Annotated in this window: 44 protein-coding genes (1 of these 44 running past the window's edge); 39 read left to right on the top strand and 5 right to left on the bottom strand. The window is 32.5% G+C overall.

From position 1 onward, the window contains the following. Both BMZ74_RS06055 and BMZ74_RS06050 read left to right on the top strand, forming a co-directional pair. Nucleotides 1-733: the 3' end of a methyl-accepting chemotaxis protein gene (locus tag BMZ74_RS06055; protein ID WP_089861060.1), read on the top strand. Its footprint begins 1286 nt before the window's first position; 733 of the gene's 2019 nt are visible here — the last part of the coding sequence; its start codon lies beyond the left edge, outside the window; the stop codon is at nucleotides 731-733. A gap of 188 nt (nucleotides 734-921) precedes the next feature. Next, entirely contained in the window at nucleotides 922-1470 is a 549-nt protein-coding gene (locus BMZ74_RS06050; RefSeq protein ID WP_089861058.1) for a hypothetical protein, read from the top strand. A 69-nt stretch (nucleotides 1471-1539) separates the two neighbouring features. Here BMZ74_RS06050 and BMZ74_RS06045 read toward each other — a convergent pair whose 3' ends face one another. Further along, nucleotides 1540-1695: a XapX domain-containing protein gene (locus tag BMZ74_RS06045; RefSeq protein WP_089861056.1), complete on the bottom strand. Its 156-nt coding sequence runs from the start codon at nucleotides 1693-1695 to the stop codon at nucleotides 1540-1542. A 221-nt stretch (nucleotides 1696-1916) separates the two neighbouring features. Here BMZ74_RS06045 and BMZ74_RS06040 point away from each other — a divergent pair, with 221 nt between their 5' ends. The 30 genes from BMZ74_RS06040 (at nucleotide 1917) to BMZ74_RS05895 (ending at nucleotide 44891) form a co-directional block, all read left to right on the top strand. Further along, nucleotides 1917-2948 (top strand): LacI family DNA-binding transcriptional regulator, encoded by a 1032-nt coding sequence (locus BMZ74_RS06040; protein ID WP_089861055.1) that lies wholly within the window; start codon nucleotides 1917-1919, stop codon nucleotides 2946-2948. A 457-nt stretch (nucleotides 2949-3405) separates the two neighbouring features. Further along, a complete protein-coding gene (locus tag BMZ74_RS06035) occupies nucleotides 3406-4698 on the top strand; it encodes an ABC transporter substrate-binding protein (protein WP_089861053.1) in 1293 nt (430 codons plus the stop codon). A 149-nt stretch (nucleotides 4699-4847) separates the two neighbouring features. Further along, nucleotides 4848-5798 carry a carbohydrate ABC transporter permease gene (locus BMZ74_RS06030; RefSeq protein ID WP_218142051.1) on the top strand — a complete coding sequence of 317 codons (951 nt, stop codon included), beginning with the start codon at nucleotides 4848-4850 and terminating at the stop codon, nucleotides 5796-5798. 3 nt (nucleotides 5799-5801) lie between these two features. Then, nucleotides 5802-6650 carry a carbohydrate ABC transporter permease gene (locus BMZ74_RS06025; protein WP_089861050.1) on the top strand — a complete coding sequence of 283 codons (849 nt, stop codon included), beginning with the start codon at nucleotides 5802-5804 and terminating at the stop codon, nucleotides 6648-6650. Between the two features lie 47 nt (nucleotides 6651-6697). Continuing rightward, nucleotides 6698-7921, top strand: coding sequence for a Gfo/Idh/MocA family protein (locus BMZ74_RS06020; protein WP_089861048.1), 1224 nt, complete (start codon nucleotides 6698-6700; stop codon nucleotides 7919-7921). Nucleotides 7922-7937: 16 nt separating this feature from the next. Beyond that, nucleotides 7938-9245, top strand: a complete 1308-nt coding sequence (locus BMZ74_RS06015; protein WP_089861047.1) for an oxidoreductase — start codon at nucleotides 7938-7940, stop codon at nucleotides 9243-9245. Between the two features lie 174 nt (nucleotides 9246-9419). Then, nucleotides 9420-10958 carry a tagaturonate reductase gene (locus BMZ74_RS06010; protein WP_089861044.1) on the top strand — a complete coding sequence of 513 codons (1539 nt, stop codon included), beginning with the start codon at nucleotides 9420-9422 and terminating at the stop codon, nucleotides 10956-10958. Nucleotides 10959-11055: 97 nt separating this feature from the next. Then, a complete protein-coding gene (locus BMZ74_RS06005) occupies nucleotides 11056-12579 on the top strand; it encodes a tagaturonate epimerase family protein (RefSeq protein ID WP_089861042.1) in 1524 nt (507 codons plus the stop codon). 44 nt (nucleotides 12580-12623) lie between these two features. Continuing rightward, nucleotides 12624-13994: a glucuronate isomerase gene (gene uxaC / locus BMZ74_RS06000; protein WP_089861040.1), complete on the top strand. Its 1371-nt coding sequence runs from the start codon at nucleotides 12624-12626 to the stop codon at nucleotides 13992-13994. A gap of 101 nt (nucleotides 13995-14095) precedes the next feature. Next, on the top strand, nucleotides 14096-15601 hold the full coding sequence (locus BMZ74_RS05995; RefSeq protein ID WP_089861038.1) for a UxaA family hydrolase: 1506 nt from the start codon (nucleotides 14096-14098) through the stop codon (nucleotides 15599-15601). Nucleotides 15602-15738: 137 nt separating this feature from the next. Then, nucleotides 15739-16725 carry a Gfo/Idh/MocA family protein gene (locus tag BMZ74_RS05990; RefSeq protein WP_089861036.1) on the top strand — a complete coding sequence of 329 codons (987 nt, stop codon included), beginning with the start codon at nucleotides 15739-15741 and terminating at the stop codon, nucleotides 16723-16725. A 35-nt stretch (nucleotides 16726-16760) separates the two neighbouring features. Beyond that, nucleotides 16761-18083: a glycoside hydrolase family 28 protein gene (locus BMZ74_RS05985; RefSeq protein ID WP_089861034.1), complete on the top strand. Its 1323-nt coding sequence runs from the start codon at nucleotides 16761-16763 to the stop codon at nucleotides 18081-18083. 24 nt (nucleotides 18084-18107) lie between these two features. Continuing rightward, nucleotides 18108-19160, top strand: coding sequence for a dienelactone hydrolase family protein (locus BMZ74_RS05980; protein WP_089861032.1), 1053 nt, complete (start codon nucleotides 18108-18110; stop codon nucleotides 19158-19160). Nucleotides 19161-19172: 12 nt separating this feature from the next. Beyond that, on the top strand, nucleotides 19173-20555 hold the full coding sequence (locus BMZ74_RS05975; protein WP_089861030.1) for a hypothetical protein: 1383 nt from the start codon (nucleotides 19173-19175) through the stop codon (nucleotides 20553-20555). Beyond that, nucleotides 20542-22536: an FAD-binding protein gene (locus BMZ74_RS05970; protein WP_089861028.1), complete on the top strand. Its 1995-nt coding sequence runs from the start codon at nucleotides 20542-20544 to the stop codon at nucleotides 22534-22536. The genes BMZ74_RS05975 and BMZ74_RS05970 overlap by 14 nt, the downstream gene beginning before the upstream one ends. 34 nt (nucleotides 22537-22570) lie before the next feature. Then, complete coding sequence (locus tag BMZ74_RS05965) at nucleotides 22571-23407, top strand: AraC family transcriptional regulator (RefSeq protein WP_089861026.1); 837 nt, start codon at nucleotides 22571-22573, stop codon at nucleotides 23405-23407. Between the two features lie 28 nt (nucleotides 23408-23435). Beyond that, entirely contained in the window at nucleotides 23436-24362 is a 927-nt protein-coding gene (locus BMZ74_RS05960; RefSeq protein ID WP_089861024.1) for a pectinesterase family protein, read from the top strand. A 235-nt stretch (nucleotides 24363-24597) separates the two neighbouring features. Then, nucleotides 24598-25884, top strand: coding sequence for a glycoside hydrolase family 28 protein (locus BMZ74_RS05955; RefSeq protein ID WP_089861022.1), 1287 nt, complete (start codon nucleotides 24598-24600; stop codon nucleotides 25882-25884). 278 nt (nucleotides 25885-26162) lie between these two features. Then, the gene (locus tag BMZ74_RS05950) at nucleotides 26163-28073 is read left to right on the top strand and encodes an ABC transporter substrate-binding protein (RefSeq protein WP_089861020.1); all 1911 of its coding nucleotides are present in this window, start codon (nucleotides 26163-26165) and stop codon (nucleotides 28071-28073) included. A gap of 119 nt (nucleotides 28074-28192) precedes the next feature. Further along, nucleotides 28193-29197 (top strand): ABC transporter ATP-binding protein, encoded by a 1005-nt coding sequence (locus tag BMZ74_RS05945; RefSeq protein WP_089861018.1) that lies wholly within the window; start codon nucleotides 28193-28195, stop codon nucleotides 29195-29197. A 2-nt stretch (nucleotides 29198-29199) separates the two neighbouring features. Next, nucleotides 29200-30225 (top strand): ABC transporter ATP-binding protein, encoded by a 1026-nt coding sequence (locus BMZ74_RS05940; protein WP_089861016.1) that lies wholly within the window; start codon nucleotides 29200-29202, stop codon nucleotides 30223-30225. Nucleotides 30226-30249: 24 nt separating this feature from the next. Beyond that, entirely contained in the window at nucleotides 30250-31239 is a 990-nt protein-coding gene (locus BMZ74_RS05935; RefSeq protein WP_089861014.1) for an ABC transporter permease, read from the top strand. A gap of 30 nt (nucleotides 31240-31269) precedes the next feature. Continuing rightward, nucleotides 31270-32391 carry an ABC transporter permease gene (locus tag BMZ74_RS05930; RefSeq protein WP_089861012.1) on the top strand — a complete coding sequence of 374 codons (1122 nt, stop codon included), beginning with the start codon at nucleotides 31270-31272 and terminating at the stop codon, nucleotides 32389-32391. Between the two features lie 123 nt (nucleotides 32392-32514). Beyond that, nucleotides 32515-34089, top strand: a complete 1575-nt coding sequence (locus BMZ74_RS05925; protein ID WP_218142050.1) for a glycoside hydrolase family 43 protein — start codon at nucleotides 32515-32517, stop codon at nucleotides 34087-34089. A 36-nt stretch (nucleotides 34090-34125) separates the two neighbouring features. Continuing rightward, complete coding sequence (locus BMZ74_RS05920; protein WP_089861009.1) at nucleotides 34126-34845, top strand: rhamnogalacturonan acetylesterase; 720 nt, start codon at nucleotides 34126-34128, stop codon at nucleotides 34843-34845. Beyond that, complete coding sequence (locus BMZ74_RS05915; RefSeq protein ID WP_089861007.1) at nucleotides 34835-37171, top strand: pectinesterase family protein; 2337 nt, start codon at nucleotides 34835-34837, stop codon at nucleotides 37169-37171. The genes BMZ74_RS05920 and BMZ74_RS05915 overlap by 11 nt, the downstream gene beginning before the upstream one ends. Nucleotides 37172-37190: 19 nt before the next feature. After that, nucleotides 37191-38000 (top strand): alpha/beta hydrolase, encoded by an 810-nt coding sequence (locus tag BMZ74_RS05910; RefSeq protein WP_089861005.1) that lies wholly within the window; start codon nucleotides 37191-37193, stop codon nucleotides 37998-38000. Nucleotides 38001-38305: 305 nt separating this feature from the next. Then, nucleotides 38306-42103 carry a bacterial Ig-like domain-containing protein gene (locus tag BMZ74_RS05905; RefSeq protein ID WP_089861003.1) on the top strand — a complete coding sequence of 1266 codons (3798 nt, stop codon included), beginning with the start codon at nucleotides 38306-38308 and terminating at the stop codon, nucleotides 42101-42103. A gap of 256 nt (nucleotides 42104-42359) precedes the next feature. Beyond that, nucleotides 42360-43310, top strand: a complete 951-nt coding sequence (locus BMZ74_RS05900) for an AEC family transporter (protein ID WP_089861001.1) — start codon at nucleotides 42360-42362, stop codon at nucleotides 43308-43310. A gap of 315 nt (nucleotides 43311-43625) precedes the next feature. Next, nucleotides 43626-44891, top strand: coding sequence for an ABC transporter substrate-binding protein (locus tag BMZ74_RS05895; protein ID WP_089860999.1), 1266 nt, complete (start codon nucleotides 43626-43628; stop codon nucleotides 44889-44891). Nucleotides 44892-45056: 165 nt separating this feature from the next. Here the strand turns inward: BMZ74_RS05895 and BMZ74_RS05890 are convergent, their stop codons facing one another. Continuing rightward, complete coding sequence (locus tag BMZ74_RS05890) at nucleotides 45057-47486, bottom strand: glycoside hydrolase family 94 protein (RefSeq protein WP_089860997.1); 2430 nt, start codon at nucleotides 47484-47486, stop codon at nucleotides 45057-45059. Between the two features lie 353 nt (nucleotides 47487-47839). Between BMZ74_RS05890 and BMZ74_RS05885 the strand changes: the two genes are divergently transcribed. Next, nucleotides 47840-48712, top strand: a complete 873-nt coding sequence (locus tag BMZ74_RS05885; RefSeq protein ID WP_089860995.1) for an aldose 1-epimerase family protein — start codon at nucleotides 47840-47842, stop codon at nucleotides 48710-48712. A gap of 77 nt (nucleotides 48713-48789) precedes the next feature. Here the strand turns inward: BMZ74_RS05885 and BMZ74_RS05880 are convergent, their stop codons facing one another. From BMZ74_RS05880 to BMZ74_RS05870, 3 genes are read right to left on the bottom strand one after another with little or no spacing between them, the layout of a single operon-like run. Continuing rightward, entirely contained in the window at nucleotides 48790-49869 is a 1080-nt protein-coding gene (locus BMZ74_RS05880; RefSeq protein WP_089860993.1) for an ABC transporter permease, read from the bottom strand. Nucleotides 49870-49878: 9 nt separating this feature from the next. Further along, complete coding sequence (locus BMZ74_RS05875) at nucleotides 49879-50847, bottom strand: ABC transporter permease (protein WP_089860991.1); 969 nt, start codon at nucleotides 50845-50847, stop codon at nucleotides 49879-49881. Between the two features lie 2 nt (nucleotides 50848-50849). After that, nucleotides 50850-52574: an ABC transporter substrate-binding protein gene (locus tag BMZ74_RS05870; RefSeq protein ID WP_089860990.1), complete on the bottom strand. Its 1725-nt coding sequence runs from the start codon at nucleotides 52572-52574 to the stop codon at nucleotides 50850-50852. Between the two features lie 349 nt (nucleotides 52575-52923). Here BMZ74_RS05870 and BMZ74_RS05865 point away from each other — a divergent pair, with 349 nt between their 5' ends. The 6 genes from BMZ74_RS05865 to BMZ74_RS05840 all read left to right on the top strand — a co-directional run bounded on the left by BMZ74_RS05865 (nucleotide 52924) and on the right by BMZ74_RS05840 (nucleotide 57533). Further along, nucleotides 52924-54087 carry a radical SAM/SPASM domain-containing protein gene (locus BMZ74_RS05865; protein WP_245750835.1) on the top strand — a complete coding sequence of 388 codons (1164 nt, stop codon included), beginning with the start codon at nucleotides 52924-52926 and terminating at the stop codon, nucleotides 54085-54087. A 77-nt stretch (nucleotides 54088-54164) separates the two neighbouring features. Then, nucleotides 54165-55142: a radical SAM/SPASM domain-containing protein gene (locus BMZ74_RS05860; RefSeq protein WP_089860985.1), complete on the top strand. Its 978-nt coding sequence runs from the start codon at nucleotides 54165-54167 to the stop codon at nucleotides 55140-55142. An 85-nt stretch (nucleotides 55143-55227) separates the two neighbouring features. Next, nucleotides 55228-55716: a siroheme decarboxylase subunit alpha gene (ahbA, locus tag BMZ74_RS05855; RefSeq protein ID WP_089860983.1), complete on the top strand. Its 489-nt coding sequence runs from the start codon at nucleotides 55228-55230 to the stop codon at nucleotides 55714-55716. A gap of 1 nt (nucleotide 55717) precedes the next feature. Beyond that, nucleotides 55718-56251: a siroheme decarboxylase subunit beta gene (ahbB, locus tag BMZ74_RS05850; RefSeq protein ID WP_245750834.1), complete on the top strand. Its 534-nt coding sequence runs from the start codon at nucleotides 55718-55720 to the stop codon at nucleotides 56249-56251. Nucleotides 56252-56466: 215 nt separating this feature from the next. Then, entirely contained in the window at nucleotides 56467-56634 is a 168-nt protein-coding gene (locus BMZ74_RS14685) for a hypothetical protein (protein WP_245750833.1), read from the top strand. A 215-nt stretch (nucleotides 56635-56849) separates the two neighbouring features. Then, on the top strand, nucleotides 56850-57533 hold the full coding sequence (locus BMZ74_RS05840; protein WP_089860979.1) for a cache domain-containing protein: 684 nt from the start codon (nucleotides 56850-56852) through the stop codon (nucleotides 57531-57533). Nucleotides 57534-57671: the final 138 nt, after the last annotated feature.

The raw sequence follows: 57671 nt of genomic DNA, 5'->3' as shown, positions 1-57671 counted from the left end.
TAATGATTTAGCTCAAACTAATGAAGAAGTTGAAGCAATGAGTCATGATATGAATTTAGTTACAGGAGAAGGTGCAGAAAAATTAGCCCACTTAAGTTCTCAAATGGAGCAAATTGTTGCTGCTGTACGTAAAGTTGCAGCAGATATCAACAAGCTTGATTCTATTTCACAGGAAATTGGCAGTATTATTGATATCATTGATAATATAGCTGATCAAACAAACTTGCTAGCTTTGAATGCAGCTATTGAGGCTGCTAGAGCAGGAGAGGCTGGCAGAGGATTTAGTGTAGTTGCTGATGAAATTAGGGATTTAGCTGAAGAATCATCAACCTCTGCTGAGAAGATTAAAAAATTAATTGATGAAGTTATTAATACTACCAATTCTGTCGGTCAAGAAATGAAAACAAGTGAAAAGGAAATAATTAGTGGAGAAGAACTTTTAGATTCTGCTAATAAAACATTTATTAAGATTGAAAATACTTTAAAAGAAATTAATCAAGGAATTGATAAATCAACTGATATAGTAAATAATGCGAATAAATTCAGTAGAGATATCTCAGCTAAAGCGCAAAATATTGCTGGTATTTCTGAAGAGACTTCTGCTTCTGCTGAAGAAGTAGCAGCTGCCAGTCAGGAACAAACAGCTTCAGTAGAAGAAATTTCTTCTATTGCCGATGAATTAGCTGATAGAGCTGCTCATTTAGAAGATTTAATTGAAAAATTTGATGTATAAACAGATAGTATTTTATGCTTAAGATAGTAGAATTATTATAAAAATAGTCCTGCCTGGATTTAATTACCTGGTAAGGACTATTTTTTATTATTTAATCTTAAAATCTGACTTGACAAAAACACTCTGAATTAGTATAATGTATTTGATATGTGATATTTATAACAAATATTAAAAGGAGGAAGATTTCTGTGAAAAAGATTTTAGTTTTAACTCTTGTTTCATTTTTAATTATGGGTTTTGCCAGCTCTGTTATGGCAGAAAACTCAAGCTTAGAAATTATCGGGGATGGACAGAATGCAACAACTTTTAGTACTGAAAGAAATGCGGGTGACTATGTAGAAGCATTAATGGCTTTAACTGAAGCAGATTCCGCTGGAGATATTATCTATCCTGATGACAACGAATTTCGCTATTTATTTGTTCCATTGAAAAAAGATGGCGACATTATTGCTTATGGTACCTGGGTGAATACTGTTGTTTATCAACATCCTGAAGATATCATTGTAGCTGTTAAACCAGATGGTAGTATTCTAAAATGGCAGCCACTTGACTCTAATGATCATCATCCAGAAATGAAAGACGAAGAGTACTTAAGTAGATTTTATGGTATGACACTTGATACTCCTTTTAATCCAGAAACAGATGTTATTTCTGGTTCTACCATTTCTACTAACAACTTTTTCTTTGAAATGAGAAATGTTTTATTAGTTTATAATAAGTATATTGCTGCTGAATAACAATTGAATTATATTAGTTATTGAGTAGTTAGTTAAGCCCCTCATTTTAGAGGGGCTTTTATTTTTGGTTTAGAGAAATGTTTTAGTTAAAATAAAGCCTAAATAAATACCTACAATTCCCATTACCCCAGGTAAGGTGGGGGGAGCAGGTATAGGAAGTTTCAGCCAGGAAAAAATTCCACCTACAATTAAACCGGTTAATGCAGCAAGAAATGCTTGATTCATTTTTTACTCTCCTTTTAAAATATTCTTTTTATAGTTAGACGTCAGACATATGACTACGATCTAATTTTATTATAAATAATTATTTTTGTCAAAATAATTATTTAATTAATTTCAATGTTTTAGTTAGAGCTTTTCTAAGCTATTTTTAATATTCATTGAAAATTTCAAAAAATTATGTTAAAATATTTCTGAATCTATTGTAAACCTGGAAGGAGTTATTTATGGTCAGAAAAGAAATTACTATCAAAGATGTAGCAAGACTGGCAGAATGTTCACCAACTACTGTTTCTAGAGTAATTAATAATAGTGAACATCCTGTGAGTAAAGATACTGCCGAAAAGGTTGAAGCTGCAATTAAAAGGCTGAATTTTTCCCCAAATAGAATTGCTCAGGGATTAAAAAATGATAAATCAAATATTATTGGTGTTATTGTACATGATATTTGTGACTCCTACTTTGCCCAGATGATTAAAGGAATGGAAGAGTTTATCTCTGAACATGAATATATAGTTAATATTTATAATACTAGCCGTGATGTTGATAAAGAATTACATGCTGTTAATATGTTGAAGGCTAATCGGGCTGACGCAGTTGTTTTTGCAGCTGGAGCTTTAATGGACAAAAGATATGAAAGAGAAATGTATAATGTAGTTGAACAGCTGAAAAGCCAGGGAACTATTTTACTTGGCGTAACTCCTCATCCATTTGCTATTAAAAATATTAGTCTTGCTAATCAGAAGGCAGCTGAAATGATAACAGATTATGCAATTGAAAATGGACATCAAAAAATTGCTTTTATTAGTGGTCCACAAAATCTCTATACAAGTTACTTAAGAAAGCAGGGAGTAATTAAGTCTTTGGAGAATCATTCACTTCAGTTTAAACAGGAACTTTTATTTGAAGGAGATTTCACTTTTGAAGGAGGCAGAAAAGCTGCTTTAAGCCTGCTAAATAAAATTGATCAGATAACAGCGGTTGTTGCTGCAAATGATGCTACTGCTCTGGGGCTGATCTGGGAACTAAATAATCAGGGAGTTAAAGTCCCGGCAGAAATTTCTGTACTTGGAATTGATGATTTGCCAGAAGCAAAATACTCTTACCCGCCATTGACAACAATTTCTTTACCTATTTATAATTTGGGAACTAATATAGGAGAATATTTATTAGCTCAATTAAATGAAGAGTATGATATTAATATTAAGCCAGTTGAACCAAAATTATTAACAAGAGATTCTCTAAAAAATATAGAATAATTTTTTATTTAAATTGGGTTTATAATTTTGGCTAGGCTTATTATTTTTTAACTAAAATATTCTAAAAATTGTTTGACAATTAACAGACAATTGCTTATAATAATAGTAGTGATAAAAATTTCACTAATTATATTGTTTTTATGGAAATTGTTTTCCCAAAAATAAGAGAGCAATTTTTTTATTGGTTTTTAACTTTATTGTTAGGAAAACATTTTCCTGGTATTTATTGCTTTTTATTAATGTATTTAAATTACAGCTAAAATGAAAAAATTTGCAGAATAAGTTCAGATTAAATATAAGCATATAAGTCTGTAGTTATTTTAATATACTATAATATAAAAGGGGGACAGTTATTTTCTCTAGTTCTTTTTTAAGAAAATTAATAAGTTTATAAGAATTCATAATTTTATTATTGAACAGCTTAATAAAAACTTACTTAATCCAAGGAGGAAATTAAATGTTTAGCAAAAGAAATTTTTCTTTAGTCTTAATTTTGACCCTTGTTTTATCATTATCATTAAGTGTTGCTGCTTTGGCTCAGGATGATCAGGTAACTCTACGCTTTTCCTGGTGGGGATCTCAAAGTAGACACGAAAAAACTCTGCGTGTTATAGAAATGTTTGAAGAGAAATATCCTAATATTAAGATTCAACCTGAATATACTGGTTGGAGTGGATACTGGGATAAAATGAATGCTCAAGCTGCTGGAGATAATTTACCTGATATTATTCAACATGTTCGTAAATTTATGAGTGGTTATGTACAAAATGAGCAATTATTAGATTTAAGTCCATATATTGAAGATGGTAGTATTGATACTACTAATATTGATAGTTCCTACTTAGAAATGGGTAAAATTTATGGAAAACAAATGGGATTAGCAACTGGTGTAAATGCTCCTGCTGGTTACTATGACAAAGAATTATTTGATGCTGCTGGAATAGATTATCCAAGTGCTGATGATACCTGGCAGGATAGAGCAGAAATGTTTAAAAAAATTCATGAAGAATTAGGTATTCTTGGTGCTTCGTCTCCAACTGCTCAACAGGATGGAACAGGATTTTTTGTCTGGTTAAGGCAGCATGGAGCAAGCTTCTATAACGAAGATGGTACAGCTTTAGGTTATGATGATGATCAATTATTTGTTGATTTTATGAAATATGATCTTGATTTAATTAAATCTGGTGCTGTTCAAAATGCAATGCAAAGACAAGAATCAGCTCGAGCAGTTGAAGAAGATTTAGTAACAAACGGTAAGGCTGCTACAGCTACTAATTATTGGAGTAATCAGTTAGCTGCTATTTCTACTGGTGCTGGTAAATTATTACATCCTTTCCTCTATCCAAAAGCTGCTGATCAAACTCAGGAAGGTAGATTTATGAAACCAGCTATGCTGTTAACTGTCAGCAAAAACACTGAACATCCAGCAGAAGTAATGAAATTTTTAAACTTCTGGTTTAATGATGTGGAAGCTGGTAAAGTAATTGGAACTGATCGTGGAGTTCCTACTAATACAAAGGTTGTGTCTGCACTTAAAGAAAATGCTAATCAATACGATAAAGTCGTTTTTGATTTTGTAGATCAAGCATCTAAAAATTCTGGAACAGCTTTACCACCTCAACCACCAAAAGATCAGGAAGTTATTGCAGCTTATGAAGAAGCTTACTGGCAGGTAATCTATGAAATGATTTCTCCTGAAGAAGGAGCTAAACAATTTAGAGAAGCTGCTAATAAAATTCTAGCTGATTAAGATACTTCTAATAATAATTAAAGAAAAATAAAATAGCTGATAAAATAAAAAAACTAAGCTAGTGACCAAATTAATATTGGTCACTAGCTTATAAATTGTTGCTATTTACTTTATTTGTTTTAACACCTAATTTTGAGGAGGGAATATTTTTGAATAATAAGTTTGAAGCCCTTGATACTGTTAGATCTCTGGATAAAGGAATGGATCGTAAAAAATGGCTTAAAAAGAATCTAGTCGGTTATGCTTTTATTTTGCCATGGTTAATCGGTTTCCTTGCTTTTATAGCTTATCCTTTATTAAGTTCACTTTATTATTCTTTAACAGAATATAATATTGTTGGTGATCCAAGTTGGGTTGGCTTAAAAAATTATATTAATATATTTACTGATGATAGTAAATTTTGGCTTTCACTTAAAGTTACTTTTTACTATGTTATTTTTGCGGTTCCCTTACGTTTGATAAGTGCACTTGGACTTGCTCTGCTATTTAGAAAAGCAAGACCATTTACTAATTTTTACCGAGCAGCTTATTATGTACCATCTATTCTGGGAGGTAGTGTAGCTATATCTGTTGTCTGGCGGCAGTTGTTTTCTTCTCAGGGAGCTTTTAATGATCTTTTAGTCGCTTTAGGAATAATGCAAAACAGAATTTCCTGGATTGGGCATCCTAATTATGCAATTTGGACGTTAATTATCCTTGCTGCCTGGCAGTTTGGCTCTCCGATGATTATTTTCCTGGCTGGTTTAAAGCAAATCCCCAAGGGGCTTTATGAAGCAGCTGAGATTGATGGAGCAGGAAAAATTCAGCAGTTTTTTAAAGTTACTTTACCATTATTAACTCCTGTATTATTTTTCAATTTAATTATGCAGATGGTTAAAATGTTTATGGTATTTACTCAAGCTTATGTAATTACCCAGGGGGGTCCTTTAAATAGAACTCTAATGTATGCTGTTTATTTGTTTAGAGAAGGTATTAGCTTTGGACATTTAGGTTATGGTTCTGCTCTTGCCTGGATTATACTTGTTTTATTAACAATTGTAACAGTTATAATCTTCAAAACATCTAATAAATGGGTATATTATCAATCGGAAGGAGAATAATTGATGAATTTAACCTTTAGCCAGAAAGAAAAATTAAAAAATATCTTATTTCAGGTTTGTGTCGGACTTTTTTGTTTAGTTATGCTTTATCCTCTGCTATGGATGGTCTCAGGATCTTTAAAGAGTTCAGGGAATGCATTAAGTGCTACCTTGCTGCCTGATGCTTTTAGATTTCAAAATTATTTAGAAGGTTGGAAAGGGTTTGGCGGAGTTTCGTTTGCTACTTTTTTCCGTAATTCACTGTTTATCTCTGGTTCTGCAACAATTGGTCAGATTGTTTTGGCTGCTTTTTCAGCTTTTGGATTTACCAGAACCAGATTTATCGGTCAAAAATTTTGGTTTGCAATTATGATTGCAACTGTATTAGTACCAATGCAGATTTTAAGAATTCCGCAATATATTATGTTTAATAATTGGGGTTGGGTAGGTTCATATTTACCAGTTATTCTTCCCCAGATGCTGCCTGTCCCATTCTTTACTTTTTTAATGGTTCAATTTATTCGAGGCATTCCGTCTGAGTTAGACGAAGCTGCTGAAATAGATGGTTGCAGCAAGTTTGGTACATTTTTTAAAATAATTTTACCCAATCTTAAACCTGTTTTAGTAACAGCTGGTATTTTTAGGTTTTATTGGTCCTGGAATGACTTTATGACACCTTTGCTATATCTCCAAAATGTGACTAAATATCCTGTTTCAATTGCTTTAAAAATGTTTTCAGATCCTAATGCAGTTACTAATTGGGGAGCAATGTTTGCAATGACATTCTTATCAATTTTACCAACAATGATTATCTTTATTTTCTTCCAGAGATATTTAATCGATGGAGTTTCATTTTCAGGTTTAAAAGGATAATAATTATATTTTTATAAATTGTGTTAAAACTCAAGGAGGTATTTTTAATGTCAGAAGTTGGTTTTGCAGTTGTTGGGGTACGTAATTTTGCCAGCAGCTATTTAAATAATATTGAAGAATTGGAGCAAGAAGGCAAGATAAAACTTACTGCAGTAGTAGTTAATGATCAGGTTAATAATGCTGATAAAGTAAGGGAACTAAGGCATAAAGGAATAGCTATTTTTAATTCTTACGAAAGTTTATTAAAGGAAGCCAAGCCCTGTGTTGATGTAATTGGTTTGCCAGTTTCTATTCCTACTCATTCAGAGATGGCAATTAAAGCTATGCGGGCTGGTTATAATGTATTGTTAGAAAAACCACCTGCACCAACAGTTCAGGAAGTAGATGCAATGATTAAAACTGAAAAAGAAACTGGGCGTTTTTGTTCAATTGGATTTCAGTATATTCATTCTCACACAATTAGAAAAATCAAACAGTTTATTTTAGAAGGTAAACTTGGGGAATTAAAAGAAATTGCTACTAAAGGATTATGGCCGCGGACTAAATCATATTATGACCGCAATGATTGGGCTGGTAAAAGTGTAGCTATGGGCCAATTAGTACTTGATGGACCAATGCATAATGCTTTTGCTCACTATTTAAATAATATGATCTTTATAGCTGGTTCAGATATACATAGTTCAGCTACTGTAAAAAAAGTTAGAGCAGAGTTATATAAAGCACATACTTATATCGAAGCAGATGATAATTCTTGTCTTGAATTAGAAACTACAACTGGAACTAAAATTTATTTTTATGTGACTCATGTCCCTGAGCAAAAGCAAGATCCAATTATGGAGATTGTAGGAAGTAAAGGTAAAATAACCTGGCAGATGAATGAGAAAACTAAAATAGAATTAAATGACGGTCAAGTAATAGAATTTGATAATGAAGGGCTTGATCCCAAAAAAGAAGTATTTAGAATAGCAGCTGATAAGCAGCTTGGCTTAATTGAACATTTATATTGCACTCCAACAAATACTCGCAACTTTGTTGTTGCAATTAATGCAGCATATGATTCAGCTAAAAAAATAAGAACTATTCCTGTTGCTAAAGTAAAAGAATTTACTAATGAAGCAGGAGAATATCAGACTATTATGCCTGGTATTGATAAATTAATTGGGCAGGCTTTTAAGGAAAGAAAATTATTATCTGATTTAGATCTAGACTGGACTGCTAAAACAGAATGGGTTAATGTTGAGAACTATTCTGGGTTTAACCCATTTAATTAAGAAGGGATTTGATTAAATGCAAGGGGAAAAATTCAAATATAGTTCTCTAAAGGAATTACAGGCAGATTTAACTGAAATAAATTTTGAACTTCCTTTATCTGAGGACACGGATATCCTGGCACAGACAATAAAAATTGGTGATAAATTGCTTAAAAATAGGCTGGCTATTCACCCTATGGAAGGTTCAGATTCTAATCCAGATGGGACACCATCTTCACTAACTAAAAGAAGATATCAAAGATTTGCTGCTGGTGGAGCTGCTTTAATTTGGCTAGAAGCCATTGCAGTTGAGGCAGGTGGTAGAGCTAATAATACCCAACTATATTTAAATGAAACAACCTTACCGGATTTTAAAGCATTAGTCGAGCTTATCCGATCAGAAACAGAACAGCCACCTTATCTTGTTGCTCAGTTAACCCATTCTGGTAGATTTGGAGAAAATAATATTATTGTTAACAGAAGTAAAGAATTAGATCCAATTTCAATTAAAGAAAACGATTTCCATATTATAACTGATGCTGAGCTTGATAATTTACAAAATGATTATTTAAGAGGTGCAAAATTAGCAGCAAAAGCTGGTTTTGATGCTGTTGATATTAAAAGCTGTCATCGTTATTTGCTTTCTGCTTTGCTAGCAGCTAAAGATAGACCTGGTAAATATGGTGGTAGTTATGAAAATAGGACTAGATTTTTGCGGGAAGTTATTCAAAAAGTTAGCAATGAATTAGAAATTGATTTAGCTGTGCGTTTAAATATCTATGATGCTATTCCTGATGGTTGGGCAACAGATAGTAGTGGTAATCCTGACTTAGCAGAGGTAAAAAAATTATTATTAGAATTAGAAAATTGGGGAGTTAAAGTTATTAATGTAACAGCTAGTACGCCCTATTTGAAACCTCATATTAATCGTCCTTATGATATGGGATCTTATCAGCCACCAGAACATCCTCTTTTAGGAGTAAAAAGACTGCTTAGTCTAAGTAAATTTACTAAAGAGAATCTCAGCACAACTCGTGTTATTGGAACGGGATTTAGCTGGCTAAGACAATTTGGAGCTCTAGCAGCAGCAGGAATGGTCAAAGCAGATTGGATTGATCTAGCTGGTTTTGGCAGGCAGGGATTTGCTTATCCTAATTTTCCAAGTGATTTATTTACTAAAGGAAAAATGGATAAAAATAAAGTTTGTATCAGCTGCAGTAAATGTGCAGAATTAAAGGCTGCTCCGGGTAAAAATGCTGGTTGTGTAATTAGAGATAGAGAACTCTATTTACCAATTTATCAGCAGCTAAGAGCTGAAAAACAGGCGGCTAAAAAATCGAATTAATTATAAGTTATAGCTAACCAGCCTCAGCAAATCATTGCTGAGCAGCTGGTTTAGCTATTTAATGAATAAAAAAACAAATTATTTAATTGTTAATATTATTTATATTTAGTATCATAATAAGAGAAGGCTAATTTTAAAGTGAAAAAAGATTCAATTAAAAAGAGGAGGCAAAAAATGTCTGAAGACAATTTACCAATGCTTAACAGAGAGTATTTAGAATCAGAATTAATGGGAACAGAGCTGGCAGATTTTTCAGCTGAAATTCTTGATTATCCCGAAAAGGTAGTTCAAATTGGAGAAGGTAACTTTTTAAGAGCTTTTGTTGATTGGATGTTTCATACCATGAATAAAAAAGGTATATTTAAAGGTAGGGCAGTTGTTGTACAGCCAATTGCCGAAGGTAGAGTAGCTAATTTAAATCAGCAAGATGGTCTCTATACACTTTACTTGCGGGGAATAGAAAATGGTAAAGAAGTAAATAAAAAAGAAATTATGACAGCAATTTCTCGTGGCTTAAACTCCTATACAGAATGGGAACAGTTTTTAAAATTAGCTGAAGATCCTGCAGTTGAGTTTGTAGTTTCTAATACAACCGAAGCCGGGATTAGCTATAATGAGACTGATCAATTAACAGATACCCCACCCGAATCATATCCCGGTAAGTTAACAGCTTATTTATACAGACGTTACCAGAGTTTTAACGGAGATCCTGGAAAAGGAATGGTTATTATTCCAGTTGAATTAATTGATCGTAACGGAGATAATCTCAAAAGAATTATTCTACAGCTAGCTGAAGATTGGAATTTAGAAGCAGAATTTAGCAGCTGGATTAAAGAGTCAAATCATTTTTTAAATACTCTGGTTGACAGGATAGTAACAGGATATCCTTTTAATGAAATAGATAAATTGGAAAAAGAGTTAGCTTATCATGATCAAAATCTGGATACAGGAGAGATCTTCCATCTCTGGGTTATTGAAGGTGATGAAAGTTTAAAAGAAAAATTACCTTTTCATAAAGCCGGTTTAAATGTCAAATGGGTAGATGATTTAACACCTTATAGAACAACTAAAGTTAGAATTTTAAATGGAGCTCATACTTCAACAGTACCAGTTTCTTATTTAGCAGGTATTGACCTGGTAAGAGATGCAGTTAATGATGAGTTAGTTGGGGAATTTATTAAACAAGCAGTTTTTGAAGATATAATACCAACTCTTGCAGCAGATCCAGCTGAACTAGATGATTTTGCTCATAAGATTTTTGAACGTTTCAAAAATCCATATATAGATCATAAATGGCTTGATATTTCGCTTAACTCAACTTCAAAATTCAAGACAAGAGTATTGCCTTCTCTAGTTCAACATATTGAGCAATTATCGAAAGTGCCAGCCAGATTAAGTTTTTCCTTAGCAGCTTTAATAACCTTTTATCAGGGAACAGAGCTTGAGAATGGTAAATTAGTTGCATATCGAGGAGAAGATAAGTATTTAATCAGGGATGATAAATCAGCCTTAGAATATTTTGCCCAACTATGGAGTGAATTTAAAGCAGCAGAAATAACTCTGGCTGAGCTGGGAAGAGACGTACTGGCTAATCAGGATTTTTGGGACCGAGATTTAAATCAATTACCTGGTTTAACTGAGTCGGTAGTTAGCAATTTAAAAATGATAAAAAAAGCAGGAATGAAAGCCAGTTTAGAGAAGTTAATTAAATAGAGAATAATACTTTATTTTAAACAGAAAAATTTAATTTATAAAGCTGTTTAGATTAGTATTAAAACTAAATTTTATTAACAAATTGGGAGGTAATATTATGTCCTGGAAAGATTTTGCAGAAGAACTAGTTGGTACTTCGAAAGATGCTATCCAGAAGGTTGCTGAATATGCTGATGACTATAGAATCTATCCCAAATCTATTATTAAAAAAGGCAAGTCCTTTTATTTTTTAGCTAAAGTAGATCAAAGTAAAAAACTCATTATTTTAAATCAAAGTAAAGAGTTTGAACGTTTTCAGGGAAAGACTGAAAAACTGGCTGGTTTTAAAGCTAAGCTGGCTCCTTTGAGTCACTATAATGCAGAGATATTGAGAGAGCTATTCTCTTTTACAGCTCCTCAAGCTCTTGGTAATCAAACTGCCAGCATTGGTCTTGGCGATCGTCTTGGAATAGCAACTCCTGGCCATATAGCTGTAGTTAGAGAGAGTAAGGCACTACCTGTCCTGGCACAGCAGTCTGTAAGGGAACTAAATCTTACTGGAAGAACATTTAAGTCAGTTCTTGATGATGTAAGTTGGGCTGTTTTTCAGGAAGGTTATCAAGCTGGTTTTGCTGCTGATGCTGATCATTTAAAGCAAAAAACAGATATAGAAAATGCACTTGATCTTGGTTATACAATGTTAACTCTTGACTGCACAGAATATATCAATGATGATCTGGATCAGCTATCTGAGGCAGAAATTGATGAACTTTATCAGGAAGTTCCAGAACATTTGAGAAATGGTTGGGAAGATACCTATCTCAACAAAACATTTGTTTTGAATTCTGGTTATGAGTTGGAATATACAGTAGATAAACTTAAAGAAATTGTTTTGATTTATTATAAAATGATTGACTTTGCTGCTGAGATAAATCACTTATTAAAAAAATCAGAAAGAGATGTTGATTTTGAAATTTCTATTGATGAAACTTCAACTGCAACTACTCTGGAAGCTCACTATTTTGTAGCTAATGAGCTAAAAAGAAATAAAATAAAAGTTAATAGTTTAGCACCTCGTTTCGTGGGAGAATTTCAGAAAGGTATTGATTATATAGGTGATTTAGAGCAGTTTAAAAAAGAATTTAAAGTTCATGCTGAAATTGCTGATTTATTTGGCTATAAACTTAGTATTCATTCTGGAAGTGATAAATTTAGTGTTTTCCCAATTATCGGTAAATATACTGGGGGAAGAGTTCATGTTAAAACCGCCGGGACAAATTGGTTAGCAGCAGTTAAGGTGATTGCTGAGCATGATCCCGCCTTATATCGTGATATTCATGCTTATGCTTTAGAAAAATTTTCTGCTGCTAAGGAATATTATCATGTAACTACTGATCTTGATAAAGTGCCATCACTTGCTAAAATAAGTGATGCTGAACTAGGTCAGCTGTTAGAAATTAATGAAGTAAGACAGCTTTTGCATATTACCTATGGTTTTATTCTGCAGGATAAAAGAGATGGTAATTATATTTTTAGAGATCGGCTTTATAGCTGCTGGTCTGATCATGAGAAAGAATATCGATCAGCTTTAGCCAGTCATATTGGACGTCATCTCGAAGAATTAGGATTTTATCAAGCTTGATGAAAACAATTTCAAAATTAAAGATAGATTTAAGGAGGAGTAAAATGGCTTTTTTAGACAAAAATTATTTACTTGAAGGAGAAACAGCTGCTAAATTATATCAGGAAATTGAGAATTTACCTATTCTTGATGCTCATAATCATGGTGATATTGATGAAATTCTCAAAAATGAAGGCTGGTCGGACATCTGGGAAGTTGAAGCAGCAACTGATCATTATGTCTGGGAAATGATGCGTAAAAGAGGTGTACCTGAAGAAAAAATTACTGGTTCTGCTACTAATAAAGAAAAATGGTTAGCTTTAGCAGGTATTTTCCCAGAAATTGCCGGTAATCCAACTTATGAATGGATTCATCTTGATTTAAAAAGAAGATTTGGTATTGAAGAAGCAATTTCTGCTCATACTGCAGAAATGATCTGGCAGAAGACTAAAAATATGTTGGCTACTTCTGCAATGAAGCCCCAAAATGTTCTAAAGGAAATGAATGTAGAGATTATGTGCACTACCGATGAACCATATTCTTTACTTGAAGGTCATAAAAAAGCACGTCAGCAAGTAGATGGAGTTAAAATTTTACCTACCTGGCGACCTGATAAAATAATGAATATTGAAGCAGATAAATGGCAAGAATATGTTACTAAATTAGGAGATGCTTTCAAAACAGAAGTTGACGATTTAAGCGGTTTATTAACTGCTCTGCAAAAATCACATGATTATTTTGCTGAACAAGGCTGTGTTGCTAGTGATCATGGTATTGTTGAACCTATTTCTTATGCTGTAGCAGAAGGAGATGCTGCTGTGATTTATAAAAAAGCAGTTGCTGGAGAGGAATTGAGCAGCAAAGAAATTAGAGATTTTAAAGCTTTCATTCTGCTTGAATTTGCTAAGTTAAACCAGGCTAGTGGTTGGGTGACTCAACTTCATATTGGAGCTATTCGTGATTATCGAGAAAAAGTATACGATAATTTAGGACCCGATGCAGGTGGCGATATTTCAAATAGTGATATTGAGATTGCTGAAAATATTAGATACTTTGTTAACCAGTTTGATTCTAAACTGGATATTGTTCTTTATACTATGGAACCAACCCACTGGTTTACAGCTTCAACTATTTCCAGAGCTTTCCCCAATGTTTCTCTGGGAGCACCCTGGTGGTTAACTGATAGTCCTTATGGAATGGAAAAACAAATGCAGCAGGTAACAACTGTTGATTTATTTTATAATTTAGCCGGTATGGTAACTGACTCCCGTAAATTAATGTCTTATTCTTCCCGGACAGAAATGTTTAGAAGAACTCTAGCTAATGTTGTTGGCCGTCAGGTTGATAGAGGTAGAATGCCTTATAATGTAGCTGCTGATTTAGTAGCTCATGTTAGTTATTATGGTCCCAAAAAACTATTTTTTAGTGAAAAGTAATTAATAAATTAGAATTAAATAGAGATCAAACTAAGTAAATAGAAATTTAATAGCCTGGAGATTTTATATTCCAGGCTATTTAAAATAACTAGGAGGTTCAAATGGGAACAAAAACACTTTTAATAAATAAAAATGATAATATTGTAATAGCTGTCGAAGAGTTAAAAGCTGGTCAAAATATAACAGTAGGTTCTGAAAAAATAGAACTATTAGCTGATATTCCTGTTGGTCATAAAGTAGCTCTGCGTGATTTTAAAGCTGGAGAAGAAGTAATCCGTTATGGCTTTCCAATTGGTAAAACAACTGCAGCTGTAAAAAAAGGAGAATGGATTCATACTCATAATTTAAAAACAGCTTTAGAAGGGAAATTAAATTATAATTATCAGCCTGATCTACCTGAGACCACAAAACCAGAAGAAATCCCAACTTTTCGTGGTTATAGAAGAAAAAATGGAAAAGTTGGGATTAGAAATGATATCTGGATTATTAATACAGTTGGCTGTATTAATAAAGTTGTAGAGAGGATGGCTTTACAGGCAGAAATAAAACATCAACCCTTAATTGATGCTGGTAAAATTGATAGTATTCATGCCTTTCCTCATCCTTATGGATGTTCTCAGCTGGCTGGTGATTTAAAAAACACTCAAAAAGCTCTAGCAGGGATGGTAAATCATCCTAATGCAGCTGCAGTTTTAGTAGTTGGTTTAGGCTGTGAAAATAATTTGATTGCTGATTTCAAAGAAATAATTGGTGAATATAATTCTGATCGAGTTAAATTTATTGATTTACAGGATGTAGAAGATGATCTCAAAGTTGCAGAATCAATTTTAGATGGGTTAATTGATTACGCCCAAAAATTTGAGCAAGAAGATATTCCAGTCTCTGAGCTTAAAATTGGCTTAAAATGTGGCGGTTCAGATGGGTTTTCTGGTGTAACAGCCAATCCACTTCTAGGAAAAATATCTGATAAATTAGCTGCTTATGGTGGAACTAGTATTTTAACAGAAGTACCTGAGATGTTTGGAGCAGAAACTATTTTAATGAACCGAGCTAAAGATAAAGCTACTTTTGATAAAGTAGTTAAATTAGTTAATGGTTTTAAAGATTATTTTATTTCTCATGATCAGGAAATTTATGAGAATCCATCTCCAGGAAATAAAGAAGGTGGAATTACTACTTTAGAAGAAAAATCATTGGGCTGTACTCAAAAAGGGGGTACAGGCATTGTAAATGATGTTTTCTTTTATGGTGATCCAGTTGAAGGTAAGGGCTTGAACTTATTAGAAAGCCCTGGCAATGATCTGGTAGCTACTACAGCACTTTCAGTTTCTGGTGCTCATATGGTTTTATTTACAACTGGAAGAGGTACCCCATTTGGTGGTCCTGTACCAACAGTTAAAGTTTCTTCGAATAGTAGAATCTATGAGAAAAAACAAAACTGGATTGATTTTAATGCAGGTCAGCTATTAGAAGATAGGCAGATGGATGATCTTGCTGGAGAATTTTTTGATTATTTACTTAAAGTTGCTTCAAAAGATATTAAAACTAAAAATGAAGAGCATAATTATCGCGAGATTGCTATTTTTAAAGATGGCGTTACTCTTTAAATAAAGTGAATTTAACTGTAACTTAAATTGGGCAGAGGAAATAAAATTAATTAATTTTATTTCCCTGTTTGAATTATTAAGCTTCTTTGTAATTAAGGAAATTGTTTTCCAAAAGATTAATAGGGAGTGATTAGTTTATGAAAATAGTTTTAATTGGTGCAACAGGACATACTAAATATGTGGTTAATGGGTTAAAAAATAATTATGAAGATGAAATTATTGGTATCGCACCTGGTTCTGCAGGAGAAGATGTAACACCTTTATATCAAAAGTTAAAACGTGATTATGATATAAAAAAGTATGAAGACTATCAAAAAATGTTAGCTGAGTTAGAGCCTGATGTAGCAGCTGTTGCCTGTCATTTTGGTGATCATGCTCGTATAGCAATTGATGTCTTAAAACAAGATATTGATTTGTTTGTTGAAAAGCCTATAGCGACTACTTTAGCTGATCTAGAAAAGGTAAGAAATGCTTATCAAGCAAGCAAATCTCGTCTGGCTGCTATGTTTGGAATTCGCTATAAACCGTGGTTTTTAACAGCTTATCGTCAGATTAAAGCAGGTGCAATAGGAGAAGTTAGATTAATGAATGCCCAAAAATCTTATCGGCTTGGTGAGCGGGAAGATTTTTATAAAAAAAGAGTTAGCTATGGCGGCACTATTCCCTGGGTAGGCAGTCATGCTATTGACTGGATGCAGTGGTTGAGTGGAAAAGATTTTAAATCAGTTTATGCTTCTCATTCAGCAAAGTCTAATCACAACCATGGTGAACTGGAAGCAAGTGCACTCTGTCATTTTAGATTTGAAGATGATGTATTTGGGTCAGTTAATATTGATTATCTGCGCCCAGCTAAAGCTCCCAGTCATGATGATGATCGTATCAGAATTGCTGGAACTACTGGTGTAATTGAAGTTCTAAAAGAAAAAGTCTATTTAATTAATGATCAAATTGATGGTATTAGAGAAATACCTCTAGTGGCAGCAGAAGAAATATTTGCTGACTTTTTAGCTGATCTAAAAGGTGAAAAAACTTGTTTGATCAGTGCGCAAGAGTCTTTTCGAGTAACTCAAGCAGCTCTCTGTGCTAGAAATTCTGCAGATCAAAATAAAGTAATTGAATTTTAAATGGTATTAAAATTTTAAGTTAATTGGAGGTTAAAATGTTAAAAAATGAGTTTGAAGTTACGGTTAGACAGCCTGAATTTCCAGAGAAAACTTTTAATATAAAGGAATTTGGAGCTGTTGGTGATGGTAAATTTGATAATAGTGAAGTTTTTGCAGAAGCAATAAATAGCTGCCATCAAGCAGGTGGAGGTACAGTTTTAGTTCCAGCTGGTGATTGGTTTACAGGCCCAATTCACTTTAAAAGTAATATTAATTTAAGACTTGAAGCAGATGCTACCATTTATTTTAGTGATAATTTTGCTGATTATTTACCAGTAGTTTTTACCCGCTGGGAAGGAAATGAATGTTATAATTATTCACCTTTAATTTATGCTGCTAATTGTGAAAATATTGCTCTTACTGGCCAGGGTAAACTAGTTGGCAATGGTGAAAAATGGTGGCCCTGGAAACAAACTCAGCAGCAGGCAGCCCAGAAATTATATGATGCTCAATATAATGACATAGCTGTTGCAGATCGTATTTTTGGGATTGAAAAAGGCCTGCGACCACAGTTTATTCAGCCAATTAATTCTAAAAATATTCTTATTGAAGGGATTACTATAGTTGATGGACCAATGTGGACAATTCATCCCGTTTATTGTGAAAATACAATTATTAGAAACTTAAAAATAATTACTAATGGTCCGAATACAGATGGTATAAATCCTGACTCATGTAGCAATATGTTAATTGAGAACTGTGATTTTGAAACAGGAGATGACTGTATAGCTATTAAGTCAGGAATTAATGAAGATGGACGGCGAGTTAATAAACCCTGTGAGAATTTAGTTATTCGTAATTGTAAAGCTAAAGAAGGTCACGGTGGGATAGTAATTGGCAGTGAAATGTCAGGTGGAGTAAAAAATATTCATGTTCATAATTGTAGTTTTAATGGCGGTGAACGTGGCATTCGACTTAAATCAATGAGAGGTCGTGGTGGTGTAGTAGAGAATCTGTTATTTGAAGATATAGAGATTAATGATCTACGGGCAGAAGGGATCATTTTAAATATGTATTATGATGCAACAACTGTTGAACCACAGACAGAAATGCCTCCTTTATTTAGAAATATTACTATACGTAATATAAGTGGAGAAAATATTGAACAGCCAATAGTATTACGAGGTTTACCTGAACAGAAAATGGAATCTATAACTTTAGAAAAAATTGATTTATCTGGCAGTAAAGGTCTTCAAGTAAGTAATCTTAGTAGATTGAATTTAAAGCAGGTAAAGCTTAAGCTAAAAGCTGAGCTACAATTTAAATTTAGCAATGTTGATCAACTAGAAGTAAGCGAATGCAGCTGTCAACAGCAATAGAAATCGAAAGGGGTCAGGCTAATAATGAAAAAAAATAAAGACTTCTCTCCTGATATCTATCTGGAAAAGCTTTATCAAAAAAAAGAACGACAATTTATTTTTAAAGCTGCCAATTTAATTGAATGGAAATTATGGCGGGAAAACTTGAAAGCAAAATTAGCAGAAGTAATTGGTGGTTTACCAGATCAAGTAGAAGTTGATCAAGCTGTTACTTTACTTAACCGTGAAGTTTTAACTGACTATATAAGATTAAGAATTTCATATAAAGTTAAAGACTATCTGGAATTACCTGCTTATTTGCTACTTCCTAAAATAAAAAATTTTAATCAAAAAGCAGTAGTTATTGCACATGGTCATGGCAATGGAGTTCGAGAGGCTGTTGGTCTAAATGCCCGGGGTGAAAAACTAGATCAGTCTACCTGTCATAATGACCTGGCAGTTGAATTTGCTAAAGCAGGCTATATTGTCATTCTGCCTGAGCTGATTGGCTTTGGAGATCGCAGGTTAAGAGATGATTATTTAGCTGATCCTGAATTAAAAAAAGATAGAACAGCTAACTCTTGTTATCGAATTAGCAGTCAACTTTTGCTTTTAGGACAGACAACTGCTAAGCTCCGCCTCTTGGATTTAATGAGTGCTGTTAAATATTTAACTGAAAATGATGAGTTTGAATTAACTGAGATTAATTGTGTAGGCTTTTCTGGTGGAGCCCCAATTGCTATTTTGGCAGCTCTTTTTTTACCAGAAATAAATGCAGTTATGGTTAGTGGATATCCATCATTTTATAAAGATAGTATTATGGCCAGAAGACATTGTCTGGATAATTATCTGCCGGGTATTCTTAATTATGCTGAATTACCAGATATTCTGGCTGCTATTGCTCCTAAGCCATTATTATTACAGGCAGCAGTTCATGATCAACTTTTTCCAATTGAATCAGCTAAAAAAGCTGAGCAGATAGCTGCTAAAGCATATAAATTACTTCACAGCAGTAATAAGCTAGATTTTAGTTTAATTGAGGGTTCTCATGCTGTTCAAGCTGGCCCGGCAATAGAGTTTTTTAATAAATTTAATTAAGGAGCATTTTTAATGGCAGATCAGCAAAAAATAATTTCATATCAGGAATTGGCTCTATTTTTTCTGCCTTTAGCAATAATGCCGATTATAATTGGTATTTCACATAATGCTGTTAATGCAAGTTTAGCCCGTTTACCTTATCCTGAAATAACGATAGCAGTTTATGCAGTTGCTAAAGGAATAACTAATATAATTAAATCACCTGTACATATGGCTCGTCAGACTGTAACAGCTTTAGTTAATGATCAGCAGAGTTTTAGATTAGTTAGTACTTTTCTTTTTGGGCTAGGTTTTTTTATTTTTTCTTTAATTTCAATTTTATCTTATACTAATTTAGGCAAATTAATTTTAAGTGATTTAATTGGATTAAAAACAGCTCGGGAAATTAGTTTTGCTTATCAGGCTCTCCGGATAATGGCTTTTATCCCGCTGGTAGAATCTTTTCGCAATATTTTTCAGGGATTAACTATTAGTTTAAAAAAAACAAAATTGATAACCCCAGGAGTTACAATTAGAATTATCTGTATTGCTTTTATTTTAATTTGGGTAACAGCAAACCCAATTATTTCTGGTATAAAGGCAGCTAGCTTAGTCTGGCTGTTGGGTATTACAATCGAATCTATTTTTATATTTTTTGCTTTACGGCATAGTTATGGCAATTATAAATCTGTAATAGCTGATTTATCTAATAATAATTATCGAATTAGTTTTATAGCAATCTTAAAATTTTTTATTCCAATAGCAATTATGGCTTTTTTAGTTCCTTTCGTGCAGCCAATTGTTCAGGCAGGAATTATTCGAAATAGTTTTAGTACTGTCAATTTGGCTGCCTATGGAGTAAGCTGGACTTTAGTAATGATTTTTGTCGGGTCCCTTGATATGCTGCATCAATGTACTTTAGTCTATAGTGAAGATCTTAATGCTTTTAATTGGCAGATAATTTTAAAATTTTCCCTTATTGTAGGAGGATTAGCCAGTTTAATTTTTCTAATAATATCTTTAACTCCAGTTGGAGATTTTATCTTAATTAAATTGATTGCAGTTAATCCCCAAATTTCTATTTTAGTTAAAAAAATTATTCTTGCTTTTGTTTTTTTTCCGATTATTAGAGCTTTTCGAGAAATTTTCTGGGGAATAATGATGAGAAGACAGCAAACTGCTATTATTGCAGTTGCGAAAACAGTAGGCTTGGTATTTATTGTTGTTAGTTTCATCATATTAACTATAAATACAAACTTAAATGCAGCTATAATAGCGGCTTTAGCAATTACAATTGGAGAAACTGCTGATGCTGTTACAATTTCCTGGCATATTAAACAGAATAAGATTTTAAAAATTATTTATGCTGAAAATAAATTTAATTTAGAAAGGCAGGGAAAAGATGAAGCAAAGTAAATTAGAAATAGGAGAAAATACTTTTGAAGTTTATTCTTTAAATACAATTATTATTGGTTCTGGTGCAGCAGGCTTGAATGCTGCTTTGCGCCTACATAATTTTGGTCAGCAAGATATTGCAGTTGTGACAGAAGGATTAAAAATGGGAACTTCCCGTAATACTGGTTCTGATAAACAAACATATTATAAATTAACTCTTGGTGGAGGAGAAAATGATTCGGTTTTAGAGATGGCCCGGACTTTATTTGCTGGGGGTAGTATGGATGGAGATCTTGCTTTAGTGGAAGCTGCTCTATCAGCGCGTTCTTTTTATAATCTAGTTGAGCTTGGAGTTCCTTTTCCGCATAATACTTATGGAGAATATGTAGGTTATAAAACTGATCATGATCCGAGAAAACGTGCAACTTCTGCTGGGCCGTTGACTTCTCATTATATGACAGAAAAATTAGAAGCAGAAGTTAAAAATAAAGAAATTAAAATTTTTGATAATTATCAAGTTATTGCAGTTTTAACTGACCAAAAAAAGCAAAAAGCAGTTGGAGTATTAACACTTAATAAAAATAATTTAACAGATGGTCAAGAAATATTTACATTATTTAACACTAAGAATATAGTTTATGCAACAGGTGGTCCGGCCGGGCTTTATAAAACCTCAGTTTACCCCGGTAGTCAGACAGGTGCTTCTGGACTTGCTTTTGAGGCAGGGGTTTCTGGGAAAAATTTAACTGAATGGCAGTATGGAATTGCATCAACTAAATTTCGCTGGAATTTATCAGGAACTTATCAACAGGTGTTACCTACTTACATTTCAACTGATCAGGAAGGTAAAAATAGACGAGAATTTTTAGCAGATTATTTTTCTGATCCTGGCAAGATGCTTGATGCAATTTTTTTGAAGGGCTATCAATGGCCCTTTGATCCCCGTAAAGTGTCAAATTATGGCTCATCATTGATTGATATCTTAGTCTATCACGAAACAGTAATTAAAGGAAGACGCGTCTGGCTTGATTATCGTCAAAATGCAGAGTTTGCTTCTCAGTCTGGTAAGCTAAACTTTGATTTGCTGGGAGAAGAAGCAGCTAGATATCTGATTAATTCAGAAGCTGATTTTGGCACACCAATTACAAGATTAGCCAAAATGAATCAACCGGCTATTGATTTATATCAGCAGCATAATATAGACTTAAAAACTGAAATGCTGGAAATAGCGGTTTGTGCACAGCATAATAATGGTGGACTTGCTGCTAATTTATGGTGGGAAAGTAATTTAAAGCACTTTTTCCCAGTTGGTGAGGTAAATGGCAGTCATGGAATTTATCGACCAGGTGGAACAGCCTTAAATTCGGGTCAAGTTGGCAGTACCAGAGCAGCTCAATATATTGCGGCTCGTTATCAAGGAAAGCCTCTTTCTTTAGCTGATTTTATTTCTGAAACTGAGCTGCAATTAAAAGACAAGCTTAAGCTAGCTAATTCTTTTGTTGCAAGTATTAAAAATTCAACCACTGTTAATGTAATTGAAATTCGACAGAAAATTGGTCAGCGCATGAGTCAGGTAGGAGCACATATTCGTTCTCTAGCTGAACTAAAAAAAGCTCTAGAAGACTGTAAAGATGATCTGGATAATTTGGCTCAAAAGAGTAAACTTAGTTCTTATCAAGACCTTAAATTTGCTTTTCAAAATTATGATCTACTTCTGGCTCAATATGTTTACTTAACAGCTTTTAAAAATTATATTGAACAGGGAGGAAAAAGTCGTGGTTCTTATTTAATTAAAGATCCAGATGGTCAATTACCTCTAGCAGATTTAGCTGAAAAATTTAGATTTAGTTTAGATGAGGATAAAATGGCAGATCTCATCCAGGAAGTTAATTATAATAATGATCAATTTGAGTTTAAATGGCGCCCAGTTCGAGAAATTCCAACTGCTGATAATTGGTTTGAAAAGGTGTGGAGTGATTATTTAGCGGATCAGATTATTTAAGACTAACCCGCTGAGATGAGGAGGAGATTTGATAATGGTCTGTAAAGCTGAAGTTCTACAGGAAGAATTGAGCTTTGAAAAAAAACATCTAATTAGTGATAATGGTATGAAAACAGTACATTATCATAATGCTTATGAAATATATTATTTAAAAGAAGGTCATCGAGTCTATGATATAAAAAATAAAACATTTAAAGTAAAAGAAGGTAATTTAATTTTAATAGATAAATATAAACAGCATAAAACTTTTAATGAAGGAAATCAATCTTTTAATAGAATGTTAATCAAATTTAAAGAATCATCTCTAGGGAGTTTTGTCCATGAAGATTATAATTTGCTTTCTTCTTTTACTAAAAATATAAACATTATCCAGTTTGATTCACAGGCAAGAATTATTATTGAAAATATTTTTGCTAAAATGGAGATGGAAAATAATTCTGCACAACCGGGCCAGAATATTTATTTAAAAACACTTTTAATTGAGCTGCTTATTTATATTAACCGTTATTTAAGTGGTAAAGAAACAAGTGAAGCTGAGAATAAATATCACATTAAAATCATTGAAATTATGAAATATATTGATCAAAATTATTATAGAAATTTATCATTAAGCAATTTAGCTGACCAATTTTCTTATAGCAGCAGTTATTTGAGTCATTTATTTAAGGAAAAAAGTGATTATACTATTACTGAATATATTAATAATACTAGAATAAAGGCAGCACAAAATTTATTATTAAATAGTCAGCAAAATATTACTCAAATTGCAGAGAAAGTTGGCTATAATAATTTAGTCCACTTTGGTAGAACTTTTAAAAAAATAACTGGTTTTACACCAACTGAATATAAAAAATGCTATTTATATAATTAAATCAATTAAATTGGGGGCAAAAAAATTAATGAGTAAGTTAGTTGTTGCAAAAGATAAGACAGGTGATTTTAATACAATTCAGGCTGCAATTGATAAAATACCAGAAAATAATATTTATCCAATTGAAATATTTATTAAGCAGGGAATTTATCGAGAAGTTATTAATATACCAGCTGAAAAACAATTTATTAAACTGATAGGTGAAGATAAATTTAAAACTGTAATTAGTTATGATAATTTTAATGGTAAATTAAAAGAAGATGGCACTAAATATGGAACTACTGGTAGTTCTACTGCTTTTTTATATGCTGATAACTTTCAGGCTGAAAATTTAACATTTGCTAATACTCATCTGCGTGATCAATATCAAGATGATGGTTCACAAGCAGTAGCAGTTAAATCTCAGGGAGACAAAATGGTTTTCAAAAACGTTCGCTTTCTGGGCCATCAAGATACTCTTTATGCTAATCAGGGAAGACAATATTTTAGTGATTGCTATATTGAAGGAGATGTTGATTTTATATTTGGTGCAGCTCAGGCTGTTTTTGAGAATTGTCAGATTCATTCCTTAGATAGAAATAAGGATATTAATGGCTATATAACTGCAGCCAGTACTTCAATTAATGATGCCTATGGGTTTCTCTTCATTGACTGTGAATTTACAGCTGATACAGCTGCTGATACAGTTTATTTAGGTAGACCATGGCACCCTGGCGGTGATCCTGATGCAATTGCTGCTGTAGTAATTAGGGATTCTCAATTAGGAAAGCATATTAAAAAGACAGGCTGGACTCAGATGTCAGGATTTAGTCCGGCAGAAGCAAGACTATTTGAATATAATAATTATGGGCCAGGTGCAGTAACTAATTCCTCCCGGAGAACTTTAACTGAAAAACAGGCACAGGAATTTACTATAAAAGATGTATTAAAAGATTGGAAACCACAGATCAAATAAATATCACCTCATTAATTAACTAAATAAAATAAAGAGTAAATTAAACTAGCCAGTAAAATTTTACTGGCTAGTTTTTTTATAGATTTTATTTACAGCTGCTATATTTGAGAATAAATAAAGTTAAATATATCAATAAAACTAAAAATATGTTAAGCATTAATTAGTTTTATTTTGTTAAAATTATTTTGAGAAAGCAGATTATAATTTTATGAGTAAATGATAAGGAGTAAAAAAAATGACAGTCTATAATGTAGTAGAATTTGGAGCAGATCGAACAGGGAAAAAGTTAAATACAGCAGTCTTGAGTCATTTAATTGAAAAATGTCAGGTAGAAGGGGGAGGTGAACTATATTTTCCAGCCGGTAAATATTTAACTGGTACAGTTGAATTAAAAGATAATTTAGTTTTAAATATCTCAGCTGGGGCCAGCTTAATTTTTAGTGATAATCCAGCTGATCATAAAATTATTAAGCACCGTTGGGAAGGAGAAGATTGTTTAGTTTATAGCCCTCTTATTTATGGTAAAAATATTAAAAATGTAACTATTTGTGGTCGTGGCATAATTGATGGTCAAGGTAAAAGATGGTGGGATAATTTTCTAGATAATAAATTAGAATATCCCCGTCCTCGTACCATATCTTTTGTTGATGCAGAAGATATTTTAATTGAAGGAATTAAAATAATTAATTCACCTGCCTGGACAATAAATCCTCTCAAATCAAAAAATATAACCATTGAAAAAGTTTCAATTAGAAATCCAGCCGATTCTCCAAATACAGATGGAATTAATCCTAGTTCCTGTCAGAATGTCCATATTGCTAATTGTCATATCGATGTTGGTGATGATTGTATTACAATTAAGTCAGGTACAGAAAAAAGTCAGGAATTAATTGCTTCTAAAAATATAACTATTACTAATTGTACAATGGTTCATGGTCATGGGGGAGTAGTTATTGGCAGTGAAATGAGTGGTTCTGTTAGAAATGTAGCAATTAGCAATTGTATTTTTAATAATACTGATCGTGGTATTAGACTTAAATCTAGACGTGGCAGGGGAGGGGTTGTAGAAAATATTGTAGCAGCCAACCTTGTCATGTCTGAAGTATATGTACCTATTGTTATGAATTTATATTATTTTTGTGGTGCAGGAGGAAAATCTGATTTTGTACAGGCAGAAGCAGACCAGCAATTAACTGAATTTACACCAGTTTTTAAAGATATCTATTTTAATAATATTCGAGCCAGCAAGGTCAAAAGTCGAGCAATATTTTTACAGGGATTACCAGAAAGTCCCCTGCAGGATATTTGGTTTGATAATGTTTCTATTACAATGAGTAAAGCTGCTAAACCATTTAAAGCTGCTATGATGAGTAATCTTATGCCGGAAAAATTAAAAGGAGTTTATTGTAATAATTACCAAAATATTATCTTTGATAATGTACAGATTAAAGGCGTCGCTGGAGCAAAATTTGAAGTTTCAAATGGCAAAAAAGCTAAATTTTTAGGAATAACTGCTCAATAAATATTTTGACCTAAATAATTGTATAAAGATAAAAAATAACTTAATATTTGTTAAGAATCTAAATTAATGATTTGATACCATAGTATAGTAAAGTATTTTAGAATAATAAGTTTGTGAAATGTTTTATTAATATCACAAAAATAAGCAAGCTAAACAAGCCAATAATTAAATAAGCTAGCGGTATTTTTAATAAGGAGGTGTAGTAAAAAATTTAACTTCTTTACAAATTAATAAATTTATTTAAAAATAATTATAATTTAAAAGGAGGATAATTTAAAATGAAATTATTAAAACAAAATATATGTTTATTATTAATTTTAATGAGTATAATACTTTTAAGCTCTAATTTTGTTTTTGCTTATAATCAAGCTCCAATTTTAGACAAGCAGGTACAGAATGGAGAATTACCACCAGTTGATGAAAGATTACCAGAAAACCCCTATATAACCAAAGTTCAAGATAGGATAGGAGATTATGGGGGAACTCTAAACTGGTTGGCCACAAATAGTACTGATGATCCTAAACTGATGGCCCTTTATAATAATATTAATTTTGTTCGTTATACTAAAAAATTAACTATCAAAGCAGATATGGCAGAAAGTTATGATGTTTCTGATGACTTAAGTACTTATACTTTTCATCTAAGAAAAGGAATTCGCTGGTCAGATGGAGCACCATTTACAGTAGATGATGTTTTATTCTGGTTTAATGATATAGTAAAAAATGAAAAGTTAGTACCAGAGTCTGGAAGTGCCTGGCTTAAGATAAAAGATCAGCTGCCAAAAGTTGAAAAAATAGACGACTATACAGTTAGATTTACTTTTGCAGCATCTAACCCTTATTTTTTGCAAAAACTTGCTTTTCCAGGCCGTAAACCTTATGCAGCAGCTCATTATTTAAAGAAATTTCATGCTGATTATGCTGATCCAGCAGCTTTGAAAAAAGAAATAGAAAACTCTGATTTTGATAATTGGGTTGCACTATTTGAATCTAAAAACTCCAAGAAATTTTTCAGAAATCCAGACTTACCAGTAATAGAACCCTGGATTCCTGTTACTAAACCACCTGCCAATAGATTTGTTTATAAAAGAAATCCCTATTTTTATAAAGTAGATGAAGCAGGAAATCAGTTACCATATCTTGACGAAGTTGTTCTTAAAATAGTTTCAGATAAAGAAGTTCTTTCTATGCAGGTAATATCTGGAGCAGCTGATCTGCAGATGAGGCAGTTGATGGGAGGTAATTTTACTCTTTATAAAAATAATGAAGAAAAAGGTAATTATAAAGTGCTGAAATGGCAGCGTAATACTCCTTCTTTACCAACTTTTGCTCCAAACATTACTTATGAAGGTGATGACTGGTTAAGAGAGTTGAATAATAACAAAAAATTCCGGCAAGCTTTATCACTTGCAATTAACAGACCCGAACTTAATCAAGTGGCTATGAAAGGTTTATCAGTTTCTCGTCAGGCAACTGTCTATCCCCAGTGGGAAGGATTTAAAGAGGAATGGGCTAGAGCCTATGCTGATTATGATCCTGATAGAGCAAATAAATTATTAGATGAGGCTGGCTTTACAGAACGTGATTCAGATGGAATTAGATTAAAAGATGGCAAACCAATCCACATTACTATTTATATTGGAGAAGATCCTAATTTACCAAGGACAATGAATATGATAAAGGATTACTGGAAAGATATTGGAATAGATATGGATTATAAATCTCTCGAAAAAACCTTGCAATATACCCGGAGAGATGCAAATAAATTACCCTGGGCATATATTGGTGGTGCTTCATGGTCGCCTACTTTCCCTTATAACTATGTACCTGTAAGTAATTCATATTCTTTTGGTAATTGGTGGGCTCCCCTATATGCTAGATGGTACGAATCTAATGGTAAACAGGGAGAAGAACCTACCCCAGTTGTTAAAAAGTTAATGAATCTTTATGATGAGATTCAGGTTACTAAAGATCAGGATAAGCGAATTAAACTCTGGCAGCAGGTATTTGATATTCACGCTGAAAATGTCTGGATGATAGGAACAAATGGGCTACCTCCTCAATTTGTAATTAAGAAAAATTATGTGCATAATGTTCCCGAAACTGCACTTGCAAGTTGGGATTATGGAGCTTATTTTGGACCTAGTGAATTTTATCAGTTCTTTATTGATAAGTCTGCTCAAAATTAAGCATATTAATCATAAAATTAATTGGTCTCTCTTTATGGGGAGGCCAATTAAATTCGAGATTAAATTGCTTTACCTGAAAGAGATTTAATTTTTAATGAGAAATTTGGAGGTTGAATTTTATGAGTTCTACTAATTGTGTTATAAATGTAAATAATTTGCATACATTTTTTAACACAGAAAATGGTATAGTAAAAGCCGTTAATGGTGTTAGCTTTTCCATTGAAAAGGGTAAAACGTTAGGAATTGTTGGTGAAAGCGGCTGTGGCAAAAGTATGACTTCAATGTCAGTTATGAATTTAGTGCCCCGGCCAAAAGGATATATTGCCGAAGGAGAAATAAATTACTATTATCAAGATGGTAGTAAAATTGATCTTACTAAATTTGATCATGATAGTGAAACAATGCGAAAAATAAGAGGTAATGAAATAGCAATGATTTTTCAAGAACCTATGACATCTTTAAATCCAGTTTATACGGTAGGTGATCAAATCATTGAAGCTATTAAATTACATCAAGATTATTCGAGTAAAGCAGAATTAAGAGAAAGAGCAATTGATATGTTAGCTAAAGTTGGTATTTCAGCACCACAAAATAGAGTTGACGAATACCCCCACGAATTTAGTGGAGGGATGAGGCAGCGAGCAATGATAGCAATGGCATTATCTTGTAATCCTCGCTTATTAATTGCAGATGAACCAACAACTGCTCTTGATGTAACCGTTGAAGCTCAGATAATAGAATTAATGGACCAGCTGCAACAAGATATGAATATGTCAATTATGTTTATAACCCATGATTTGGGAGTTATTGGAGATGTAGCTGACGAAGTAATGGTAATGTATACTGGGAAGGTTGTTGAAAAATCAGATACTAAAAGTTTATTTAAAGAACCAAAACATCCTTATACAAAAGGATTATTGAAATCAAGACCAGTTATTGGCCGTAATCAGAGATTAGAACCAATTGAGGGATCTGTTCCGGATTTACTTCATTTACCAGTGGGCTGTGATTTTTATAATAGGTGTCCCCGGGCCATGGAAATTTGTAAAACAGAAGAACCACCTGTATTTGAAGTAGCTGATTGTAAAGTTAAGTGCTGGCTTTATAGGAAGGAGGAACAATAGTTTTGACTAAACAAGAAAAAATTTTAGAAGTTAATAATTTAAAAAAATACTTTCCAATTAAAAAAGGGTTTTTCAAAAAAGTTGTTAATCATGTTAAAGCTGTTGATGATGTTAGCTTTTTTATCAATAAAGGTGAAACACTAGGTTTAGTTGGTGAAAGTGGCTGTGGAAAATCTACTTTAGGAAGAACTCTATTACAGCTATTAGAGCCTACAGCAGGTAGAGTAGTTTATAATGATCAAGGAATAAAAAAGAATCTTGCTGAAATAAAAGGTGATGAACTGCGTAAACTGCGTCGTAACATTCAGATGATTTTTCAAGATCCATTTTCTTCCCTCGATTCCCGTCTTTCAGTTAGAGATATTGTAGCTGAACCTTTAACAGTCCAAAAAATAGGAAAAAATAGAGAAGCAAGAACAGAAATTGTCAAAGAACTATTAGAACAGGTTGGTTTAAATAGTTATCAAATGAATCGTTATCCGCACGAATTTAGTGGAGGTCAGCGCCAGAGAATTGGTATAGCAAGAGCACTTGCTTTAAATCCTGAATTAATAATCTGTGATGAACCAGTTTCAGCACTTGATGTTTCAGTTCAGGCCCAGGTATTAAATTTGTTGGCTGATTTACAAAAAGAATTAGGTCTTACTTATCTTTTTATTGCTCACGATCTTGGAGTAGTTGAATACATAAGTGATCGGATAATGGTAATGTATTTAGGTAAAATTGTAGAAGTAGCTGATTCGGAAGTATTATATGAGAATCCAGGTCATCCCTATACAGAAGCATTATTAAAATCAATTGCAATTGGAGATCCTTTTTCAGATAAAAAAAGAGTAGCTTTAGAAGGAACAGTACCTGATCCAGCAAATCCACCGCTGGGATGTAAATTTAACACTAGATGTCCATATAGCAAAGAAGTTTGTCATCAGGAAGAACCAGAATTAGTGCCAACTACTGAAACAGGATCTTATGTTGCCTGCCACTTTAGAGACGAGTTAGAGCTTGAATCAGTAAAAAGCCGTTACTAATTTCTATAATGAAGGGAGTTAAATATGTTTAATTATATTCTTAGAAGAATTGTAGTTATGATACCAGTTCTAATTTTTATTTCTATGTTTATATTTTTTATTATTCAGTTACCACCTGGTAACTATCTTGATTCATATGTAGCTCTGGTATCCAGCCAGGGAGAAACTATTAGTGGAGAAAGAGTTGCTAAACTCGAAAAACGTTATGGCTTAAACCAGCCAGTTTATGTTAAGTATTGGAAATGGGTCAAAGGATTTATCTTTCTAGATTTTGGTAATTCATTTCAATATGATAATGCAAGTGTTTGGTCTATTATTAAAGAATATATTGGATTTTCAATTTTAATTGCTGGTTCAACTCAGATTTTTATGATAGTAGTTGGGATACCGATTGGTATTTATTCGGCAACTCATCAATATTCATTTGGTGATTACTTCTGGACTGTGCTTGGTTTTATTGGTTTATCTATTCCTAACTTTATGTTAGCACTTATTTTAATGTATGTCGGTTATTTTGTATTTGGATTACCTTCCCTGGGAGGCTTATTTTCCGAGCAGTATGTAACAGCACCCTGGAGTATAGCAAAATTTATTGATTTATTAGAACATCTCTGGATTCCAGTAGTAGTTTTAGGAACTTCCGGAACTGCTAGTGTAATTAGAACAATGCGGGCTAATTTACTTGATGTGTTAAATATGCAGTATATTAGTACAGCTCGTGCTAAAGGATTAAAAGAGAATGTTGTAATTTATAAACATGCTGTTCGTAATGCTTTACATGTTATTATAATGTGGGCTGGAATGAGATTGCCTCAGCTAATCTCTGGATCTACTGTTGTTTCGATAGTATTATCCCTCCCCACATTAGGGCCAATAATTTATAGTGCGTTGAAATCTCAGGATATGTATTTAGCAGGGACAGTTTTACTGTTTCAGTGTATTTTGTTATTAGTAGGTAATTTGATTGCTGATATAGTTCTGGGGTTTGTTGATCCTAGAATACAGTATAATTAAAATTTATTTTTAAGGTGAGGGAGGATAGTAATGAAAACAGAAACAACTAATTATAATGTTATTGATGAAATAGAAGAATCTCCCCAAATTCTGAGCAGAAGGCAGTTAATGTGGAGAAAATTTAAGAGAAATAAATTAGGTGTTATCGGCGGTATAGTTGTAATTTTATTTTATCTAATGGTAATATTTGGTGGGTTTATTAGCCCATATACTTTAGAGCAAAAAGATTATTCGCATATTACAGCTCCTCCAAGAATGATTCATATTTTTGATGAAGATGGTCTTACAGCTCCTTTTGTATATGGTTACAAAGCATCGATGGATCCAGAAACTTTACAGAGAATGTATGAATTAGATAAGAATCAAAAATGTTATATCGACTTCTTACATAAAGGTGAAGAGTATAAATTTATGGGTTTATTTAAAACAAATCTGCATCTATTTGGAGTAAATGAAGGTCAAATATATCTCTTAGGTACAGATGAAAATGGAGGAGACCTCTTAACACATATTATTTTAGGGGGAAGAGTGTCATTATCAATTAGTCTGTTGGGGCCCCTGATTAGTTTAATTATTGGGTCTATTTTAGGAACAGTCTCTGGTTACGTAGGTGGAGTTGTTGATAATATTATCCAGCGAGTAATTGAATTTTTTAAATCTTTTCCCAGAATTCCACTCTGGTTGACTCTAGCAGCAGCTTTACCAGCTCACTGGTCTTCGCTGCGCATTTATATTGGAATAGTTGTTATTCTAGCATTTCTAGGCTGGACTGGTTTAGCGCGAATGGTAAGAGGGAAAATAATGTCACTAAGAGAAGAAGATTTTGTTGCTGCAGCAGTTGCTTCCGGTTCTACAGGCTGGTGGATTGTGCGTAAACATTTAATTCCTAATGCAATGAGTCAGTTAATAGTTTCAGCTACTTTATCGATTCCATCAATGATTTTAGGAGAAGCTTCACTTAGCTTCCTTGGTCTTGGTATTAGAGCTCCCATGACAAGTTGGGGAGTATTACTTCAAGAAGCTCAAAATGTTAGATCAATTGCCCTACATCCCTGGTTATTTACCCCAGCATTATTTATAATTGTAGCAATTTTAGTTTTCAACTTTCTGGGGGATGGATTAAGAGATGCAGCTGATCCTTTTTCAAGCTAAAATTTAAGTTAGTTTATATTAATAATTAAATATTTCAAATTATGCCCTGTCTTTCTGGATATTTACCATTTTCATTTAATTCAGGGAGAGAGGGTTTTTAATTAGAGAGGGGATTTTAAGATTTTGGAAAATACAAGTGATAATAAAATTTGGGTTGCTGATCAGCAGAATGGAAATTACATAAATCCAATTATTCATGCTGATTATTCTGATCCTGATCTAATCCGGGTTGATTCTGATTTTTATTTGATAGCTTCAAGTTTTAATTGTATGCCTGGTTTACCAATTCTGCATTCAAAAGATTTAGTAAATTGGGAAATAATTAATCATGTTTATCCTGAATTTCCCTTAGTTGATTATAAGGAAGTTTCTCCTGGCTGTGGAGCCTGGGCTCCTTCTCTTAGGTATCACTCTGGAAAATATTTTGTTTTTGTGGGGGATCCTGATTATGGGATCTTTATGTGTAAAACAGATGATATTTATGGTGACTGGTCTGAACCCATTTTTATTAAAGAGGGAAAAGGATTAATTGATCCGTGTCCTTTGTGGGATGATGATGGTAAGGCTTATCTTATCCATGCTTATGCTAGAAGTAGAGCTGGCTTTAAAAATGTACTTAACCTATGTAAAATGAAGTCTGATGGAACCGCTTTACTTGATGAAGGCAGCTTTATTTTTGATGGTGCACCAGATCATCCCACTACTGAAGGACCAAAAATGTACAAAAGAAATGCTTATTATTATATTTTTGCTCCTGCAGGTGGTGTTGCAACTGGTTGGCAGCTAGTTCTACGATCAAAAAATATTTATGGTCCTTATGAAAAAAAAGTTGTTCTAAAACAGGGAAAAACAGCAGTCAATGGACCTCATCAAGGGGGATATGTTGAATTAGAATCTGGAGAATCATGGTTTGTTCATTTTCAAGACAAAGGAGCATATGGGAGAATAGTTCATTTACAGCCAATGGATTGGCAAGCTGATTGGCCCTTAATTGGAGTTGATCTTGATCAAGATGGAATTGGCGAACCAGTTTTAGAATATAAAAAACCAGCAGTGAACAGTAATTCGAAATTAAAGACTCCTGCTGCTGGAGATGATTTTAACCAGACTGAGCTTGGTCTGCAATGGCAGTGGCAGGCTAACCCAGAATCTGGCTGGTATCAGCTAGATAAGCATAGTAATAAATTACGTTTATTTACTCAAAATATTGCTTTGAAAAAAAAGCCCCTGCTCTGGTATGCGCCTAATCTACTTTTACAAAAGTTTCCAGCCCCTAACTTTGTGGCTGAAACTGAACTAAACTTTGAGCCTGAACTTGAGACCGAAAAAGCTGGGTTAGTTGTTATGGGGGGAAAATATAGTTATTTGAGCCTTGAAAAATCAGCTAATCAATTAGAATTAGTTCAGTATTGGGGAACTAAACGAAAAAGAAGACGAGAAGAATTTAAAATGACATCTCTTAAATTAACTGAGCAGACGGTTAAATTAAGAGTAGAAATAACTGAAATCTCTGGTGAGCCGCTGTGCAAATTTAGCTATGCCACCCCAAATAATGATTTTGAGCAATTTGGCAAGCGATTTAAAGCAGTTCCTGGTCGATGGATTGGAGCAAAGGTTGGTATTTTTGCTGTTAATACAGGTCATAAATTAAATAATAATTTTGCTGATTATAATTATTTTAAAATAAAAGAAATATAGCGCTGATTATAATAATAAATTAACGAGGAGATAATAATGGATAGCAAAGCTAAGAAACAAATTAAGATATTTATTGCTGGAGACTCAACTGCTTCTACTTATAGTGAAAATAACGCTCCCCGGGCTGGTTGGGGTCAACTCTTACATAGATTTTTTAATCAAGAAGTAAAAGTAATTAATAAAGCAGCTTCTGGTAGAAGTTCAAGAAGCTTTATTGCTGAAAATAGATTAGCCGAAATTGAGAAGTTAATTTCTAAAGATGACTATCTAATGATCCAATTTGGTCATAATGATCAGAAAGATGATCCAGCAAGGAAAACAGATGCTGCAGAAGATTTTCCAGATTATTTAACAGAATATATTAAAACTGCTCGGCAAAATAAAGCGGTACCAATTTTATTAACACCTATTGCAAGAAGAAACTTTTCTGCTGATGGAAAATTAATTGCTACTCACGGTAAATATCCAGCTGCTATTAGACAGTTAGCTGAACAAGAGCAGGTGGCTCTACTTGATTTAACAGCTATTAGCCATAACTATTTTGAGAAATTAGGTCCAGAAAAAACAAAAGATATATTTCTCTGGTTAGCAGCAGGAGAGAGTGAAAATTATCCAGCAGGAGAAACTGATAATACTCATTTTTCTGCTACTGGAGCATTAATGATTGCTGCTTTAATAGTAAATGAGATTAAAAAGCAGAAACTTGATCTAGCTAAATATATACTAAAAGGAGTGGAATTAAAGAGTGAAGTTTGATAATTATCAGTCTGCAAAAATCAAAAAAATTATTACTAAGAGCAGACCACAGATAGCTATGCCAGTGTTTAAAGATCAAACTTTTTCTATTTGTGATTTTGGAGCTAAATCGGGGATAGATAATTATTCTACTGCAGCAATTCAGAAGGCAATAGCTTACTGTTCCAGCCAAGGTGGCGGAAAAGTAATTATCCCAGCTGGTTTTTATTTAAGTGGCCCAATTTTTTTACTTGATAATGTAAATCTTCATTTAGAATCAGGTGCTCTCTTAAAATTTAGTTCTCAGCTAGCTGATTATAAAATTGTTAAAAGTGAGTTTGAAGGAGAAAGCAGTTTTCGTTTTCAAGCTCCTATTTCAGCCAATGGAGCAGTAAATATTGCTATTACTGGTCAGGGAATTATTGATGGTTCAGGTGATAAATGGCGACCAGTTAAGAAGTTTAAATTAACTGCTGGACAGTGGGAAAACCTTTTATCATCTGGCGGAGCAGTTAGTAAAAACAAAAACACAGAGATTTGGTGGCCATCAGAAGCAGCTCGAGCTGGCGAAAAACTAGTTCATAAATTAAATTCTCAACCAAAAAAAATTGATCCCCTGCTTTATAGACAGGCAGCAGAATACTTAAGACCTGTGTTGGTAAATTTTAAAGAATGTAAAAATATTTTATTAAAAGGAGTTACCTTAGAAAATTCTCCAGCCTGGAATATACATCTCTTGTTATCTAAAAACATTACTTTATTTGGTTTAACAATTCGTAATCCCTGGACTGCTCAAAATGGAGATGGACTTGATCTTGATTCTTGTCAGAATGTATTAGTAGAAAATTGCAATTTTGATGTTGGAGATGATGCAATCTGTCTTAAATCTGGTAAGGATAAATTGGGGCAGCAGCGAAATATACCAACTAAAAATGTTTATATTAATTCTTGCCAGGTTTACCATGGACATGGAGGTATAGTTGTTGGTAGTGAAATGTCAGGTGGAGTAAATAATATCTATCTAGAAAATTGTGACTTTATAGGAACAGATATTGGGATTAGGCTGAAAAGCACTAGAGGAAGGGGCGGAGTTGTCAAAGATATTTATTTAACTAAGTTAAGGATGCTAAATATTAAGCAGGAAGTTCTTAAAATTAATTTGTTTTATGAAGCTGAGGCAGAGCCAGAAATAACTAAAAAAGCAGTTTCAGCAGCGCCTCAATTTAAAGATATTTTTATTGACTCTCTAGAATGTCAGCAGGCTGGTAAGGCAGTTTATATTAATGGTTTACCAGAGATGCCAGTCCAGAATGTTTATCTCAGTAATTCACAAATTAATGCTGTAGAAGGAATTGAACTCCATTATACAGCTGGAATAACTTTTACCGGAAATAATATCATAAGTCAGCGTAAAGAACTATGTCTTAGTCAAAATAAAGAGCTTAACCTGACTAACTATTTAATTGTAGCAAAGGATGGCAGTGGAGATTGCTGTAATTTAAATAAAGCTTTAAAAATTTTAGTAAAGAAACCTTCAATTAAAAAGGTATATCTTAAAAAAGGAAAATATCAAGAAAAAGTAACAATACCAGATCAGATTAATTCAGTAGATTTTATTGGAGAAGATACCAGAGAAACCATCATAAGTTATGCTGACTTTGCCAGAAAAGTTTTAGCTGATGGTACTGAACTTGGTACAGATGACTCAGCTACTATATTTATTAATGGTAATCAGTTAAAATTTTATAATATAAGTTTTGAAAATACTGCTGTTCCCCGTCAAGAGGTTGGACAGGCAGTTGCTGTGAGTATTACTGGTGATCAGATAGCCTTTTATAATTGTGAATTTAAAGGTCATCAAGATACTCTTTATACTAAAGGAAAAGGTAGATTATTTTTCAAAAATTGTTTGATTGCTGGTGATATTGACTTTATTTTTGGGGCTGCAACTGCTTACTTTAAAGAATGTGAGATTATTAGTACTGGCCCTGGCTATATAACAGCTGCATCTACACCTGAAGAGAAAAAATATGGTTATATATTTAAAGAGTGTTTACTTGAATCAGCAGCTGCTCCGGATTCAGTTTTTTTAGGAAGACCATGGCGGCCATATGCTAAAGTAGTTTTTATTGATAGTTATTTAGGTCAGCATATTCGGCAAGAAGGCTGGAATAATTGGCGAGATTCTGCAAAAGAAAAAACTGCTTTTTATGCTGAATATAATAACTATGGTCCAGGTGCGAATCCGGAAAAAAGATTTGATTGGATAAAGCAACTAACAGCTCAAGAAGCACTTGCTTATAATTTTCGTAAGATATTTCCTAATTGGAACTTAATTAATTATTAAATTTAAAGGAGGTGATGAAATGATTGATATCTGGCAGAATCAGGTTCCTGGTTTTAAACATAATTTAACTGATCCTGCCCCTGGTCTGGCCAAATATTTAATTAATCAATCTGATCGACCTGCAATTTTAATCCTGCCTGGTGGTGGTTATACCCATAGAGCAGATCATGAAGGCCAAGCTGTAGCAGAATTTTTTAATAGTCATGGTTATAATGCCTTTGTTTTACATTATCGGGTTGCTCCTTATCGATATCCATATCCATTAATAGATGCTTTAAGAGCTGTTAAATATATTAAGGCAAAAACAGATATCTGGCAGCTAAAAAAGAATAGTTTAGCAGTAGTTGGATTTTCAGCAGGAGGACATCTGGCAGCTCTAGTTGGGAGTAATAATTCCAAATATCGAAAAGTTTATAGCCAATGCTTAAAAGAAGATAATTTTATAGCTGATCAAATTGAAGCAGAAGACTCATTGATTAATGCCTTAATCCTTGGCTATCCTGTAATAACAGCTGGTGAGTTTTCTCATTCAGGCTCAATAGAAAATTTACTGGGCAAGAACCCTGATCCAGGATTATTAGCTGACTTTTCGATTGAAGCTAATATTTGTTTAAATACTGCTCCTACTTTTGTCTGGCATACTGCAGCTGATCAGTCAGTTCCAGTAGAAAACACTTTAAAACTTTGCTGTAGCTTAAGCAATTATAATATCGAGTTTGCCAGCCATATTTTTCCCCATGGTGGTCATGGTCTGGGATTAGCAAAAGACAATAAATTGGCTAGTCAGTGGCAGCAGTTAGCAATAAATTGGTTAGCAGAATTCTTATAAAAGATCAATAAATTCATATTTTTAAATACATTTGATATATTTTTATATTTTTGGTATAATTTGTTTTAATAGGAAAATATTTTCTAAAATTAAGCTAATATTTAAATATTACTCTACTTAGCAATCTGATTTAAAGTAAATCCTTTAATAAAATTTAGAAAATATTTTCCTTAAACTAGTCGAATAATTTTGGCAATATTTAGATTATATAAATCATTTAACAAAATAATGGAAAAATTTATTACTCTAAAGTGGCAAATAAAAAAACTAAGCTGCTTAAAAATTAAATTAGGAGGATAATTTAAATGAATAAAAGTTATTCTATAACTATAAGTTTATTAATATTTTTATTGATTTTAGTTAGTGCTTCCACTTCAGCTCAAATTTTTACTTTAAATAGTGACTGGCAGGCTAGTATATTTGGTAATATTGGTGGAGATAATAAAATAACTTCTGAAAACTTTGCTATTCAAGAATTAGGAACTAATAAAGTTCGTTTAATGAGTGCAAATAATCGGGGGAAGATTTCTAGTTCTTCTGAAGGAATTGCTTATTATTATCAAGAACTTAAACCTGACAGTAATTTTATTTTGACAGCACAGGCGACAGTTAAAAATTTTAAAGTTAATAATCAAGTTTCTTTTGGAATTATGCTAAGAGATAAAGTTTTAATTAATAAAAGTCAGAAAAAAGATCTTGGTTCAGCTCTGGCTCTTGGTCCTCTTAATAGTCAGAAAGATATTCCTAAAATTGGTTTTTACAGAACAGAATCTGGTCAGCATAAATTAGGAAAATTAGTTAAGGGAGTAGTACCAAGCGCCGGCTTAACTTATCAGCTTAAATTAAAAAAATTTGGCAATACATATTGGCTAAAATTTGGGCAGGAAGAACCAGTAATTATTAATAACTTCACTGCTTTTAATGGTAAAAAACTTTATGCTGGTCTTTATACGGCTAGAAATACTGATATTTTATTTAATAATTTGCAGTTGAAACTATTGAATAAAAAGATAAAAAAATTACAAATTATTAGTGGAATAACTAAAAGAAACTACCTGCCAGGAGAAAAGCTAGATTTAGCAGGTTTAAAAGTGAAAGCATTTTATAGAGATGGTAGCAGTAAAATTTTAGACTCTACTGATTATATTATAACAGGCTTTGATAGTTCAACCCTTGGTGAAGAAACAGTAAAAGTTAATTATGCTGGTCAGATAGTTGATTTTAGAGTGCGGATTAAGCCTTTGACTGCAACTGCGCTTAAAATAAAATATTTTCCAGCTCTTACTAACTATCATTTAGGTGAAAAATTTAATCCAGATGGTCTAGTAGTTCAGGCTGAATTTAATCATGGTTATCAGAATAGAATTTTGCAAAAAGATGAATATAAATTAAAGTTAGTTAACAGTCAAAAATCACTAGCTAATTATAGATTTATTAAAGCAGGCCAAGTGAAAATTAAAATTATTTATACCGCACAGCCAGCCTTGAGTAAAGTTTTTACTGTTAGTGTAAATCCAGCTAAATTAAAAGCTTTAGTAGTTGAATCAGACCCAGTTAAACAAATCTATTTTCCCGGAGAAAAAATAGATTTGACTGGTTTAAGGTTATATGCTGAGTATAGTGATGGTTCTCATAAAAGATTGACAGCTGCTGATTATCAGATTGGAGAATTTGATACTACTAAACTCGGTGAGCAGCACTTGAGTTTAAGCTATCAAGATAAAAAAACTCAAGTACCAATTAAAATAAAGGAAAGGGAGTTAACAGGACTAAAAATAACATCTTATCCAGCTACAACTATTAGATTAGCAGAAGATTTTTCAACTTCTGGTTTAAAAGTAGTTAAACAGTATGATAATGGTGATCAGGAAATCCTACCTAATGACCAATATAAAATTGATAGTTCGGCTCTTAATAATCAGCAAGCTGGTATTTATAAAATAAAAATTATTCCTGCAGCGAAAAATTTAGCTTCTCTAACTTTTCCAGTTACTGTTCAGCCTCAATTAGATTTAAAGTGGAGATCTATTAATTTTGGTCAATCCACCTCAAATGAAAAAGATTTTATTAAAGAAACAGCCAATCAAATCGAAATAGCTTCACTTAATGGAGGAGGCAAAGTAGCAACAGATCATGATGGAATTAGCTATTACTATACTGTAATTTCTGCTAATAAAAATTTTAAACTAGAAGCAGATATTAAAGTTATTAATTATGCAAAAGAGCCCCATGATGGCCAGGAATCATTTGGTATCATGGCTAGAGATGCAATTGGTAAAGCAGGTGATACAGGAGTATTTGCTGCTAATATTGTTGGAGTAGGAGGCTTTAGTGGGGGAACTAAATCTAAAAATGGAACACAGCTTTTTTATCGAACAGGCGTTAAGTCACCAGCTGGAGCAGGAAGTAATGGACTTGCTAGTTTGATGCTTAAAGCTGAAAAGCCAGGTCCAGAAAATACTTATCCTAAGGCAGAATATCACTTGAGCCTTGCTAAAACTAATAGTGGTTATTTAGCTAGTTTAAATAATAATCAGCAGCAATTATTGTTTAAACCAGATTTACTAGAAGTGCAAAATGAAAAAATATATTTAGGCTTTTTTGCTGCTCGAGTAGCAGATATTAAAGTTAGTAATATAAAACTTAATATTTCTAATGCAGCAACTGATGCGCCTCAAATAATTCCACCACTTAAAGCAGTTAAACCGGAGTTAGAAGTTCTTTCTTTGGGCAGAACAGCTAATAAAAGCTATCAACTTGTGGCCCGGGCCAACACAGCTGGCACAGTAAAAATTAAACAAGGTAAGGATATTATCGCAGCTGAAAAAATAGTAAAGGCTGATCACAAATTTGGTCTGCTAACAAAACTTAAAAATAATGGTTCAAATAATTTTACAATTATATTTTTACCTGATGATAGACAAAAACTAACTGATTATAGCAGAATTATTAAAAACTATACTGTTATAAAAAAGCAGTATCGGTCAGGAAAAATAATTTATGCTGCTCCTTCAGGTAGGGAAAATGCTACAGGAAGTAAAGAAAATCCACTAGATATTGATACAGCTCTTGCTTTTTCAATGCCTGGTCAGAAAATAGTTGCTCTACCAGGCCATTATATAAGAAGTAAAGCGCTGATCATAAAAAAATATAATGATGGGCATCCAGATGCTCGCCGCTATTTAACTACTAATGGTGGTCAGGCAGTTTTTGATTTTGCGAAAAAGTCAAAAGGAGTTATTTTGAATGCTAACTATTGGACAATCGAAAATATCGATGTTACCAATTCAGCCGCTAATGAAGCTGGTATGGTGGTTGGAGGTAATAATAATATTGTACAGCAAAGTAGATTTTATCAAAATGGAGATACTGGACTGCAAATTAGTAGGACAGATTATCGTGAAACTAGAATTGAAGATTGGCCAGCTAATAATTTGATTTTTAATTGTATTTCTTTTAATAATGCAGATCCTTCTAATAATAATGCGGATGGCTTTGCTGCTAAATTAACTTCTGGTCGAGGAAATATCTTTAGATCATGTATCTCCCATAATAATATTGATGATGGTTGGGATTTATATACTAAGGTTGGAACTGGTGCTATTGGAAAAGTTGTGATTGATAACTGCCTGGCTTATAATAATGGATTTTTAACTGATGGTACTGTTGGTAATGGAGATAAAAATGGTTTTAAATTAGGCGGAGAAGGAGTAAATGTAGCTCATTTAATTACTAATAGTGTAGCTTTTGGTAATGGTGCAGCTGGTTTTACCAGTAATAGTAATCCTGGAGTTAGAGCAGTTAATAATCTAGCTTTTAATAATCAAGGTGGAAATATTGTTTTTAATACCTATGGCGAAATTGAAAAAGAATTTATAATTGAAAGTTTTATTTCTCTGGCTAATCGTAAAATTGCTGCGGATGTTTATCCGGAATCAGAAACATCTGCTTTTAACTTCTTTTTTAATGGTCAGGAAAGTATTAATTCTCAAAACAATCAATATAAAGGCAGTTCTGTTCAAGTTTTAGAAGATAGAATAATTGAACAGCAGAATAAAAGTACTGCCTTATCATTTAAAGAACTTTTTCGATTAATTAAATAATTAGCTAAAGCAAACTAGAGAAGTAGTTTTTTAACTGCAGAAATAATTTTTTTATAACATTGAATTATTTCTGCAGTTATTTTAAATTAAACTTAAATAAATTAACTAGCTAAAATAAGTTACTGATCAAAAAAAGTAGAAAAAATCTTATTAAAAATAATATTTGTCTTGTTAATCTTCATTTTTTTAGATAAGATACTAATATAACTAAATTAAATCAATTAAGCAGTCAATGAACTAGGGGGATAACTTAACTATGCTAGCCAATTTTACTTTTAGTATTAGTGTTGCATTACCAATATTTTTAATTATGTTAAGTGGTTTTATTTTAAAAGAAAAAGGAATAATTACAGCAAGTTTTACTAAAACTGCTAATTTTATTGTTTTCTATATTGCCTTACCAGTCAAATTATTTAATAGTGTTTCTCAGAGTTCTGTACGTAATAATTTTGATCTAAAATTTATACTTTTTACTATAGCCGGTACTTGTTTAAGTGTTATTTTAGTAACTATTTTTTCTCTTTTATTTGTTAAAGATAAAAGTAAAACAGGTTCTTTTATTCATGGAGCTTTTCGGGGGAATTTTGTTTATATAGGATTTTCGTTATTAGAAAATGTAATGGGATCTATTCCGGTAAAAGCTTCATTAATTGTAGCTTTTGTAGTTCCAGTTTATAATATACTTGGAGTATTAATTTTAATTTTAAGTAATGTTGAACGAAATTCTGAACAAAACAAAATAAAACATGCTCTTAAGAATATAATAACTAATCCTTTTATTGTAGCTATCTTTTTTGGTATAATTGCTTCTTTACTGAAAATTAAACTACCTGTTCTAATTCAGAATACATTTAGTTATTTTGATTTAATGGCAACCCCACTTGCTTTATTGGCAATTGGAGCTACTTTCCAGTTAGATAAATTATTTGTTGATATTTTACCAGCTGTTTTAGCTACAATTTTAAAATTATTTATTTTACCTACTTTAGCAGTTCTGGCTGGCAGCTTTTTGGCTTTTTCAGCTGATGAATTATTTTTAGTTTATATTTTATTTGGAGTTCCGAGTGCGATTTCATCCTATATTATTAGTTCTGCTATGGGAGGAGATGAGAATTTAGCTGCTTCAATAGTAATGATGACAACACTTTTTTCAGTTATTTCACTAACTTTGTTTGTATTTGTGTTTAAAAGTTTTGCTTTAGTTTAAATAGCTTTAAGTTTAGCAAAAAAGCTTATATTTATAGCTAAAGCAAGATAAAGAAAGATTTAAAAGTACAAAACAGAAATAAAATAAAATAATGCAATAAATTTATTGACAATTCTAAATATATAAAATATAATATACAATATAATAACAAATTCAAAAATATTATTTTAATGACTTGGAAACTGTTTTCCAATAATTTAAGCTAATAATAAGAATAATCTACTAGGAAGGGAGGTAATAATTAAATCGTTTTAAAATAAAATTAATTATAAAAAAAATTAAAACAGTAAATCTAATCAGGGAGGGTTTTTATTAATGAAAAAAAAGACAATTATCTTTTTAGGGCTGATCTTAATTCTCTGTGTAATATCAGTTTCTGCCGCTGAACCAGTTACAATTAGAGTTTCCTGGTGGGGATCGCAAAGTAGACATAATAAAACTTTAAAAGTAATTGATTTGTTTGAGAAGCAGCATCCTGAAATTAATATTGAACCTCAATATACAGGTTGGAGTGGTTATTGGGAGCAAATGTCAGCTCAGGCTGCCGGTGGTAATTTACCAGATGTTATGCAGCATGATAGAATGTATTTAACTCAATATATTGATAATGATAGAATTTTATCTCTTAATTCTTATGTAGAGAGTGGAATTCTTGATATCAGTAATGTTGATCAGCCAATGGAAATTGTTGATGATCAGTTGTATGGAGTTACTCTTGGAGTAAATGCTTTTGCAGTAGCTTATAATAAAGAAATGTTTGATGAAGCTGGTATAGCAGAACCATCACCAGATTGGACCTGGCAGGATTTCATGGCAACTGCACGTGAATTAAAAGAAAAGCTGCCAATTAAATATGGCAGCACTATTTTACCTGGTGCACACCGTGATGTTTTTGGTTTTAGAATCTGGTTAAGACAGCATGGTAAGTCCCTTTATAATGAAGCTGCAGATGGGCTGGGTTATGATGATGATCAACTATTTACTGATTTTTTTTCGATGTATGAAGACTTAAAAGACGAAGGAATAGCCGCTCCTGCTGCTGTAACTGAAGAAGCAGGCCATAATATTGAAATGGATCCTTTTGTTAAAGGAGAAGCTGCTATGTCTAGTATGTGGAGTAATCAGGTTGTAGCAGCAAGTTCTGCTGCTGGCAAAAAAGTTGACCTGGCATTAATGCCTAATGCAGAAGATCAGGTTCAATCAGGTATGTTTATTAAACCTGGCATGTATTTTACAGTTTCGAAAAATAGTGACCATCCGGAAGCAGCAGCAAAATTTATTAATTTCTTTATCAATAACCTGGAAGCAAATAAGATTATAGCTGCTGGAAGAGGGGTTCCCGTTTCAGCTAAAATTAGGGAAGAAATGGCTGCTACTTTAGATGAAGTTAATAAAGAGCAATTTGAATATATTAATCTAGCAACTGAACATAGTAGTGCTATTTATGCTCCACCGCCAGAAAATCATCCCCAAATTAGAGATCTTTTGACAGAAACAGTTCTACGTATTCTATATGGACAGATGTCTGCTGAACAAGCAGCTGGTTATTTTAGAGATCAAGCAGTTAAAATTCTTAATTAATTATTAGCTAAATAAAGTAGAATTAAGTTAATTAAAAAATAAAAGATAGATTTGCTAAACATAAAAAGAACGGTCCAGTTTAAACTGGACCGTTCTTTTTAATTAAATATAGTTGTTTATAAATTAAACTATTTTGATTTAATATTTTTTCTGATTTAGCTTTATTTATCCCATAATAACTTCTACTTCAACTTTCTTTTGCTTAAAGTCTTTTATAACTTGTCCCTTAATTTTTTGCCCATTAACTAATATTTTTTTAATTCCCTGACTTACATGATCAGGATTTTTAACTGTAATTTCAAAATCTGTATCTCTAAATTTACGTTTGACTTTAAATCCATCCCAGCTAGCAGGAATTACTGGATCAATTTTTAAACCTTCAAATTCTGGTCTGATTCCTAAAATCCACTGAGATATTGCAACAAAGTTCCAGGCAGCTGTTCCAGTTAACCAGGAATTCTTGGCTTCTCCAAAATCAGCTGCATCCTGGCCAGCTATCATTTGAGAATAAACATAGGGTTCAGTTCGATGCAGATCACTAATTTCTTCACGATAAGCCGGAGCAATTTTGCTATAATACTCAAAAGCACGTTCTCCATTTCCAACTATAGTTTCAGCAATAATTATCCAGGGATTATTATGGCAGAAAATAGCTCCATTTTCTTTATAGCCAGGAGGATAAGAACTAATTTCTCCTAAATTGAGCTGATATTCTTTAATTGTTGGATTAAGAATCATTAATCCATGCTCAGAATTTAAATGTTGATTAACTGCTGCCAGCGTTTTACTGGCAAAGCCATCATCAAGACCAAGTCCCCCCATAATACAAAATCCCTGTGGTTCAATAAATATTTCTGCATATTGATTACCTTTTGCACCAATTTTGTCTCCAAAATAGTCATAAGCACGTAAAAACCACTCTTGGTCACGACCATATTTATTAACTGCTTGCTTCATAGTAGAGATTGCTTTTTTGGCTTTTTCTGCTAGGTCTTGTTTATTTTGCTGCTGACAGATTTTTATATAATCAGGACCCACTGTTAAAAACATACCAGCAATCATAATAGATTCAGCAGGGCTATCACTTTTATTGCTTACAGTTTGAAAAGATTCACCTGGTTTTTCAGAAAAAGCACTTAAATTAAGGCAATCATTCCAATCTGCATGACCAATTAGTGGTAAATCATGTGGACCTAGATTATTAATAACATGTTCAAAAGAAGCCACTAAATGATCAAAAAGAGAAGCCTTTTTGCCACTATTAAATGGAACCTCTTCAGTTAAGATCGAGTAATCACCAGTTTCTTTAAGATAAGCAGCAGTAGCAAAAATCAGCCAGAGAGGATCGTCATTAAAACCACTGCCAATTTTATCGTTTCCTTTTTTAGTTAAAGGCTGATATTGGTGATATGCACTGCCATCTTCAAATTGAGTAGCAGCTAGATCTAGCAGACGTGTTTTAACTCTTTTGGGAATTAAATGAGCTGAACCAAGTAAATCCTGATTAGAATCTCTAAAACCAATTCCACGGCTGATTCCCGATTCAAAATATGAGGCACTACGAGCCAAATTATAAGTTACCATACATTGATATTGGTTCCAGGTATTAACCATGCGTTCTAATCTAGGATCGGCATGCTCTAATTTAAAGCCAGATAATAGATCCTGCCAATAATCTTCAAGTTCAGTAAAAGCATTATTTACTTTAGTAGGTGTATTATATTTTTCAATTAAAGCTTCAGCAGGCTGTTTATTAATAGAATTTGGTCCTGACCATTTATCAGCTTTGCTTTCAATTTCTACATAACCAAATTGAAAAATAAATTCCTTTTCTTCGCCAGGTGATAGGCTAAAATCAAGCTGATGAGCTGCAATCGGTGACCAACCGTGAGCAACAGAATTATGCAGTTGACCATCTTCTACTGCTGCTGGATTTGCAAAACTATTGTAAAGTCCTAAAAAGCTCTCTCTATCTGTATCAAAACCAGCTATATCCTGATTAACCGTAAAGAATGTATAATGATTTCGACGTTCGCGATACTCAGTTTTATGATAAATAGTTGCACCATCAATTTCAACTTCTGCTGTGTTGAAATTACGTTGAAAGTTAGTCATATCATCTAAAGCATCGTAAAGACAAAACTCCAATAGAGAAAACAATTTTAAATTTCTTGTTTTATCAGCTAAATTTTTTATTTTAAAGTGATGTAATTCAGTATTATCGTTTTCTGGTACAAAAAATTTCAGTTCAGTTTTTAAATTATTATTATTACTTTCAATTATAGTATAACCAAGCCCATGCCTGCACTTATAATCATCTAAATTACTATAGGTAGGGGCCCAGGTAGGTGAAAAAAACTTTCCATCTTCGTAAATATAATAGTAGCGGCCTCCATTATCAACTGGAACATTGTTGTAACGATAGCGTGTTAAACGACGTTTACTGGCATCTTTATAAAAATTATATCCTCCAGCTGTATTTGAAATTAGGCTAAAGAAATTCTTTGACCCGAGATAATTAATCCAGGGATAGGGAGTATCTGGTCTTTCAATTACATATTCATTTTTTAAATCATCAAAATGACCATATTTCACAATAAATCTCCTTTCGTGTGATAGAATAATGGATAAGCTGCTGACGGGTTATATTAATCTTTATCTAAGGTTATAAAATGTCAGCATAAATTTCGAAATCGTTTTAGTACTTACTAATCATATACTTCTAGTAACTTATTTAAATTCCTGCTTTTTTAATGAAAAAATTAAATTTTACTCTAATGCTAATTTTATTTGTTCAAGATTAATAATAATTTTAGTTAGCAAAGCTAATAGATAATATACTTTTAAAAATAACTTTAGTAGTATATAATTTATTATGAAAAGCTTAATTAAGTAAATAAATTTAATTTATTAAAGCAAATAAAAAATTATTGTGGGGGAGAAATTTTATGATTACAGAGCTTGAAAATGAAGTAACTAAAATTGAAGTAGATACTGCTGGAGCTCAACTGCAGTCATTTATTTTAAAAGCAGATAATAAAGATTATCTCTGGAGCGGAGATGCTAAATATTGGAAAAGGAAAGCGCCCGTATTATTTCCAATTGTTGGTCGCTTAAAAAATAATACTTATAATTATGCAGGCAAAGAATATGAAATGAGTCAGCACGGTTTTGCGAGAGATATGGAATTTGAGCTAATTGAACATTCTGCCCAGGCTTTAACCTATTCCTTAACAGCAACTGCTGAAACACTGCAAATTTATCCATTTCAATTTGAGTTATTGATTAAGTATCAATTAGAAAAAAACAAATTAAAAATTTCATATCAAGTTAATAATCAAGATCAAAAAGAGATGTATTTTTCTATAGGGGCTCATCCTGCTTTTAACTGGCCTTTAAGTGAAGATGAAACAAAAAGTGATTATGTACTTGAATTTGAGTATCCCGAGAATGCTGCAAGATATTTATTGGCAGATGGTCTTCTAACTGGATCAACTAAGCCAATGCTTGTGGATAGTAAAACTATTAAATTAAAAGCAGATCTTTTTGAAAATGATGCTTTAGTTTTTAAAAATCTTAAGTCAGAAATAATAACTTTTAGAAGTAGATCTACAGAGCGGGAAGTAAAAATAGAATTTGCAGGTTTTCCTTATCTTGGTATCTGGTCTCAGTCAATAAAAGCACCTTTTATTTGCTTAGAACCATGGCATGGTGTTGCGGACATTCAAAAAAGCAGTGGTAATTTAACAGAAAAAATTGGGATTAAGTCTTTAGCAGTTGGAGAGACTTTTAAAACAGGTTATACAATTAGCATTAAATAACTAAAAAATATTTAAAAACTAATCCGGCTAATGCTTAATGCCGGATTAGTTTTGGTTAGACTTAATTACTAGAAAATTTAAACTGAATAAGTATTTTTGGGATCTAGAGCATCGCGTAGACCATCTCCCAATAAATTATAATTAAGTACAGTTATAAAAATTAAGAAACCAGGAATTAAAAGCCAGGGGAAATCAGTTATTTTGGTTATATTTTGAGCTGAGCTTAACATGTTTCCCCAGCTGGCTGCTGGCTCCTGAATACCAAGTCCTAAAAAACTGAGTCCACTTTCCATAATAATATAAGAGGGAATAGCAACAGTAGCCCTAATAATAACGAAAGTTGAAGTTGAAGGTAAAATATGTTTAATTATTATTTTTTTATCTGCTGCTCCAATTGCCCTGGCAGCAAGCACATAATCTTCATTTTTAACTGCTAAAACCATTCCACGAATGACTCTAGCCATGCCTGCCCAGCCCTGAAAAGCCAGAATAGTAACTATTAAAAAAAAACGAAAGGCCGAAGAAATATCGAGCGGCAAAACTGCTGCCAGAGCCAGTAAAAGATAAAAACTAGGAATTGACATTACTATTTCAGCCAGCCGCATAATAATATTGTCAACTAAACCTCCATAGTACCCTGCAATTCCTCCCATCAATAAAGCAATTGTAGTACTAATTAAAATTGCTACAAAGGCAATAAATAGCGATACTCTACTGCCAAAAAGTAATCTACTAAAGATGTCTCTACCATAGTTATCAGAGCCAAGTAAAAATATGGGCATATTACCCTGGACACCAAATAAGTGCAGATTACTTTTAAAGATTCCTAAAAACTTATATTCACTACCTGTTACTAAAAATTTTAGAGGCTGCTTTCGCTGTTGATTAGATTTATATTCGGCCCAGCCAATACTTTTAGTTTGATAAATATAGGGCCAGCTTAAACCATTCTCATCACTAAAATGAATTTTAGTAGGAGGATGAAAAAAATACTGTTTAAAATTTTGATTTGAACTATAAGGAGCAACAAAAGGAGCAAAGATAGCCAATAAATAAAGAATAATTAAAATTATACCTGCAGTTACAGCAATTTTATTGCGGCGAAAACTTTTAATTCTTTTAATTAATAACTCATTTTTTAAAATTGAATTTTGCATTTAAACACCTCAATCATACTTAATCCGGGGGTCATTAAGTGCTAATAGTAAGTCAGAAATTAAATTACCAATAACTAACATAAAACTCCCCATCATCATTCCAGCCATAGCAAGATAAATATCTTTGCCCCGTACTGCTGTCAGCATCATTTTACCTAATCCAGGCCATCCAGTAACAGTCTCTGTTAGTGCAGCACCACTTAAAAGAGAGCTTAGCTGATAACCAAAGAGAGTTATCATTGGATTTAAAGCATTACGCAGAGCATGATGATAAATAATTGTTCTTTCTTTCAGCCCTTTGGCCCGCGCTGTACGAATATAATCAGAATTAATTACATCAAGCATTTGACCTCTCATCTGTCTCATTAGAGAAGCAGTACTTGCTGTACCTAAAACTACTGCTGGTACCAAAAGATGCCTTAAAATGTCAAGTAATTGTTCAGTTGGGCTCATAAAATCATGCATAATATCTGTCATGCCACTGACTGGTAATGGAAGACTATATTTTACAATTAAAAAAAGTAAAATTAAAGCAAAAAAGAAATTAGGAATTGATAGTCCAATAAAAGCAAAGCTACTTAAAAAATTATCAGTAATTGAATAACGATGTGTTGCAGAATAAATTCCAAGTGGAATAGCAAGGCCCCAGGCAATAATCATTGCAGCTAAAGATAAAATAAAAGTATTAGCAATACGGCTGCCAATAACTTCTGTAACTGGAATTCTATAGCTAAATGATTCTCCTAAATTACCATGCAAAAGCTGCCAGAGCCAGTGTAAATATTGGTGGAAAATATTTTGATTAAGTCCATATTCACTTTCCAGTCGATTAATTAAATCACTTGAAATATCTGGATTTAACCGTAATTGATCAAGATAATTTCCAGGTGATAATTGCATTATGAAGAAGGAAAGAAGAGAGATAGCCAATAAAAGTGGAATTAAAACTAAAACTCTTCTAATTAAGTAAGTTTTCATCTTCAATCCTCCAGGTATAATTCATAAATATTCCAGATCACGCCACCATACGCAGTTATATCAGTATTTTTGAGATTATTACGAACAGCATAAATTGAATTAGGAACTACTGTATAAATAACTGGTAATTTTTCAGCAATGATTTCCTGAAATTCATCATAATATTTTTGGCGCTGCTTAATAGAAGTAGCGGCTGCACCTAGGCGGAATAACTCGTCAATTCTGGCTTCCCACTCGGTAGCTGGATTTTTTTGACGAGGGTTCCACATATGCAAATGTCCATTTGATGGCCAGACATTGGAGCCTGAATGAGGCTCTACTCCACCAGTTAAACCAATAATAATTGTATCAAAATCCCACTCATTATCTAGTTTACTAACTAATTTGTTAAATTCAATTGGACTTGCATTAATTTTCATACCCAAATTTCGTAAATCAGAAGCGATAATATTCATTAAAGAAATAATTGTATTATTTTCAGCATAAGTTAAGATATTGAATTCTACTCTTCGATCATTTTGGTCATAAAGCTTACCGCTGTCATCCCAGTAAAATTTAGCTGCTTTTAATTCTTGACGAGCTTTTTCTAAATTAAAAGGATACTTTTTAACATCTTGATTAAGGTATACTTTATTAGGGCTGCTGACTGGACTCCATTGAGGAGTACCTTGACCAGCCATGGCCTGGCTGATCATTGTTTGTTTGTCAAATGCATAAGCAATTGCTTTTCTAAAGTGAATGTTATTAAACCACTCTAGTTTCCAGGGCTGTTCTTTTAGTTTGGGATTGCGGGGATTAAGATTGAAAATCAAAAAGTCAGTTCCAAAATTAGGACCAGCATTAACTAAGGTAAAATCATTTTGATCTGCTTTACTAGCAAAACGTTTGTAATCAATCCCCCGTACAGCGAGAAAATGGGTTTGACCTTTTTCAAACAAGAGACTTTTAGTTTCTTGATTATCAGCAATGATTCTAACCCAGTTTTCAAGATAAGGTAAAGTTTTACCAGCTGGATCTTTACGCCAATAAAGATTATTTTTTACCATTATTATTCTCTCACCAGGTTTATATTCTTTTAACTTAAAAGGACCAGTACCTACAATTTCAGCTGGCTCAGTATTAATTCCCCAGACCTTATTAAAATCACCTGCCTGCCAGATAGAATATAATTTATGTTTTGGGAGGATAGGAGCAGTTAAATTATTTAAAAAAGGAGCAAAAGATTTTGCAAGTTTAAATTGAACTGTATATTTATCTAATTTTTTATATTCAGGAAATTCAGCATCAATCAACATAACATCTCTACTGCTAGTTGGAATTTGCTGATCACTGATTAGATCAAAGGTAAATATAACATCATCGGCGGTAAATTCAACTCCATCACTCCACTGAACTCCACGGCGTAATTTTAATGTATATACTTTACCATCTTCACTAATTGACCATTCTTTAGCTAGTTCTGGTTCTAGTTCAGTAGTAACCCCATTTCTAGTTAATAAGCCTTCAAAAATATAACCTGCTAAAACATCAGTTGAAGAAGTTTCTTTAGCAATTAAAATGTTAAAAGTCTTCGGATCACCAGTTAAAGTAGAAATTAATGTGCCTCCATATTTGCCCTGCTCTTTTTTAGAATACCAGGGATCCTGTAAAGAAATATTTTGAGCTGCAGCTAAAGTAGCAAAGATTAGCATAAATAAAATTAAATAGATAAATATTCTTTTCTTCATTTTTCAATACTCCTTTCTTTAATCCAGGTAAAGTTTATTAATTAACTTTTTAACTTATTAAAAATTAACCACCTAAGTACCCGTTAGATTAATTATTTAAAAACATTATATTAAACTATATTTTATCAGCTATTCAGATATCCTGCAAATAACTAAAAACGTTTTTATATAGAATTAGCTAAATTATATTGAGCTAGAAGAAAAACTTTGCAACTCCCATTATAAATTGGAAGCTGTCCTGAATAAAATAGAGGAAATATTGTTTTAATCCTTAATATGTTATAATATAAGTAATGATTATTATTTATTATTATAAAGTTTGAGGTGAAATATGTTTAACTTAACTAAAATGTTAACAAATTTTAATACATATGGGGACCAACTTCGTTATCATAAAAAATGCCAGAATTCAATTACGGGTGCTCGCGAAGGTATTGGTCCAGTTGTTGCCTGGAATATTAATTCTCAATGTAACTTAAGGTGTAAACATTGCTACTCTAATTCTGCGGCAGAAGAGAAGAAAGAGACATTAACTACTGAGGCAGCATTTAATTTAATTGAACAGCTAGCAGATTTTAAAGTACCTGTTTTATTAATGAGTGGTGGAGAACCTTTATTAAGAGATGATCTTTATTTATTGATAGCAAAAGCAAAAAAATTAGGATTAAGGGTTGTTATTTCAAGTAATGGTACCCAAATAACTCCTCAAGTAGCAGTTAAGTTAAAAAAGCTGGGAGTTAGTTATGTCGGGATTAGTCTTGATGGCCTGCCAGAAGTTAATGATGATTTTCGAGGTAAAAAGGGAGCTTTTAAAGCAGCTTTAAATGGTATTCGTAACTGCCAGAAAGTTGGCCAGAAAGTTGGTTTGCGTTTTACTATAACTAAGTCTAATTATCAACAGTTAGACGAATTGTTTAAGCTTATAGAACAAGAAGAAATCCCCAGGATTTGTTTTTATCATCTAGTATATTCAGGCCGTGGCAAAAATATTAAAAGTGCTGAATTGAGTTCAGTGCAAAAAAAGCAGGTTATTGACCAAATAATTGCCTGGACTAAATATTTTATTAATCATGATAACCCAAAGGAAATTTTAACTGTTGATAACCATGCTGATGGCCCATATCTTTATTTAAAACTAAAAGATCAATTTCCTTCACAAGCCGCTTATGTCTATCAGCAGCTTTTACTTAGTGGTGGGAATAGAAGTGGCAGCGCAATTGCTAATATTGATCATCAGGGTAATGTTTATGCTGATCAATTTAGTAGGTTTATTGTTCTGGGTAATATAAGAGATAAAAATTTTGCTGAAATTTGGACAGATCAGGATAATAATTTTTTAAATAAACTACGGCATCGCCAACAATATCTGCAGGGCAAATGTGAAAATTGTAATTTTCTGGCGGTCTGCAATGGTAATTTACGGGCCCGGGCCTATGCAGCTGGAGATCTCTGGGGTGAAGACCCAGGCTGTTATTTAAGTGAAGCTGAAATTAAAACCAAAATATTTAATTAAACCTAAACAAATGAAGGATTTAAATTTTTAATGATTTATATTATAAGAGCTTATTTCTATATCAAGGAGGACTTTTTGTGAAGATAGTTTCCTGGAATTCTACTAATAAATGTAATCTTAATTGCCCACACTGTTATCGCGATGCAGGAGAAAATATGGCTGCTGAATTAAATACTGCAGAAGCTAAAAAGATGCTGCGAGAAATTAAAGCAGCTGACTTTAATTTAATGATATTTTCGGGGGGAGAACCTTTACTGAGAGAAGATATCTTTGAGTTAATTGCTTATGCAGCTCGAATTGGCTTGCGGCCAGTTTTAGGAACTGCTGGGGGATTACTAGATTTTAAAACTGCTCAAAAGCTAAAAGATGCTGGTCTAATGGCAGCTGGAATTAGTCTGGATAGCATTGATCCTGTTAAACATGATAAATTTAGAGGACAGCCGGGACTTTTTGAGTTGGTAGAAGATGCTTTTCGGGCTTTAAAAAAAGTTGCAATACCATTTCAAACCCACATGACAGTTATGGATTGGAATGTGACTGAAATAGAAGCTTTTATTGATTATACAGCTTCAGTTGGAGCTCGAGCAGCTCATATTTTTTTTCTAGTTCCTACGGGGAGAGCAGCCTATATTGAAAAAAATTCAGTAGATAAGATTCAGTATAAAAAAGCAGTTGAACGGATAATGAAAAAATCTGCCCAAGTCGAAATTGAAGTTAAACCAGTTTGTGCTCCGCAGTTTATTGCAGCTGCAGATCAGTTAAATATTTCTACAAGATTTAAAAGTGGCTGTCTAGCTGGAATTAACTATTGTATTGTTAATCCAGTTGGCGATGTCCAGCCGTGTGCTTATCTTGATTTAAAAGTTGGCAATATTCGAGAAGAGAGCTTTACTTCTATTTGGCGAAATAGTAAAGTTTTTAAACAATTGCGGCAGCAAAATTGGCAGGGTAAATGTGGGACTTGTCAATACAAAAACAGCTGTCGCGGCTGCCGGGCAAAAGCATATTATGCCACTAATAATTATCTTGCTGCTGATCCTTTTTGCCTGGTTTAATTTATTTAGCTGGCTTTTAATAAATAAATATTAATTATTGGGCGGAAAATATAGTAAATTAATTTAAAGTTAAGGAGTTGAGATTGTGGATCAACTTGATCAGCAAATATTAAATAAATTACAGCAGGGGTTAAGCCTGGAAGCTAGCCCATTTAAACATTTAGCAGCTGAACTAGAAATTGATGTAGAACAATTACTTGAAAGAATAAAAAAACTAAAGTCAGCCAATTATATTAGACGGCTGGGAGGAGTTTTTAATTCAAAGGAATTGGGATATCAAAGTACTTTAGTAGCTTTAGAAGCTGAAGAAAATAATTTTTATCAAATTGCTAAATTTATAAATCAACATCCAGGAGTTACTCATAACTATCGCAGGACAAATCGGCTTAATCTCTGGTTTACATTAACTACAGAAACTGCTGTTGCTAGAGAAGCTTTTTTGGCTAAAGTAGTTAACCAACCAGGTGTTAAAAACCTTTATCAATTACCTAAGGAAAAATTTTTTAAGTTAAATGTATTTTTTGATATGAAGTCAGATTCAGAGATTAATTTACAGGAGGATGGGATTAAATAGAATGACTAACAAGAAGGCTGAAACAGCTCGACTTAAAAAGATGAATAAATTTAAATTAGATAAAGTAGATAAAGCAATTATTAAAAGTATGGAAAAAAACATTCCTTTAACCATTAATCCTTATCAGAAAATTGCAGATCAGCTTAATATAGAGTTGGTAGAATTATTAGACCGGCTTAAAAAATTGAAACAGCAAAAAATTTTAAAAAGAGTTGCTGCTATTTTGTATCATCGGCAGTCAGGTTATCAAGCTAATGGAATGTTCGTTTGTTTTTTGCCAGATGTAAAGCTGACAGCTATCGCCAATAAAATTTCCTCTTTAAAAGAAGTCAGCCACTGTTATCAGCGGAAGACATATCCTGAATGGCCTTATAATTTTTATGCTATGTTTCATGCAAAAAACAAATCAGTTTTAGAAGATCTGGTTGTTGAGACTGCTGCTAAACATCAGATAAATGACTATCAGATACTTTATTCAACGGAGGAATTAAAAAAGAGCAGTTTAAAGTACTTTACAAATGATTTTGACATTTAAAATAAGGCTTGATATTATATAAATAATGTTTTTAAATATTAGAAATTGAGAAGGTGATCTTAATTAAGCAAAAACTAGTAGTTTTAAAAGATCTTTTCTCCTTATTAATTAATCAGCATAAAAATCAAATTTCATATTTAGCAGGTTTTATATCTGCCTTAACTTTTGTTTTAATATATTATAATTTTAGTTTGGAGATAGCGCTACTTTTTCTGTTGATTTGTTTTGGGTTATTTGAAGTCTTTAATTACTTTTTTGGGAGTACTCCTGATATTATTGTGATGGGAGTGGATAGTGAAGAAGATATTATGCGGACACTAAAAAAATCAATTAATAAAGCTGTTAAAGAAAAAAATAATAATGAAAATGATCATAATAGTTAATTTAAGGAAAATACTAATTAATATCCCCTTTAAATAGCAGAATTTGTAATTTGATTCTAGCTACCTAAAGGGGATTTTTTTAATTAAATGACTTTTAAATGTTTTCAGATAGATATTAAAAATTATTTTTGATATAATGTTAGACATACCTAGACTCTAAATAATTAATTATTTAAAGATGAATTTTACACAATACTTATTGATAGGAGATGACTATGAAAAAATTCAGTAACTTATCTATTCAGAATAAGATACTGCTTGGGATTGGGCTCAGCTTTATTTTAGCTATGATTTTATTATTGATAATAGTAATTTATCAATTTAATGATTTATCAGCTGAGAATCAGAGCTTAATAAAGCAGGAACTACTTGAAAGAAAGTATGATAAATATGAGTCCTTGGTAAAAACAAGAGCAAGCATCTTAGCTGAAATTTATCAAAAACATCTCCTGACAGCAGAAAAAAATAATCAGCAATTTACTGAAGCAGATCTAAGGGAATTGGTCTCAAATTTGAATAAAAAATCAACTTTAAATAATCTTTATTTTTATATTTATGATCTAGATGGAAATACTGTTTCTCTTCCGCCAAGCCCGGGGCTTGAAGGGCAAAATAGGATGAGTTTACAGGTAGATAATGTTAAAATTTTAGTTGAAATGATAAAGATAATTAAAGCTACTGGGGGAGGTAGACTAGCCTACCCTTATCTTAATCCTAATAATGGGAAATGGGAACAAAAGTATAGTTATGTCCAGCAAATTGGAGATACTGATTTATTTATTGGCTCAGGTGGTTATCAGAGTAGTTATCAAAGTATTTTAGATAAAATATTAGCTAAAATATTTAATATTAGAGATAGAACTATTTATTTAAGCGAATTTCATAAAAATAAGCCTTGATATAACAAAGATTTTAATGATATAAAAAGGGCTTCACCCCATCTTGTCGAATTAAATAGTAGCACCCATAAAACCCGAAAGAAGGTGAAGCCCTATTAATAATATTCGACAAGAGTGTCTCTTTCCCTTTGAAGAATT

This window comes from Halanaerobium salsuginis (assembly GCF_900114545.1).
GTDB classification, from domain to species: Bacteria; Bacillota; Halanaerobiia; order Halanaerobiales; family Halanaerobiaceae; genus Halanaerobium; species Halanaerobium salsuginis.
Note: the sequence above shows the minus strand (reverse complement) of the source record. Positions and strands in the feature narration are given on the sequence as shown.

Coding starts and splice junctions, on each gene's coding strand:
- BMZ74_RS05970 (WP_089861028.1), top strand. CDS start 20,542: ATGAAGCAAAGTAAATTAGAAATAGGAGAAAATACTTTTGAAGTTTAT.
- BMZ74_RS05905 (WP_089861003.1), top strand. CDS start 38,306: ATGAATAAAAGTTATTCTATAACTATAAGTTTATTAATATTTTTATTG.
- BMZ74_RS05920 (WP_089861009.1), top strand. CDS start 34,126: ATGGATAGCAAAGCTAAGAAACAAATTAAGATATTTATTGCTGGAGAC.
- BMZ74_RS06015 (WP_089861047.1), top strand. CDS start 7,938: ATGCAAGGGGAAAAATTCAAATATAGTTCTCTAAAGGAATTACAGGCA.
- BMZ74_RS06005 (WP_089861042.1), top strand. CDS start 11,056: ATGTCCTGGAAAGATTTTGCAGAAGAACTAGTTGGTACTTCGAAAGAT.
- BMZ74_RS05960 (WP_089861024.1), top strand. CDS start 23,436: ATGAGTAAGTTAGTTGTTGCAAAAGATAAGACAGGTGATTTTAATACA.
- BMZ74_RS05875 (WP_089860991.1), bottom strand. CDS start 50,847: ATGAAAACTTACTTAATTAGAAGAGTTTTAGTTTTAATTCCACTTTTA.
- BMZ74_RS05990 (WP_089861036.1), top strand. CDS start 15,739: ATGAAAATAGTTTTAATTGGTGCAACAGGACATACTAAATATGTGGTT.
- BMZ74_RS06025 (WP_089861050.1), top strand. CDS start 5,802: ATGAATTTAACCTTTAGCCAGAAAGAAAAATTAAAAAATATCTTATTT.
- BMZ74_RS06010 (WP_089861044.1), top strand. CDS start 9,420: ATGTCTGAAGACAATTTACCAATGCTTAACAGAGAGTATTTAGAATCA.
- BMZ74_RS05895 (WP_089860999.1), top strand. CDS start 43,626: ATGAAAAAAAAGACAATTATCTTTTTAGGGCTGATCTTAATTCTCTGT.
- BMZ74_RS05975 (WP_089861030.1), top strand. CDS start 19,173: ATGGCAGATCAGCAAAAAATAATTTCATATCAGGAATTGGCTCTATTT.
- BMZ74_RS05880 (WP_089860993.1), bottom strand. CDS start 49,869: ATGCAAAATTCAATTTTAAAAAATGAGTTATTAATTAAAAGAATTAAA.
- BMZ74_RS06020 (WP_089861048.1), top strand. CDS start 6,698: ATGTCAGAAGTTGGTTTTGCAGTTGTTGGGGTACGTAATTTTGCCAGC.
- BMZ74_RS05900 (WP_089861001.1), top strand. CDS start 42,360: ATGCTAGCCAATTTTACTTTTAGTATTAGTGTTGCATTACCAATATTT.
- uxaC (WP_089861040.1), top strand. CDS start 12,624: ATGGCTTTTTTAGACAAAAATTATTTACTTGAAGGAGAAACAGCTGCT.
- BMZ74_RS05935 (WP_089861014.1), top strand. CDS start 30,250: ATGTTTAATTATATTCTTAGAAGAATTGTAGTTATGATACCAGTTCTA.
- BMZ74_RS05965 (WP_089861026.1), top strand. CDS start 22,571: ATGGTCTGTAAAGCTGAAGTTCTACAGGAAGAATTGAGCTTTGAAAAA.
- BMZ74_RS05955 (WP_089861022.1), top strand. CDS start 24,598: ATGACAGTCTATAATGTAGTAGAATTTGGAGCAGATCGAACAGGGAAA.
- BMZ74_RS05840 (WP_089860979.1), top strand. CDS start 56,850: ATGAAAAAATTCAGTAACTTATCTATTCAGAATAAGATACTGCTTGGG.
- BMZ74_RS05985 (WP_089861034.1), top strand. CDS start 16,761: ATGTTAAAAAATGAGTTTGAAGTTACGGTTAGACAGCCTGAATTTCCA.
- BMZ74_RS05980 (WP_089861032.1), top strand. CDS start 18,108: ATGAAAAAAAATAAAGACTTCTCTCCTGATATCTATCTGGAAAAGCTT.
- ahbB (WP_245750834.1), top strand. CDS start 55,718: ATGACTAACAAGAAGGCTGAAACAGCTCGACTTAAAAAGATGAATAAA.
- BMZ74_RS05995 (WP_089861038.1), top strand. CDS start 14,096: ATGGGAACAAAAACACTTTTAATAAATAAAAATGATAATATTGTAATA.
- BMZ74_RS05910 (WP_089861005.1), top strand. CDS start 37,191: ATGATTGATATCTGGCAGAATCAGGTTCCTGGTTTTAAACATAATTTA.
- BMZ74_RS05945 (WP_089861018.1), top strand. CDS start 28,193: ATGAGTTCTACTAATTGTGTTATAAATGTAAATAATTTGCATACATTT.
- BMZ74_RS06040 (WP_089861055.1), top strand. CDS start 1,917: ATGGTCAGAAAAGAAATTACTATCAAAGATGTAGCAAGACTGGCAGAA.
- BMZ74_RS05930 (WP_089861012.1), top strand. CDS start 31,270: ATGAAAACAGAAACAACTAATTATAATGTTATTGATGAAATAGAAGAA.
- BMZ74_RS05870 (WP_089860990.1), bottom strand. CDS start 52,574: ATGAAGAAAAGAATATTTATCTATTTAATTTTATTTATGCTAATCTTT.
- BMZ74_RS06035 (WP_089861053.1), top strand. CDS start 3,406: ATGTTTAGCAAAAGAAATTTTTCTTTAGTCTTAATTTTGACCCTTGTT.
- BMZ74_RS05885 (WP_089860995.1), top strand. CDS start 47,840: ATGATTACAGAGCTTGAAAATGAAGTAACTAAAATTGAAGTAGATACT.
- BMZ74_RS05950 (WP_089861020.1), top strand. CDS start 26,163: ATGAAATTATTAAAACAAAATATATGTTTATTATTAATTTTAATGAGT.
- BMZ74_RS06045 (WP_089861056.1), bottom strand. CDS start 1,695: ATGAATCAAGCATTTCTTGCTGCATTAACCGGTTTAATTGTAGGTGGA.
- BMZ74_RS05865 (WP_245750835.1), top strand. CDS start 52,924: ATGTTAACAAATTTTAATACATATGGGGACCAACTTCGTTATCATAAA.